The 56,579-nt window shown below is 56.3% G+C and carries 55 protein-coding genes, 1 tRNA gene and 2 pseudogenes (1 of these 58 running past the window's edge); 28 read left to right on the plus strand and 30 right to left on the minus strand.

What is annotated here, in order from left to right:
- Positions 1–71: 71 nt before the first annotated feature.
- Positions 72–359: pseudogene (locus FU672_RS25130) on the plus strand (hypothetical protein); the annotation flags it as partial.
- A 310-nt stretch (positions 360–669) separates the two neighbouring features.
- On the opposite strand, the gene cspE reads toward FU672_RS25130, so the two are convergent.
- Positions 670–882 (minus strand): transcription antiterminator/RNA stability regulator CspE, encoded by a 213-nt coding sequence (gene cspE / locus FU672_RS15705; protein ID WP_148243921.1) that lies wholly within the window; start codon positions 880–882, stop codon positions 670–672.
- 715 nt (positions 883–1,597) lie between these two features.
- Between cspE and FU672_RS15710 the strand changes: the two genes are divergently transcribed.
- Both FU672_RS15710 and acuI read left to right on the plus strand, forming a co-directional pair.
- Positions 1,598–2,059 (plus strand): hypothetical protein, encoded by a 462-nt coding sequence (locus FU672_RS15710; RefSeq protein ID WP_148243922.1) that lies wholly within the window; start codon positions 1,598–1,600, stop codon positions 2,057–2,059.
- A gap of 386 nt (positions 2,060–2,445) precedes the next feature.
- On the plus strand, positions 2,446–3,429 hold the full coding sequence (gene acuI, locus FU672_RS15715) for an acrylyl-CoA reductase (NADPH) (protein WP_148243923.1): 984 nt from the start codon (positions 2,446–2,448) through the stop codon (positions 3,427–3,429).
- 57 nt (positions 3,430–3,486) lie between these two features.
- Here the strand turns inward: acuI and acuR are convergent, their stop codons facing one another.
- Positions 3,487–4,143, minus strand: a complete 657-nt coding sequence (acuR, locus tag FU672_RS15720; protein ID WP_148243924.1) for an acrylate utilization transcriptional regulator AcuR — start codon at positions 4,141–4,143, stop codon at positions 3,487–3,489.
- Between the two features lie 432 nt (positions 4,144–4,575).
- On the opposite strand from acuR, the gene FU672_RS15725 reads away from it, so the two are divergent.
- Both FU672_RS15725 and FU672_RS15730 read left to right on the plus strand, forming a co-directional pair.
- Positions 4,576–4,887: a type II toxin-antitoxin system HigB family toxin gene (locus FU672_RS15725; protein ID WP_148243925.1), complete on the plus strand. Its 312-nt coding sequence runs from the start codon at positions 4,576–4,578 to the stop codon at positions 4,885–4,887.
- The gene (locus FU672_RS15730) at positions 4,884–5,303 is read left to right on the plus strand and encodes a helix-turn-helix domain-containing protein (protein WP_148243926.1); all 420 of its coding nucleotides are present in this window, start codon (positions 4,884–4,886) and stop codon (positions 5,301–5,303) included. Before FU672_RS15725 ends, FU672_RS15730 begins: the two co-directional genes overlap by 4 nt.
- 64 nt (positions 5,304–5,367) lie before the next feature.
- On the opposite strand, the gene FU672_RS15735 is transcribed toward FU672_RS15730, so the two are convergent.
- The 3 genes from FU672_RS15735 to FU672_RS15745 are packed head-to-tail and all read right to left on the minus strand — an operon-like array spanning position 5,368 to position 8,418.
- Positions 5,368–6,231: an efflux RND transporter periplasmic adaptor subunit gene (locus FU672_RS15735; RefSeq protein WP_148243927.1), complete on the minus strand. Its 864-nt coding sequence runs from the start codon at positions 6,229–6,231 to the stop codon at positions 5,368–5,370.
- Positions 6,228–6,443 (minus strand): DUF1656 domain-containing protein, encoded by a 216-nt coding sequence (locus FU672_RS15740; protein WP_148243928.1) that lies wholly within the window; start codon positions 6,441–6,443, stop codon positions 6,228–6,230. The genes FU672_RS15735 and FU672_RS15740 overlap by 4 nt, the downstream gene beginning before the upstream one ends.
- Entirely contained in the window at positions 6,436–8,418 is a 1,983-nt protein-coding gene (locus FU672_RS15745; RefSeq protein ID WP_148243929.1) for an FUSC family protein, read from the minus strand. Before FU672_RS15745 ends, FU672_RS15740 begins: the two co-directional genes overlap by 8 nt.
- Positions 8,419–8,494: 76 nt before the next feature.
- Here FU672_RS15745 and FU672_RS15750 point away from each other — a divergent pair, with 76 nt between their 5' ends.
- The gene (locus FU672_RS15750; protein WP_148243930.1) at positions 8,495–9,289 is read left to right on the plus strand and encodes an AraC family transcriptional regulator; all 795 of its coding nucleotides are present in this window, start codon (positions 8,495–8,497) and stop codon (positions 9,287–9,289) included.
- Here FU672_RS15750 and FU672_RS15755 read toward each other — a convergent pair.
- Positions 9,286–10,176: an oxidoreductase gene (locus FU672_RS15755; RefSeq protein WP_148243931.1), complete on the minus strand. Its 891-nt coding sequence runs from the start codon at positions 10,174–10,176 to the stop codon at positions 9,286–9,288. The two genes, FU672_RS15750 and FU672_RS15755, sit on opposite strands and share 4 nt — an antisense overlap.
- Positions 10,177–10,281: 105 nt before the next feature.
- On the opposite strand from FU672_RS15755, the gene FU672_RS15760 reads away from it, so the two are divergent.
- The gene (locus tag FU672_RS15760) at positions 10,282–11,403 is read left to right on the plus strand and encodes a YbdK family carboxylate-amine ligase (protein WP_148243932.1); all 1,122 of its coding nucleotides are present in this window, start codon (positions 10,282–10,284) and stop codon (positions 11,401–11,403) included.
- Here the strand turns inward: FU672_RS15760 and FU672_RS15765 are convergent.
- The 3 genes from FU672_RS15765 to FU672_RS15775 all read right to left on the minus strand — a co-directional run bounded on the left by FU672_RS15765 (position 11,333) and on the right by FU672_RS15775 (position 18,382).
- On the minus strand, positions 11,333–14,488 hold the full coding sequence (locus tag FU672_RS15765) for an efflux RND transporter permease subunit (protein WP_148243933.1): 3,156 nt from the start codon (positions 14,486–14,488) through the stop codon (positions 11,333–11,335). The two genes, FU672_RS15760 and FU672_RS15765, sit on opposite strands and share 71 nt — an antisense overlap.
- A 9-nt stretch (positions 14,489–14,497) precedes the next feature.
- Complete coding sequence (locus tag FU672_RS15770) at positions 14,498–15,559, minus strand: efflux RND transporter periplasmic adaptor subunit (protein ID WP_148243934.1); 1,062 nt, start codon at positions 15,557–15,559, stop codon at positions 14,498–14,500.
- Between the two features lie 114 nt (positions 15,560–15,673).
- On the minus strand, positions 15,674–18,382 hold the full coding sequence (locus tag FU672_RS15775; RefSeq protein WP_148243935.1) for a cation-transporting P-type ATPase: 2,709 nt from the start codon (positions 18,380–18,382) through the stop codon (positions 15,674–15,676).
- A 489-nt stretch (positions 18,383–18,871) separates the two neighbouring features.
- Between FU672_RS15775 and FU672_RS15780 the strand changes: the two genes are divergently transcribed.
- Positions 18,872–19,120 (plus strand): DUF1158 domain-containing protein, encoded by a 249-nt coding sequence (locus FU672_RS15780; RefSeq protein WP_013097677.1) that lies wholly within the window; start codon positions 18,872–18,874, stop codon positions 19,118–19,120.
- An 85-nt stretch (positions 19,121–19,205) separates the two neighbouring features.
- On the opposite strand, the gene FU672_RS15785 is transcribed toward FU672_RS15780, so the two are convergent.
- Both FU672_RS15785 and FU672_RS15790 read right to left on the minus strand, forming a co-directional pair.
- Positions 19,206–19,547, minus strand: a complete 342-nt coding sequence (locus FU672_RS15785; RefSeq protein ID WP_029741711.1) for a RamA family antibiotic efflux transcriptional regulator — start codon at positions 19,545–19,547, stop codon at positions 19,206–19,208.
- A gap of 32 nt (positions 19,548–19,579) precedes the next feature.
- Positions 19,580–20,683, minus strand: a complete 1,104-nt coding sequence (locus tag FU672_RS15790) for an MBL fold metallo-hydrolase (protein WP_148243936.1) — start codon at positions 20,681–20,683, stop codon at positions 19,580–19,582.
- Between the two features lie 190 nt (positions 20,684–20,873).
- Here FU672_RS15790 and FU672_RS15795 point away from each other — a divergent pair, with 190 nt between their 5' ends.
- From FU672_RS15795 to nfsB, 3 genes are all read left to right on the plus strand, one after another.
- Positions 20,874–21,464, plus strand: a complete 591-nt coding sequence (locus FU672_RS15795; protein WP_023334799.1) for a TetR/AcrR family transcriptional regulator — start codon at positions 20,874–20,876, stop codon at positions 21,462–21,464.
- Positions 21,454–21,822 (plus strand): MmcQ/YjbR family DNA-binding protein, encoded by a 369-nt coding sequence (locus FU672_RS15800; protein ID WP_148243937.1) that lies wholly within the window; start codon positions 21,454–21,456, stop codon positions 21,820–21,822. The genes FU672_RS15795 and FU672_RS15800 overlap by 11 nt, the downstream gene beginning before the upstream one ends.
- Before the next feature lie 120 nt (positions 21,823–21,942).
- Positions 21,943–22,596, plus strand: a complete 654-nt coding sequence (gene nfsB / locus FU672_RS15805; RefSeq protein ID WP_148243938.1) for an oxygen-insensitive NAD(P)H nitroreductase — start codon at positions 21,943–21,945, stop codon at positions 22,594–22,596.
- A 36-nt stretch (positions 22,597–22,632) separates the two neighbouring features.
- Here nfsB and FU672_RS15810 read toward each other — a convergent pair whose 3' ends face one another.
- The 3 genes from FU672_RS15810 to FU672_RS15820 all read right to left on the minus strand — a co-directional run bounded on the left by FU672_RS15810 (position 22,633) and on the right by FU672_RS15820 (position 24,239).
- Complete coding sequence (locus tag FU672_RS15810) at positions 22,633–22,920, minus strand: helix-turn-helix domain-containing protein (RefSeq protein WP_148243939.1); 288 nt, start codon at positions 22,918–22,920, stop codon at positions 22,633–22,635.
- Positions 22,901–23,230, minus strand: a complete 330-nt coding sequence (locus tag FU672_RS15815) for a type II toxin-antitoxin system RelE/ParE family toxin (RefSeq protein WP_148243940.1) — start codon at positions 23,228–23,230, stop codon at positions 22,901–22,903. Before FU672_RS15815 ends, FU672_RS15810 begins: the two co-directional genes overlap by 20 nt.
- Before the next feature lie 139 nt (positions 23,231–23,369).
- Positions 23,370–24,239, minus strand: a complete 870-nt coding sequence (locus tag FU672_RS15820; RefSeq protein WP_148243941.1) for a helix-turn-helix transcriptional regulator — start codon at positions 24,237–24,239, stop codon at positions 23,370–23,372.
- Positions 24,240–24,346: 107 nt separating this feature from the next.
- Here FU672_RS15820 and FU672_RS15825 point away from each other — a divergent pair, with 107 nt between their 5' ends.
- Both FU672_RS15825 and FU672_RS15830 read left to right on the plus strand, forming a co-directional pair.
- On the plus strand, positions 24,347–25,783 hold the full coding sequence (locus FU672_RS15825; RefSeq protein WP_148243942.1) for an MFS transporter: 1,437 nt from the start codon (positions 24,347–24,349) through the stop codon (positions 25,781–25,783).
- A gap of 66 nt (positions 25,784–25,849) precedes the next feature.
- The gene (locus tag FU672_RS15830; RefSeq protein WP_148243943.1) at positions 25,850–27,094 is read left to right on the plus strand and encodes a mechanosensitive ion channel family protein; all 1,245 of its coding nucleotides are present in this window, start codon (positions 25,850–25,852) and stop codon (positions 27,092–27,094) included.
- An 86-nt stretch (positions 27,095–27,180) separates the two neighbouring features.
- Here FU672_RS15830 and pheP read toward each other — a convergent pair whose 3' ends face one another.
- The 6 genes from pheP to FU672_RS15860 form a co-directional block, all read right to left on the minus strand.
- Positions 27,181–28,569, minus strand: a complete 1,389-nt coding sequence (gene pheP, locus FU672_RS15835; RefSeq protein WP_148243944.1) for a phenylalanine transporter — start codon at positions 28,567–28,569, stop codon at positions 27,181–27,183.
- 223 nt (positions 28,570–28,792) lie between these two features.
- On the minus strand, positions 28,793–29,068 hold the full coding sequence (gene yahO / locus FU672_RS15840) for a DUF1471 family periplasmic protein YahO (RefSeq protein WP_063145209.1): 276 nt from the start codon (positions 29,066–29,068) through the stop codon (positions 28,793–28,795).
- Between the two features lie 149 nt (positions 29,069–29,217).
- Entirely contained in the window at positions 29,218–30,249 is a 1,032-nt protein-coding gene (locus FU672_RS15845) for an ABC transporter ATP-binding protein (RefSeq protein ID WP_148243945.1), read from the minus strand.
- Position 30,250: 1 nt separating this feature from the next.
- On the minus strand, positions 30,251–31,825 hold the full coding sequence (locus FU672_RS15850; RefSeq protein WP_187360820.1) for an ABC transporter permease: 1,575 nt from the start codon (positions 31,823–31,825) through the stop codon (positions 30,251–30,253).
- A 24-nt stretch (positions 31,826–31,849) separates the two neighbouring features.
- Entirely contained in the window at positions 31,850–32,866 is a 1,017-nt protein-coding gene (locus FU672_RS15855) for an iron ABC transporter substrate-binding protein (RefSeq protein WP_148243946.1), read from the minus strand.
- A 314-nt stretch (positions 32,867–33,180) separates the two neighbouring features.
- On the minus strand, positions 33,181–34,011 hold the full coding sequence (locus FU672_RS15860) for a CPBP family intramembrane glutamic endopeptidase (RefSeq protein ID WP_148243947.1): 831 nt from the start codon (positions 34,009–34,011) through the stop codon (positions 33,181–33,183).
- 45 nt (positions 34,012–34,056) lie between these two features.
- Here FU672_RS15860 and FU672_RS25135 point away from each other — a divergent pair.
- Positions 34,057–34,211 (plus strand): annotated as a pseudogene (locus tag FU672_RS25135) (integrase); the annotation flags it as partial.
- Between the two features lie 15 nt (positions 34,212–34,226).
- Here the strand turns inward: FU672_RS25135 and FU672_RS15865 are convergent.
- A tRNA-Arg gene (locus FU672_RS15865) sits at positions 34,227–34,303 on the minus strand.
- Positions 34,304–34,581: 278 nt separating this feature from the next.
- Between FU672_RS15865 and FU672_RS15870 the strand changes: the two genes are divergently transcribed.
- The 3 genes from FU672_RS15870 to fimZ all read left to right on the plus strand — a co-directional run bounded on the left by FU672_RS15870 (position 34,582) and on the right by fimZ (position 37,466).
- The gene (locus tag FU672_RS15870; RefSeq protein ID WP_148243948.1) at positions 34,582–35,280 is read left to right on the plus strand and encodes an EAL domain-containing protein; all 699 of its coding nucleotides are present in this window, start codon (positions 34,582–34,584) and stop codon (positions 35,278–35,280) included.
- A 24-nt stretch (positions 35,281–35,304) separates the two neighbouring features.
- Positions 35,305–36,033 carry a helix-turn-helix transcriptional regulator gene (locus FU672_RS15875; RefSeq protein WP_148243950.1) on the plus strand — a complete coding sequence of 243 codons (729 nt, stop codon included), beginning with the start codon at positions 35,305–35,307 and terminating at the stop codon, positions 36,031–36,033.
- Positions 36,034–36,833: 800 nt separating this feature from the next.
- The gene (fimZ, locus tag FU672_RS15885) at positions 36,834–37,466 is read left to right on the plus strand and encodes a fimbria biosynthesis transcriptional regulator FimZ (RefSeq protein ID WP_148243952.1); all 633 of its coding nucleotides are present in this window, start codon (positions 36,834–36,836) and stop codon (positions 37,464–37,466) included.
- Between the two features lie 51 nt (positions 37,467–37,517).
- On the opposite strand, the gene sfmF is transcribed toward fimZ, so the two are convergent.
- The 6 genes from sfmF to fimA all read right to left on the minus strand — a co-directional run bounded on the left by sfmF (position 37,518) and on the right by fimA (position 43,529).
- Entirely contained in the window at positions 37,518–38,039 is a 522-nt protein-coding gene (sfmF, locus tag FU672_RS25140; RefSeq protein ID WP_148243953.1) for a fimbria assembly protein, read from the minus strand.
- 9 nt (positions 38,040–38,048) lie between these two features.
- A complete protein-coding gene (gene fimH / locus FU672_RS15895) occupies positions 38,049–39,056 on the minus strand; it encodes a type 1 fimbria D-mannose specific adhesin FimH (RefSeq protein ID WP_148243956.1) in 1,008 nt (335 codons plus the stop codon).
- The gene (locus tag FU672_RS15900) at positions 39,049–41,610 is read right to left on the minus strand and encodes a fimbrial biogenesis usher protein (protein WP_148243958.1); all 2,562 of its coding nucleotides are present in this window, start codon (positions 41,608–41,610) and stop codon (positions 39,049–39,051) included. Before FU672_RS15900 ends, fimH begins: the two co-directional genes overlap by 8 nt.
- Positions 41,611–41,624: 14 nt before the next feature.
- Positions 41,625–42,317, minus strand: coding sequence for a type 1 fimbria chaperone FimC (gene fimC / locus FU672_RS15905; RefSeq protein ID WP_148243960.1), 693 nt, complete (start codon positions 42,315–42,317; stop codon positions 41,625–41,627).
- A gap of 34 nt (positions 42,318–42,351) precedes the next feature.
- Positions 42,352–42,897, minus strand: a complete 546-nt coding sequence (gene fimI / locus FU672_RS15910; RefSeq protein WP_023310642.1) for a type 1 fimbrial protein subunit FimI — start codon at positions 42,895–42,897, stop codon at positions 42,352–42,354.
- Between the two features lie 68 nt (positions 42,898–42,965).
- Positions 42,966–43,529 (minus strand): type 1 fimbrial major subunit FimA, encoded by a 564-nt coding sequence (gene fimA, locus FU672_RS15915; RefSeq protein WP_148243961.1) that lies wholly within the window; start codon positions 43,527–43,529, stop codon positions 42,966–42,968.
- Positions 43,530–43,839: 310 nt separating this feature from the next.
- On the opposite strand from fimA, the gene folD reads away from it, so the two are divergent.
- From folD to FU672_RS15940, 5 genes are all read left to right on the plus strand, one after another.
- The gene (folD, locus tag FU672_RS15920; protein ID WP_045328445.1) at positions 43,840–44,706 is read left to right on the plus strand and encodes a bifunctional methylenetetrahydrofolate dehydrogenase/methenyltetrahydrofolate cyclohydrolase FolD; all 867 of its coding nucleotides are present in this window, start codon (positions 43,840–43,842) and stop codon (positions 44,704–44,706) included.
- A 1-nt stretch (position 44,707) separates the two neighbouring features.
- Positions 44,708–44,920, plus strand: coding sequence for a ribosome-associated protein YbcJ (gene ybcJ, locus FU672_RS15925; protein WP_010428256.1), 213 nt, complete (start codon positions 44,708–44,710; stop codon positions 44,918–44,920).
- 235 nt (positions 44,921–45,155) lie between these two features.
- On the plus strand, positions 45,156–46,655 hold the full coding sequence (locus FU672_RS15930; RefSeq protein ID WP_148243963.1) for a PTS transporter subunit EIIC: 1,500 nt from the start codon (positions 45,156–45,158) through the stop codon (positions 46,653–46,655).
- 86 nt (positions 46,656–46,741) lie between these two features.
- On the plus strand, positions 46,742–47,758 hold the full coding sequence (malI, locus tag FU672_RS15935) for a Mal regulon transcriptional regulator MalI (protein ID WP_148243965.1): 1,017 nt from the start codon (positions 46,742–46,744) through the stop codon (positions 47,756–47,758).
- Between the two features lie 73 nt (positions 47,759–47,831).
- Positions 47,832–48,359: a metal-dependent hydrolase gene (locus FU672_RS15940; protein ID WP_148243967.1), complete on the plus strand. Its 528-nt coding sequence runs from the start codon at positions 47,832–47,834 to the stop codon at positions 48,357–48,359.
- Between the two features lie 89 nt (positions 48,360–48,448).
- Here the strand turns inward: FU672_RS15940 and cysS are convergent, their stop codons facing one another.
- Positions 48,449–49,834, minus strand: a complete 1,386-nt coding sequence (cysS, locus tag FU672_RS15945) for a cysteine--tRNA ligase (RefSeq protein WP_148243968.1) — start codon at positions 49,832–49,834, stop codon at positions 48,449–48,451.
- 174 nt (positions 49,835–50,008) lie between these two features.
- Between cysS and ppiB the strand changes: the two genes are divergently transcribed.
- The 6 genes from ppiB to mnmH all read left to right on the plus strand — a co-directional run bounded on the left by ppiB (position 50,009) and on the right by mnmH (position 54,476).
- On the plus strand, positions 50,009–50,503 hold the full coding sequence (ppiB, locus tag FU672_RS15950) for a peptidylprolyl isomerase B (RefSeq protein WP_023334762.1): 495 nt from the start codon (positions 50,009–50,011) through the stop codon (positions 50,501–50,503).
- 3 nt (positions 50,504–50,506) lie between these two features.
- Positions 50,507–51,229 carry a UDP-2,3-diacylglucosamine diphosphatase gene (gene lpxH, locus FU672_RS15955; protein ID WP_148243970.1) on the plus strand — a complete coding sequence of 241 codons (723 nt, stop codon included), beginning with the start codon at positions 50,507–50,509 and terminating at the stop codon, positions 51,227–51,229.
- 137 nt (positions 51,230–51,366) lie between these two features.
- Entirely contained in the window at positions 51,367–51,576 is a 210-nt protein-coding gene (locus tag FU672_RS15960; protein ID WP_148243972.1) for a YdgH/BhsA/McbA-like domain containing protein, read from the plus strand.
- Between the two features lie 171 nt (positions 51,577–51,747).
- Positions 51,748–52,257, plus strand: coding sequence for a 5-(carboxyamino)imidazole ribonucleotide mutase (gene purE, locus FU672_RS15965; RefSeq protein ID WP_148243974.1), 510 nt, complete (start codon positions 51,748–51,750; stop codon positions 52,255–52,257).
- Positions 52,254–53,321 carry a 5-(carboxyamino)imidazole ribonucleotide synthase gene (gene purK, locus FU672_RS15970; protein ID WP_148243976.1) on the plus strand — a complete coding sequence of 356 codons (1,068 nt, stop codon included), beginning with the start codon at positions 52,254–52,256 and terminating at the stop codon, positions 53,319–53,321. The genes purE and purK overlap by 4 nt, the downstream gene beginning before the upstream one ends.
- Positions 53,322–53,405: 84 nt before the next feature.
- Positions 53,406–54,476: a tRNA 2-selenouridine(34) synthase MnmH gene (gene mnmH / locus FU672_RS15975; protein WP_148243977.1), complete on the plus strand. Its 1,071-nt coding sequence runs from the start codon at positions 53,406–53,408 to the stop codon at positions 54,474–54,476.
- Positions 54,477–54,599: 123 nt separating this feature from the next.
- Here the strand turns inward: mnmH and FU672_RS15980 are convergent, their stop codons facing one another.
- Positions 54,600–55,745, minus strand: a complete 1,146-nt coding sequence (locus FU672_RS15980) for a porin (RefSeq protein WP_148243979.1) — start codon at positions 55,743–55,745, stop codon at positions 54,600–54,602.
- Positions 55,746–55,928: 183 nt separating this feature from the next.
- Positions 55,929–56,579, minus strand: the final stretch of a protein-coding gene (gene ybbP / locus FU672_RS15985; protein ID WP_148243981.1) for a putative ABC transporter permease subunit YbbP. It continues 1,764 nt past the right edge of the window; only the last 651 of its 2,415 coding nucleotides appear in the window; the start codon falls outside the window, past its right edge — the gene reads right to left on this strand; the stop codon is at positions 55,929–55,931.

The following is a 56,579-nucleotide window of genomic DNA, read 5'->3' on the forward strand; positions in this document are numbered from 1 at the left end:
AGAAGAAACAGGACGCTCAGATTACAAACAGGCCAGAGTAATTGTCGCGATGCGGACGGGGTAATTGTCGCCTAATAGGGCAATTCTGGCGTTCAGATTTCGGTCTGGAAAACGTGCCGGATGCCAGCGCTTTTCAGATGCCAGCCGCGCCGGGTAGCGCGACATTGTTGCTGCGCTATCAGGTAACGGAACTGACGCCAGGCCAGCATGAACTCAGTACGGAAACGTTCGTCTGTTGCCCGGACAGAAGTACCCGGCTCAGGATGACGGCTTACTGGCTGTTAATACGGGTGGGCAGCGGCTGGATCCGTAGAAGGACGCTGGAGGCTGTCAGGTCGAGTGTTGAAAATCAGAGGTGAGGTATGCCTGTGAAATACCCTGAATACTGGAGGTTTCGATGACTATACGAGTTATTACATTTTTGCTCATACTCGGCGCATTTGCTGTAAATGCTGCTGACGGCGTTTTGAACGCTCACGAACGGTGAAGCGGGTTTTGAGGTTGAATTTGAAGGGAGTATGGGCAGGCTGCCATATAAAACTCAGGTGCCATTACCCTTTAAAAATAAAAAACCCGCACAGGTGCGGGTTAATTTTTTATCAGTACAGCTTAACTGCTCGGACTATTGTCTTCATCGCTATCGTACGCCACACTGATATTTAGCGCGGGTTACAGTGGAGAAACATTTCCAGCTGCAGGACCTTTTGCGCCATTCTCAATGATAAAGGAAACTTTCTGACCTTCATCAAGCGTTTTGAAGTTGTCGCTCTGAATAGCAGAGAAGTGTACGAATACATCTTTGCTGCCGTCGTCAGGGGTGATAAAGCCAAAACCTTTATCTGCGTTGAACCATTTTACTAAACCAGTCATTTTATTAGACATAGATAAATCCTTAATTTATGAGCCACTTAAGCGCGGCGATGATGGCCTGTATTTCGAGAGTTACTTATTTGGCACTTAGGAGGAGGCTCACGAAGAAGGAGTATCTATGGATAACACCTGAACTGAGGACTGCTTTACTAAAACTGCTTTCATAAGGTCTGTATTCCAAACCGATGACGCTATTAAGACACAGCGAAATTTATTGCGCAATGATTATTATTATTTATTTTAACCATTTAAACGCCCGGATGGCTGCTCGCGGTGCCAGACATCGTTCTGGCTTGAGGTCTACCAGGTACTGCAAAATGGCTACGCTTTCACTCTGCCGGGAATTTGGACTGGTTTGTTCGGCGGAGGGGAAATCTTCCCTGGCGACGCAGACGTGAGTAGAAGGGTTGCTCAAAATGAAAAGGTCTGCATAAGGAGTAACCGCGGTGCAAACTGTGCCCGGCGGCGCTGCGCTTGCGCGGGCCTACGGTTCGTGTCGCGGGTAGGTTGGTTGGCGGTTTTGTAGGCCGGGTAAGGCGTAGACGCCACCCGGCAATGCCCTTCTGGAAGCCGCCTCGCAAACCTGCAAGCAACCTTATGTAATTCAGGGCTATCCCTTTTCATCCCTTCTTCGCGATCTTAAAGTGCCTGCGTTGCGGCACGTCCGTAACCGGGCGTAGGAACCCGTTAGCATAACATGACATTTTTAGGACAAAGAGGATGCTAAATGGCTACTACCCCTGAATTTTCTTACGCGCTCTCTGAAGAAAGCGCTGTTCATCACCTCATCAACAATTCAATTTCTGATTCTGATTCTGCGGATCTCTTCGAACTGGCCGATGCCTGCACCGCTTATGTGAGCGTGCTGGTGGAAACTGACGACGCAGTGACGTTTGCCACACTCTGCGAGCGTTTGTTGGCAGCGCTTAAGCGGCTGCGTGAATGCTGCGATTCTGAACTCCCGACCTATCTGGTTGAACGGCTTATTGCCGGGGAAAAGATTACCTCGTGCGTGCCGGACTGTTGGCAAGAGACGACACTACAGGTGGACTATGCCGTGGCGTTAACGCTTGCGGTAATGGGTGGGACGTTGCCTGCAAGCGTGGCGAAAGAGCTGACCGGGCTGCTGCATGACATGGTCTGGCTGTTGGCGGAGTTTGTGAAGGAGCCGTATATCACGGCGCACTGAGGCGGCTGATAGGGGCCGGAGTTCTGCTGGATAAGAAGCAAAATTTCGGCCTTACGCAAAGAACAACGTTGTTTGTTGAATGTCCGTTAAGAGCGAGGAGCAGACCAACTAATCTAAGCCTGCTTGTTTTATCTCATCATCAGCAACACCCTGAAGCATCGACTGTGTATCTTGCAGGACCGCTAACTTTGCCACCTGCATAATTGAAAACCGAATCTGGCTTGATATTGATCAAAAAAGACAGATTTAACTTGATGAAAAGAATGATAATTCTTGTGTACTGACAAAACGCTGGGATAGTAGCGTTGATTATTAGACGATCGGTCAATATTATTTATTGACTACTATATAGCTAAACGGCATACGACCAAAAAGACGAGGTAATAGTGTTTAAATCTTTATTAATCAACAAAACAGATGATCGCTACAGTACGCAACTTGCTGAAATCGCTGAAAGTGAGCTGCCGCAGGGGGATGTGGAGGTCAGTGTCGACTATTCATCTATCAACTACAAAGACGCACTGGCCATTACGGGCCGCGGGCCTATCGTCCGGCACTTTCCAATGGTGCCAGGCATTGATTTTGCCGGTACGGTGTCCGCCAGCTCACATCCTGAATATCAGACCGGAGATAAGGTCCTCCTGACCGGCTGGGGTGTAGGAGAAAAACACTGGGGTGGGCTTTCCGAAAAAGCGCGGGTAAAAGGAGACTGGCTGACGCCGCTCCCGGCTGGCGCAAACAGCAAACATGTAATGGCAATCGGAACAGCTGGTTTTACCGCGATGCTGTGTGTCGACGCATTATTGAGTCATGGTATTAAGCCTGAAGATGGTCCGGTACTTGTTACTGGTGCCAGCGGAGGTGTCGGGAGTATTGCAGCCATGATCCTTGCGTCGATGGGTTACCGCGTGACCGCGTCTACTGGTCGTCCGGAAGAAGCCGCCTGGCTCTATAAGACGGTCGGTGTAGAGGAGATTATTAACCGTTCCGAGCTTTCCTCCCCTGGAAAACCGTTACAGAAAGAACGCTGGGCTGCCGCCATTGATACAGTCGGCAGCCACACGCTTTGCAATGCCTGCGCCGGGGTGCGGTATGGCAGTATTGTTGCGGCCTGCGGCATGGCACAGGGTATGGAGCTGATGGGTAATGTGGCTCCGTTTATCCTACGTGGCGTCACGCTTAAAGGGATTGACAGTGTCATGTTTGCGAAAGAAAAAAGAGCGGCGATCTGGCAGCAAGCGTTAACGTATTTACCAGAGTCCAGACTGGATAGCCTCACTACAGTATACCCGCTGAGTGAAGCCATCAATGTGGCCGAAAAACTACTGAGTGGCGGAATTCGCGGTCGGGCAGTAATTCAATGTAGCTAATCAATGGATACCAGGCTCAGCTTGGGTTTATTACTTTTACGGGGCCGCGGCCCCTTTTTACTGTTCAGCTGTCGCTTCCTGAGAGGGCTGATAGTGTACTGACGTTTTGAAATAGCTCCAGAAGTCGCATACAGGTTGAGTTGAACAATATAGTTTGGCACGCATTACGGCACCTTCCCAGCCACTCCAGAAAATAGCCGCCAGTTGTGTATCATTCATATTTGAACTTATTTCGCCCGAAGATAACGCGTCGGACAGACAGGTCGCGACAAGTGCCTGCCAGCTCTCAAGAATATTCTGTAGCAATTTAATAAAGGATTGCGGAAGCCCCGGACTCTCCTGCATCATATTTCCAACCAGGCAGCCGCGGGTGAAATTGTATTTTTTAATCCCCTCGCAGGCATCATTGATGAAATTGTCCAGACGTACCATTGGTGTGCAGGATGATTCATGTAGATGTTTTTTGAGTTTATGCTCGAAGAAACTGTCATAGGCATTCAGAACAGTCTGAGCATATTCCTCTTTACTCTTGAAGTAGTAATAAAATGAGCCTTTAGGAACATTGGCATTTTTAACAATGGCATCGACTCCCGTCGCAAGAAAACCATTCTGCGTCAGCAGTTCAAGTCCGCTGCGGATAAGGTCATTACGAGTATCTGCATAGGTACTTTCTGTCTTTCGCGGCCTTCCCCGTCCGCGATTTTCGCCTGTCATGACTCATCTCCTGCATTTTATTAACGCAAAAGAATAAGTGATTTTGCGCGAGAGCTTCAATCAGTTTATCCCCGGCGGTGGCGAAGTGGTCGCTTTTGCCGACTGGACAGTGGCATTGCCTGCCGCCATAACGCCATCGCTGAGCAGTGCAGAATTAGCAACGTCCGCTTCTGGCTGTGAGTAAAATCATCACCTACCGCACTCCTTCTCAACATACAATTCCTGAATAAGCTACGCAAATCAAACAAATACCCCAAGCCAGGCTATACCTACCACTTTAATCTCAAGCTACCCCAACTTAAAGTGCTCGCACTCAATACACGAGCGCAATTATCACGAACATGTAGAAACTCCACTTCTCTCACAGTTTCCACATTGTCAACTCACCAACCATAACCTATAATGTTTCCAGCCTGGAAACAAGGGGCAAGGATGCACGTAGTCTCAAGAGCGCCTTTCGAAACAGCGACCAGAAACTTTCCCAATCAAGCACTCGCCCTGGAGGATCTTTACCGGGTGCTAAAGAAGGAACACTACCCCTCACCAGACGAGATGAGAAAGCGATTCCCCAGCCTGGACAGGATGAAATACCGGGAGAAATGGTGGGTCATAGATGTAGGCGGCGGGCATTTAAGAGTGATGTTTTTTGCTGATTTTGAGCGAGGAAAGATTTTCATCAAACACATCAGCACTCACGCAGAGTATGACAAGCTGACAGACCTCTACCGGAGAACAAAAGAATGAACTATGCAGCAGCCATCAAAGCGGCAAACGATCTGACAAACGCGCTCCCTTTCCTGGGTTCAAGCCCGTCGCGACGAGATTACGAGGATGCGCTTGCGCTGGTGGAGTATCTGATCGAACACGAACCCGATAGCCCGCTGGTAGAGATGCTCACCGCCAAAATCGATAAATACGAAAACGAGTCTCTGGAGTTTGCAGAATTTAACGCGCGTATTGCCAGCATTCCGTCAGGCGTTGCGTTATTGCGAACGCTGATGGATCAGCACCAACTCACTCAGAGTGACTTCGAGAACGAAATAGGCAAGAAGTCTCTGGTGAGTCGGATCCTTAACGGACAGCGTACGTTGACCCTGGATCATATGCGTGCGCTGGCGAAGCGTTTTGGTTTGCCGGTGAGTGCGTTTGTGGGGAAATGATCAGGATGACATTGTGCGATCGAGTGAGTGTCTGCCGTTAATGTAAAACAGACATCACCTCTCTCTATCCCCCCACCGCCACGCTCGCCGACAGCCCCGCCACCAGCTCAACCCCCTCCGGCAACCTGTCGATATGAATGCGTACCGGCACGCGCTGCGCCAGCCGCACCCAGCTAAAGGTGGGCTCAACGTCAGGCAGACCCAGTCCGCCCGTCTCATCGTTGCTGTCCCCGATCCCATGCCCGATGCTCTCCACGTGACCCGTGATAACCGGCTCGTATCCCATCAACACCACCTGCGCGGCATCCCCGACGCGAATATGGCGCAGCTTGGTCTCCTCAAAGTACCCCACCACCCAGAAGCTGTGCGCATCGACGATGGCGACCTTTGTCTCCCCCGCTGTCGCATAGTCTCCGGGCCGAAGCCGCAGATGCGTAACGTACCCCGAGACCGGCGCACGCACGGTGGCGTGCGCCAGATTAAGCTCTGCCAGATCCAGCGCGGCCAGCGCGCCGTGATAATTGGCCGCCGCGACGTTCGCCGCGCTGCCGGTTTGCTGCAAATCCTCGCTGGAAATCGCGTTTTTAATCAGCGTGCGTCGGTGGGCCGCATCCTGGCGCATCAGCATCTCATGGCGTTTCGACTCAACGTCCGCCTGCGCGCTGACCACCGCCAGCTTAAGCCAGCGCGGATCGATGACGTAAAGCACATCGCCCCGGTTCACCCACTGATTGTCCCGCACGGCCACGCTGATGACGGGCCCGGAGACGTCCGGCGCAATCTGCACCACATCCGCCCGCACGCGGCCGTCGCGGGTCCAAGGCGTTTGTGCGTAGTGTTTCCACATCATAAACGCCAGCAGCGTGGCCGCCGCGACAACGCTTAACGTCAGCGCATAGCGAGCCAGTAAAGAGAGCAGTGATTTCATGAAAATAACCCCAACGCGGTCAGACCCTGCATCAGCAGGAAAAAGGTGACAATCCAGGTTGAAACATCCATCAGCGGGCGAAACGGCAAGCGCCGGTAGAGCCTGCTGAGAGAGAAAAGCGCGACGAGGCTCAGCGTGCAGACCAGCGCCGCGAGGGCGACCATCAGCAGTCCCGGAATAAAAATGCCGCTGATATTGAGATCGTTAACCATGGTCTGGCCCCCGTAATGCACAGTGCAGATCCACCAGTCTGAAGACAAACTGGCGCGTATGTTCATCTACCGCAGGCAGATGGCGCTCGATAAGGGTGGCGATGCGTTCGAGTAAGGCGTTGCGGTCTGCGGCGTTTATCCGATGAAAAAGCGCGTCAACCTCCCTGCCGGGCGGTATTTCACTGCGGCGTAAATGCATGACCGAAAGCCCCAGACGCAGCGCGTGTAATAGCCGATCGAGTGCCTGCTCTGGCGCGCGCTCGCTGCGCTGCAAACGCGGCAGCAACAGGGCGGTTCGGTCCATCATCAGGTTGATCCAGTATGTTTCATCAACCCGCAGCGTGCCCTTCACGCTGCGGCGAATGTCGCGCTGGCAAAGATTCAGCAGACGCGTGATGGCGCCATCCGCCTGCACGGTTTGCAGCAGGCTCATGCTGACGACGGCAAAGCCGGTCGCGGCGAATAGCGCGATGGCGGTGTTGGCTGCGACGGAGAAATCGCCGCTGTAATGTGCCCCCAGCTCGCACAGGATCAGCAGCGTCAGGGTGATACCCATCGCCATAAACGTGGTGGGCGGACGCGCCTGAAGCGACCCGGCCAGCAGATACGCCGGGGCAAGCACCGCCACCAGCACCGGGAAATCGCTCACCAGCGGCAGCAGCGCAAAGCTGTAGAACAGGCTAATGACCACGCCCCAGAATGAGCCAATGATGTATTTCACGATGTGCGGCGCCGGAGTATCGAAGCTGCCAAACAGCGTGCAGCAGACCCCCAGGATAGAAACCGCCGTACCGCCATCCGGCCACGCTGAGAAGATCCAGATCAGGCAGCCGCTCAGGATGATAGTGAAAGCCCCCAGCGCCGTGCGGGCTGCGGTAAGAGGATCGCGGTGGAAAACGTAGCCTTTCGCCGCGCGGGTTTGCATCTCCCCAAAGACGGGTTTGGCGCGGAGGATGGCCCCGGAAAGACGTTCGCACTGCTGCAGAAGGGCGATAGCCTCCGAGAGGTAGCGAATAAAACTGACCTGCAGCGCGTCGTCAAACGTCTGCGCCTGCGCGGCATACCGATCGATGAGAAGCGCACAGCGGAGCCGCAGCGTCTCTGCCGTGCTGCTGGTACCAGCGCCTTCAGCAGCAAGCCAGGCCTGAACGTCGCCCAGCAATGCCTGCACGTCGGCGGGCAGGGTTCCGATCGCTGGCAGACGATCGTGTAGTTCACAGTTGACGATAACCAGCCGCGCCAGCCGATCGTGGATCGCTTTCCTGGCCTGCCGCATCGGGGCTGACAGGGCAAAATCATACGGAATATGGTGGCTTATGCCCTGCAGGAACTGCAGCGCCAGGGCCAGATGCAGGGGGCCGGAAGCCGCATCGGGTTTGCCCGCTAAGGTATCCGCCACCCGCCCGCGCGCGGCCTGTAGCGTCTGGGATAATTTAGCGTTGAACTGGCCTGATACGCGCGCGGGCAGCACGTAGCGGTGAATCAGCGCCGCGCAGAAAATCCCAATCGCGATCTCCTGCACTCGGACAATGGCGACGTTAAAGATGCCGCCGGGATCGGACACCGCCGGAAAGCCAATCAGGCTTGCGGTGTAGCCCGCCAGCACAAAGGCATAGGCCCGGGGCGTGCGTTCCAGCAGGGAGAGCCACAGGCAGAATGCGATCCAGCCCGTCAGCACCACACTGCACAGGATCGGCGTATTCGCGAAGGTGGGCACAATCAGAACGGTCGCGCTGGCACCCACCACGGTACCGGCCAGCCGGTACAGGCTTCTGCTCAGCGATGCCCCGACCGACGTCTGCGATACGATGTAGACCGTAATAATGGCCCATGAGGGACGCTCGAGGCCTATCGACAGCGCGAGGTAATAAGCCAGCATCGCCGCGGCAAAACTCTTCGCAGCGTAGATCAACGCGCCCGCATCGTTTCGCAATGCGGCGGGCAGGCGCATGGGATGAGAGAAGATTTTATTCATGCCGGGATTATTACCGGCTTGCAGACCCGCTTAAATACTCTATTCTGTCAAAAAATACCTGAATGTTGCCAGAATCGTGAAGCCTCAACCTGCCAATATGCTGTATGACCCTGACTCTACCGCCTCTCCTGCCGTGGCGCGTCATCTGGATTTCGTGGACTACGCCGCGGAAGTGCCGGTACATACCCATCGCAAGGGCCAGCTGATTATTGCCCGATACGGTGCGGTCAGCTGTTACGCGGAAAATGATATCTGGATCGTGCCGCCAGACTGCGCCGTCTGGATCCCCGGCGGGATCCCGCACAGCGCCAAAGCGACCTGGAACGCGCATCTCAACTATTTGTTTATTGAGCCCGGCGCGGCGGCGCTGCCGGAGAGATGCTGCACGCTGGCGATCTCGCCCTTGATCAAGGAATTAGTGGATCGTTTAACGCGCGAAGGCGTGGACTATCCCCCCGACAGCCACGTCGCCAGACTAACCAGAGTCACGCTTGATGAGCTCGCCAGCATGCCGCAGCAGAAGCTGAGCCTGCCGGTCTCGACCGACCCGAAAATTCGCGCTATGGCCGACGCGCTGGTTACCCGCCCTGAGGACAGAAGCACCCTGAAGGACTGGGCGAAACGGCTCGCCCTCAGCGAGCGCTCGTTTGCACGCCTGATGCAGCGCGAGACCGGGCTGAGCTTCGGGCGATGGCGCCAGCAGCTGCATTTGATTATTGCCCTGCGGGAGCTGGCAAGCGGCGTACCCGTCCAGAACGTGGCGACAACGCTCGGGTACGAATCCGTGAATGCGTTTATCACCATGTTCCGAAAAGCGATGGGCAGCACGCCCGCCCACTACTTTGCCGAACGGAAAAACAGCGGCCGTTAGCCCGGCCCCTCGCTCCCCGCCGCCAGCAGGGGCACCACCACATCGCTGATGGGCACCGCAATACCGTGTTTGCGGCCGTAGCGCTGGATCACGCCGTTGCGAATATCCCACTCCATCGGGCGATCCGCCTGACGGTCGGCAAGGATTGACGTGCCCAAATCTGCGGGCGCACGCTGGAAGTTCGCCAGAATCTCCTGGGCCACCGCATCGTCCAGCTTCGCCCCCTCGGCGCGGGCGACGGCAAGCCCCTCGCGCAGGTAGGCCAGCGCAAGCTCGCTGATATCCTCACGGGAGAACATCCCGGCGCGGCGGTTGGCCAGTACCATCAGCCCGGCGACCGCGTTTTGCAGCAGCTTGCGCCAGGCGACGGTGGCAAAATCTGGCGAGAGTTCAACTTCACAGCGCGTATCGCGAAGCGCCTCTACCACCCGCTGCGCCTGCGGTACGTCCGGCAGCGTCAGGCGCGGCTTCGCCCGCAGCCAGACGGAGGCATCCGGCTCGCGCTGCGCCGGGAACCAGACCACCGACGGCAGTACCGTCGCGCCGTTGACCCACGGCTCAAGCTGGGCCTTTTGCTCCACGCCGTTTTGCAGCGCGCAGACCACGGTGTTTTCATCGCACAACGCGCGCAGCCATCCGGCGCTGTCGGCATTTTGGGTCGTTTTTACCGCCACAAAAACGAGATCGACGGGGCGCGTGATGACGGTCGGATCGGTGAATACCGGACCGGGCACCACAGTTTCACCCTCGTCGTGACGCAGGCGTAATTCCGGGTGCGCGGTGCGTCCGCACAGCAGCGGTGTACGGCCAGCATCATGCAGCACCGCGGCAATGGTAGTCCCAATCGCACCCGGTCCTATCAGCGCAATGGTTGGATAGTCAGACATGAATCACTCCCCTTTTGCTAAGCCTGCTATCAGTTATACCACCCTGAGACGAGCGCGCCACACCCGTTGTCTATACTCAACACACAACAGACAACGGAGTGCGCCATGCCTTTACCCGATTTTAAGTCCTCTGAACCTTTCACCCTCGGCATCGAACTCGAACTGCAGGTGGTTAACCCGCCGGGCTACGATCTGAGCCAGGACTCCTCCGCGCTCATCGCCGCCGTCAAAGACGACATCAAAGGCGGCGAAGTCAAACACGACATCACCGAAAGCATGCTCGAAATCGCCACCGGCGTGTGCCAGAACATCGATCAGGCGGCGGGGCAGTTCTCGGTGATGCAGCAGAGCATCCTGCGTGCAGCGGCGAAGCAGCATATCCAGATCTGCGGCGGCGGGACGCACCCGTTCCAGAAGTGGCAGCGTCAGGAGGTGTGCGACGACGAGCGCTATAACGTCACGCTGGAGCGCTTTGGCTATCTGATTTTGCAGGCGACGGTGTTCGGCCAGCACGTGCACGTCGGCTGCCGGACCGGGGACGATGCCATTTACCTGCTGCACGGCCTGTCGCGCTTCGTGCCGCACTTTATCGCCCTTGCCGCGTCGTCGCCTTATATGCAGGGCACGGACACGAAGTTCTCCTCGTCGCGGCTCAACATCTTCTCGGGGTTTCCGGATAACGGCCAGATGCCGTGGGTCAACAGCTGGCAGGAGTTCGAGGGGCTGTTCCGCCGCCTGAGTTCCACCAGCATGATCGACAGCATTAAAGATCTGCACTGGGACATCCGCCCCAGCCCGCACTTCGGCACCGTGGAGGTGCGGGTGATGGATACCCCGCTGACGCTCGGCCACGCGATTAACATCGCCGGGCTTATTCAGGCGACGTCGCACTGGCTGCTGACCGCGCGGCCCTATAAGCATCAGGAGAGGGATTTTCTGCTCTACCGCTTTAACCGTTTTCAGGCCTGTCGCTACGGGCTGGAGGGGATCCTGACGGACGTGCACACCGGCGAGCACAAAACCGTGGCGGAAGACATTGTGTGGCTGCTGGAGCAGGTTGCGCCCTCGGCCGAGAAGCTTGGCGCGACGAGCGCAATCAATGAAATTGCCCTGCTGTTAAAGCAGGGCAAGAGCGAGGCGCAGCGCATGCGGGAGTTTATCGCCGACGGCGGCTCGCTGATTTCTCTGGTTCAGAAGCACTGCGAGCTGTGGGCGACGAGTCCGTAAGGCCGTGGCCCCACTCACGCAGGCGCTGGAACAGCACAAACAGCGCCGGGATAAACAGGATCCCTACCACGGTTGCCACCAGCATGCCGCTGAAGACCGTGGTGCCGATGATGCGGCGGCTCTGGGCGCCCGCCCCGGTCGCCAGCATCATGGGCAATACACCGATAATGAACGACACGGCGGTCATCATCACCGCGCGGAAGCGGCGTGATGCCCCTTCCCGCGCCGCATCGACAATCGCCATCCCGTCCATGCGCCGTGCGCGGGCGAACTCCACGATAAGAATCGCGTTCTTGGCGGCCAGGGCTATGAGTAGAACCAGACCTATCTGCACGTAAACGTCATTGGCGTATCCGGCCCTCCACAGCCACACCAGCGCCCCGCCAATAGCGAACAGCACCGAGAGCATCACGCTCGCCGGGAGCGTCCAGCTTTCGTACTGGGCGACGAGGAACAGCCACGCCATCACCACCGCCGCCAGCACAATCCATACCGCCTGGTTCCCGGTCTGCTGCTCCTGATACGACATACCGCTCCAGGCGTAGTCGTACCCCGCTGGCAGGTTCTCCGCCAGAAGCTCGCCCATCACCGCCATCGCGGTGCTGCTGCTCACCCCTTCCGCTGCCGAACCGCTTACCGACACGGACGGAAACTGGTTGTACTGCTGCAGGAACGGCGCGCCGACGGTCGGCGTGATGGTGACCAGGTTGCTCAGGCGCACCCGCTCGCCGCTGTTGCTGCGCACGAACAGCTCGCTGATTTGCCCGGCGCGCTCGCGCCACTGCATCTCGTTTTGCATCACCACGTGGTAGACGCGATTGTTGACGCTGAAATCCCCGGCGCGCGTGCCGCCAAAGGCGGTTTGCAGGCTGCTGAAGATGCGCGACACCGGCACGTCGAGACGCGCGGCGCGCTCGCGGTCAACGGTCAGCGTCAGCTGCGGCACGTTGCTGCTCCAGGTGGTGAACACGCGGCTCAGGTGCGGGTGCTGGTTGGCTTTCATCAGCACCTCACGCGTCACGCGCTCCAGCTCCGCCGGGCTCTGCCCCGCCTGCGCCTGTATGCGCAGGTCGAAGCCGGAGGCGTTACCCAGCCCAGGCAGCGTTGGCGGCGCGAAGGTCATGATGGTCGCTTCCGGCAGGGCCAGCAGCTGACGCTGCAGGCTCCCCATCACCTCGTCCAGCGGCGGGCGCTCGCTCCAGTCCTTCAGCATGACGGAGATAAACCCGCCGTTGGAGGCGCTGGTGCCGTTGAGGATGTTAAACCCGGAGACCTGAATCACGTCTTCCACCGCCGGATTTTTAGCGATGAGTTCGCGTGCCGTGCTCATCACCGCTTCGGTGCGCTCCAGCGAGGCCGCTTCCGGCAGCTGGACGCTGGCGAAGAAGTAGCCCTGGTCTTCCTGCGGCAGGAAGCCTTTTGGCATCGACGTAAAGCTGAATGCCACCACGGCCGCCGCGCCTGCGGTGGCCAGCAGCGCCAGCCACGGGCGCAGGTTTAAGACATGCACGATGCGGGTGTAGAAACTGCGCGTGGCATCCAGTCCACGGTTAAAGGCGCGATAAACTGCCGCAGGTTTCTCCGGGCGCGGACGCAGCAGCATCGCGCAGAGCGCGGGCGTCAGGGTCAGCGCCACGAGGCTTGAAAGCGTCACGGCGGTCGAGAGCGTCACCGCGAACTGGCGGTACAGCTCGCCGACGATCCCCGGCAACAGCGCCACCGGCACAAACACCGCCAGCAGCACCAGCGTTGTCGCAATCACCGGCCCGGCAATCTGGCGCAACGCCAGCGCGGTCGCCGCCGTGCGGCTCTGCCCTTCCGCCATTAGCGTTTCGACGCTCTCCACCACCACGATGGCGTCATCCACCACCATGGTCAGCGCCAGAATAATGGCGAACAGGCTCAGCGTATTGGCGGAGTAGCCCAGCGTGTAGAGCACCGCAAAGGTGCCCACCAGTGATACCGGAATGGCGAGCGCGACAATCAGCGTCGCACGCCAGCTTTGCAGGAACAGGGAAACGACGATAACCACCGCCAGCATCGTCAGCGCCAGAGAGACGCCGATCTCCTTAATGGTGGCGGCAACAAAAGAGGTGGTGTCAAATTTCACCTCGTAGACCAGGTCGTCCGGGAAACGCGTCGAGAGACGTTCCAGCTCCCCGCGCACCGCGTCGGCCACGCGCAGGGCGTTGGCGGACGGTGTCGGGTAGATGCCGAGGTAGGCGGAGTCGTGCCCGTTCAGCTGTGCACCGGAGCTGTAGCTGCGCGAGCCGAGCTCAATGGTGGCGACATCCTTCAGGCGCACCAGTTGACCCATCTCGCCCGCGCGGATAATGATGTCGGCAAAGTCTTCGGCCTGGTTTAAGCGCCCCAGCCCGTTGATGGTCAGGGTCTGCTGCTGGCCATTAAACACCGGCGGCGTGCCGACCTGGCCTGCCGCCCCCTGCACGTTCTGCTCGCGCAGCGCCTGCGCCACGTCGTCGGTCGTGACGTTCAGGGCGTTCATGCGGTCCGGACGTAGCCAGATGCGCATGCTGTAGTCGCGCGCGCCAAACATCTGCACCTGCCCGACGCCCGGCAGACGCGACAGCGCCTCGCGCACCTGGGTGCTGGCATAGTTGCTGACGAACAGCGGTGTGTGGGTGTTGTTCGGTGAGTAAAGACTTACCCCCATCATCAGGTTGGTCGCACGCTTGCGTACCTGCACGCCGTTTTGCTGCGCCTCGGTCGGCAGCTGCGCCACGGCCTGCGCCACGCGGTTCTGCACGTCGATGGCGGCGAGATCCGGATCGGTACCCGCCGCAAAGGTAATGTTCAGGCTATACGAGCCTTCGTCCGAGCTGGTGGACTCCATATAGAGCATGTGATCCACGCCGTTAAGCTGGGTCTCCAGCGGCGTGGCGATAGCCTCCGCCACGTCAGCCGAACTGGCACCCGGCCAGCTGGCAGACACATTCACCACCGGCGGCGTGATCTGCGGGTACTGCTCCACCGGGATAATCCTCAGCGCAATGGCCCCCAGCAGGGTGATGACCAGCGCAATCACCATCGCGAAGCGCGGGCGTTTGATGAAAAACGTCAGCATGATGGCTCCTTAATTCAGTATCTGGACGGCAGCACCTGGCTGCACGCGCTGCGCGCCATCAGTAATCGCTCGCTCACCGGACTTCACGCCGGAGGTAATCCGGAACTGCTGGCCGATCTGCCCGGCAACGTTCAGCGGGCGCATTTCGGCTTTGCCGTCGGCATTAACTACCCAAGCAAAGAACCCGTCGCCGTTCTGCTGGACCGCAGCGGCGGGCAGGGTCAGCACCACCTTCTCGCTCATCGGGCGCAGAGTCACATTCACGTTGCCGCCGGGCAGGATCTGATGGCGCGGATTGGCGAACTCGGCGCGCAGCATCACGCTGGCGGTGCGCGGATCGACGCGGTTGTCTACGGAGGTGAGCTCGCCGCTGACGCGCTGGCCGTTGCTGTCAATTAACGCCTGCCAGGCCTGCTTCATGGCGCTGATATCCGTATGCTGCCCGGCTTTGGCGGCAAAAGCACCCTCTTCCAGCGCAAAGGCGATGCGAATGGGATCGAGCTGCACCACCTCCACCAGCACGCCGCTTGCAGGATTAACCAGGCTGCCCACGTGGAACTGGCTGTGCCCCACGCGACCGTCAATCGGCGAGGCGATGCGGGTATAAGTCAGGGTGACGCTGCGGGTGTCGAGCCGGGCTTTCGCCTGCTCCAGCGCGGCGCTGGCGACGTCCCGCTGCATGCGGGCGTTGTCCACGTCATGACGGCTGATGGCGTTGCTGCTGCCCAGGCTTTCAAAGCGGGAAAGCTGCTGCTGCGCCTGGCGCAGCGTGGCTTCGGCGCTTCTCACTTCGGCCTGCGCCAGACGCAGGGCGGCGCGCGGCTCGGCGTCGTCCAGCTCAAACAGCACGTCGCCTTTTTTCACGTACTGCCCGTCGCGGAAGTTGATTTTGGTGATCACGCCTTCCGTACGGGCACGTAGCTCAACGGTATGGATGGCTTCGATGCGGCCCGGGATCTGGCGCTCGGCGGCATGGGCGGTCTGCTCTACGGTGGCGACGCGAACGGGAATGGCGGCGAATACGGGTTGCAGAGTGCAGGCGAGGAGCGCGAAAAGGAGTGGGAGTTTCATGGAGAGTACCTCGGCGTTGTTTCCCCTCACCCTAACCCCCTCCCCAAAGGGGAGAGGGAACTTGAACACCCTCTCCCTTTTGGGGAGAGGGCAGGGTGAGGGGTAAGGTTTTCGTTATGCAGCCTTACGGAACCTGCGGGTCAGTCGCTTCTCGATTTCGACGACGAAGAACATCGCGCCTGCAACCGCCAGGGTCACAAACCAGTAGCGCAGCGGCAGCGCTTCGGTGCCGAACAGCATCTGCATAAACGGCAGATAGATAATCGCCGCCTGGAGCAGGAACAGCACGCCCGTCACCAGCCAGATCCCTTTGTTCGCCAGCAGGCCGCGGTTCAGGGAGAACCCCTCGGTATTGCGGCAGTTAATCATGTACACCCACTGGGCGCAGACCAGCATCTGCAGCAGCACGGTGCGGATGAACTCCGCGCTGTGGCCGCGCGGGGCCAGCCAGGCTTCCAGCGCAAAGGCGGCGATGGCAATCATGGTGCCGACGAAGGCTACGCGCCATACGGCATAGGCATCCATCACGTGCTGCCCGGTCTGACGCGGCGGACGGCGCATAATGTTGCGCTCGGCGGCTTCAAAGGCCAGGCCGAAGGAGAGCGTGGCGGAGGTCGCCATGTTCATCCACAGAATCAGCACCGGCGTCAGCGGAATGATGTTCCCCGCCAGCAGCGCAATCACAATCAGCAGCCCCTGCGCGAGGTTGGTTGGCATGATGAACAGGATGGTCTTCTTCAGGTTGTCGTAAACGCGGCGCCCCTCTTTCACCGCACTGGCGATGGTGGCGAAGTTATCGTCCGTCAGGACCATGTCCGCCGCCTCTTTGGTCACTTCCGTGCCCTTGATGCCCATCGCGATGCCTACGTCAGCCTGACGCAACGCCGGGGCATCGTTCACGCCGTCACCGGTCATGCCGACGATTTCGCCTTTGTCCTGCAGCGCTTTCACCAGGCGCAGCTTATGCTCCGGGCTGGTACGGGCGAAGATGTCATACTTCACCGCCGCTTCCGCCAGCGCGGCGTCGTCCATCTTCTCCAGCTCGTAACCGGTGACCGCCTGCTCGCTGTTGGTGATCCCCAGCATCTGGCCGATGCTCATCGCCGTCTGCGGGTGATCCCCGGTGATCATCTTCACGCGGATCCCCGCCTGCTGGCAGGCGTTAATCGCATCAATCGCTTCCGGACGCGGCGGATCCATCATCCCGGCGATGCCGAGGAAGATCAGTCCGTGGTTCAGGTCGTCGTGCGTTAATTCCTGCTCGCCGTTCGCCGGCTTGAACGCCGCGGCGACCATGCGCAGTCCCTGACGGGCATAGCGCTCCATCTCGGTTTCCCAGTACGCGCGGTCGAACGCTTCCGCACCGTTACGGGTCTGCTGCTGCGCGCACAGGGCGAAAATGACATCCGGCGCGCCGGTGATCAGGATTTGCTCCTCACCGCCAATCTGGTAGTGGGTACTCATGTACTTGTACTGCGAGTCGAACGGGATCTTGTTAACCAGCGTGGTCATGACCGGCTCAAGGCTGGCCTTCGCCGCCAGCACCTTCAGCGCGCCCTCAGTCGGGCCACCGGTGATACCATACAGGCCACGCTCGTCCTGAATCAGCTGGCTGTCGTTACACAGGTCGATGGTGCGTAGGTACTGCTCCAGCACGGTGCCCGGCTGGATCTGCACCGGCTCGTCGCTGCCTTCCAGGTAGATGTTGCCCACCGGCTCGTAGCTGTTGCCGTCCACGCGGTAGCAGGCGTCAGCGGTGATGATGGCTTTAACCGTCATCTCATTCATGGTCAGGGTGCCGGTTTTATCCGAGCAGACCACGGTCATTGCGCCCAGGGTTTCGACGGTTGGCAGCTTGCGGATAATCGCCCGCTTACGCGCCATCGCCTGCACGCCCAGAGAGAGAATGATGGAGATAATGGCTGGCAGACCTTCCGGCACGGAGGCCACCGCCAGGCTGATCAGGGAGAGCAGCAGCTCGCCCATCGGGATCTCGCGGAACACCAGGCTGAAGACAAACAGCGCGGCCATCATTGCCAGGATAATGGCGAAGATCGCTTTACCCAGCTTGTCCATCTGCACCAGCAGCGGCGTGCGGTGCTTTTCGATACCCGCCATCATCTGGTTGATGTGGCCGAGCTCCGTATCCTTACCGGTCGCGGTGACCACGCCGACGCCACCGCCCGCGCTTACGGTCGTCCCGGAGAAGACCATGTTGGTGCGATCGCCCAGCGGTAATTCGCCGCTCAGCGGATTAATGTGTTTATCCACCACGGTGGATTCACCGGTCAGAATCGCCTCTTCCACGCGTAAATTATGCGCCTCGATTAAACGCATATCCGCCGGAATACGATCCCCTGCGCGTAATACAATAATATCGCCCGGGACTATTTCAGTTGTGGGTATTGTTTCGTGGTTGCCGTTACGAATAACGCGCGCCTCGCTGGAGAGCATATTGCGGATACTCTTCAGGGATTTTTCCGCATTGCTTTCTTGAATATGGCCAATTAAGGCATTGATTACCGCCACACCCAAAATAACCAGCGTATCAACCCAGTGGCCCATTATTGCTGTTAATACGGCGGCGGCCAGCAGGACATAAATCAGCACATCATTAAAATGGGCCAAAAAACGCAGCCAGGCGGGTTTACCTTTTTTCTCCGGCAGCGCGTTCGGACCTGATTTTTGCAAACGCGCCTGCGCCTCTGCACGATCCAGACCGCTGGCCTGGCTCTGGGTGTGGGTAAGCACCTGCCCGACGGTCTGCTGGTATGCCAGCCCGCCGGAAGGCGGCATGCTTGGGGACAATTTTTTTTCGGTCATCGTATTTTTCCTTCAATATCCGGTGAACAGAAGCCTGAATTCCTTTCTGGCTTAAATAAATTCATTTTAAAGTCTTGCGGGTAAAATTGATCTACCGCAATATAATGACTTCTCGGTTATTCAAAACTGATTAAAGCTATTTCGATGGCCTGATTTTTACAAAATATGTCTAAACCAACACTAAACGAGGGGGAACCATGTGGGGTATTTATCGCGGACGCCGACTGGTGTTATACGTTATCGCGGCCATTGTTATTGCCACGTTAATTGGTTATAGCACCTATACATTTGTAAAATTACTTTCCTGATAAAGACGTTTATTTACATTACGCGATAATAACCTTATCGCTTCAGGAGAATAATTCTTTTTCTGTTATTTATTCGCAGAATAACGCGTTCGTTTTATTCAATAAATGTCCGTCGGGTTGATATTGCTTTACGTTCCGGGATGCCGGACAATGACATTTTTAACTGACGATTAACATTACGATGAAACACCCGTTAGAGTCGCTGCTTACTGCAGGCGGCATTTTATTGCTGGCCCTGCTTTCGTGCCTGCTGCTCCCTGCGCCTTCGCTGGGGCTGGTGCTGGCGCAGAAACTGGTTCAGACCTTTCACATGGTCGATCTGAACCAGCTCTATACCATTCTGTTCTGCGTATGGTTTTTACTGCTGGGTGCCATCGAATTCTTCGTGCTGCGTTTCGTCTGGCGTCGGTGGTTTTCACTGGCGTCGTAAGCCAATAAAAAAGCCGGGTGGCGGCTACGCCTTACCCGGCCAACGTTGGCGATTTTCCAGGCCCGGTAGAGCGGAAAACGACTACTCAATGCGCCTGACTGTGGTTCTCTTTGCGGTACGCCCCAGGCGGCTGGTTGAACGTGCGGGTGAAAATACGGGTAAACGTCTGCTGCGAGTCAAACCCGTAACGCAGGCAGATATCGTACACCCGAGCGTCGGATTCACGCAGATCGCGCGCCGCCAGCAGCAGCTTGCGTTCACGGATATAACGCCCCAGACTCTCCCCTTTGTACTGCATAAACAACCGCTGTAGGTGCCACTTCGAGTAACCCGCGTGGCGGGCAATCTCTTCTATACGTAATGGCTGGTGCAGGTTGTCGTCGATCCATTCGACGATAGTGTCGATGACTTGAGCGGAAATGGTCATACAGCTGTCCCCCTCTGCTTCTCGCTTAAACATTATTCCCACCACGCACGAAAGGTTTGCGTGGTGTCACTCACCCGGACGGGCTCGCCCAGCGCCGGTGTCAGTAACCGATAATTTTTATCCTTGCTGGCTTTTGCCAGTTGGATCAACGGATCGTTCCAGGCGTGTTTCGCCAGCACGAAGCGTCCGTTATGCCCGGGCACCACGGCTTTCGCGTTCAGATCCACCGAGGCCTGCGCCGTTTCCTCAGGCAGCATGTGGATGTACTTCCAGTCCTGGTCGTACTGGCCGTTTTCCATGATGGCGACATCCACGCCACCAAACTGCTCGCCGATGGCCTTAAAGTGCGGGCCGTAACCGGAATCCCCGCTGTAATAAACCTTCTGCTCTGGCGTGACGAACATAAAGCTGCCCCACAAGGTCCGATCGCGCTTGATGCCGCGCCCGGAGAAGTGACGCGCCGGCAAAACATGCACCGTCAGTTCATCGCTGATGCGTACCGACTGGTTCCAGTCACGCTCGTCAATAATCTCAGGCTTCATCCCCCAGTAGCGCAGGTGGGATCCCACACCCAGCGGTGCCACCACCCGCTTCACCTTCGGCAGTAGCGCCCTGATGGTGGCGTAATCCAGATGATCGTAGTGATCGTGCGAGATAATCAGCAGGTCGATTTCCGGCATGCTTTCAGCGCGCCACGGATACTCCCCCGCAAAGGCTTTATTGAGGAACGAGAACGGCGCGGCATAGTTGCTGAGCACCGGGTCAATCAGGATGCGTTTGCCCGCGAGCTGCAGGTACCACGAGGAGTGACCGAGCCACACCAGGGTGTCCTGCTCCAGCGGCAGGCTCGCAAGATCGGTTTTCACCAGCGGTAGCGGCTGGGCCGGGCGTGCGTTTTCGGTTTTTTTGGTCAGAAAATCCCACGTCGCGACCAGCATGTTTTTGTCGCCGTTATAACCCGGCGTCGGCAGCGTATTGTGGAATTTTCCGTCACGATACTGGGGGGAGGCCTCCACTTCAGTGAGCTGCTCACCCTGCGGCGGCTGGCCGAATCCAGCATTCAGAACAAACGGTAAACTCGCAGCTGAAGCAATAATCATGATTAACACCACGCAGATGAAGAGAGGTTTTTTCATATCCTGACCCGAAAACGCGCCCCATCCGATAGTTTGCGCGGGGTAAACTTGATTATGAGTGAGTAAGCACTCATTATAGATATGATGATAAAGTCGTCAAGACGTTTTCGATCTTTGACATTCCGCGTTGCAGCGTGCCAAAGCACGTGTTTCAATCGGGGTTTTTACAATTGACAGGGGGAAAAATTTAGTGGCACGTCCGAAGAGTGAAGATAAAAAACAGGCCTTACTGGAAGCCGCAACGGTGGCATTTGCACAGTCAGGTATCGCCGCCTCAACGGCGTTAATCGCCCGCAACGCGGGCGTCGCCGAAGGTACCCTGTTTCGCTACTTTCCGACTAAAGACGATCTGCTGAATGCCCTCTATCTGCACCTGAAGCAGGATCTTTGCCAGGCTATGCTGGCAAACCTCGATCGCACTATCACGCTTCCCAAAGAACATACCCGCAATATCTGGAACAGTTACGTCGACTGGGGTATTCGCAATCCCGTTTCTCATGCGGCTATCCGCCAGATTGGCGTCAGTGAAAAACTAAGCACCGAAACGGAGCAGGCGGTGAAAGAGATGTTCCCGGAACTCCATGAGCTGTGCCGCCGTTCGGTACGCCCGGTGTTTATGTCGGATGAATTTAAAACGTTTGGCGATGCGCTTTTCTTATCGCTGGCGGAAACCACTATGGAGTTTGCCACCCGCGATCCGTCACGCGCCGTCGATTTTAAAGCGCTGGGTTTTGAGGCCATGTGGCGCGGACTGGCTCAGGAGGATAGCGATGGACAGTAAATCCCTGCAGGAACACGCAATGCGCGTGGCCCTTGAGTTGCCTTTCACCGAACACTGCTGGCCGTTTGGGCCGGAGTTTGATGTGTTTAAAGTGGGTGGAAAGATTTTCATGCTCGTCGCGGTCGCGCACGGGCGACCGCACATCAGCCTGAAGTCAGATCCGGAAAAATCACTGTTAAATCAGCAGATCTATCGCGGAATAGAACCGGGTTACCATCTGAGTAAAAAGCACTGGATTTCCCTTTACGGCACTGACGACGTGACCCCGGAACTGGTTACCGACCTCATTAATGATTCCTGGAATCTGGTGGTGGATAAGCTGCCGAAAAAAGATCAGAAGTGGATCCGGCCGGTCTGATTGTTCGTCTGAGACGAACAGATTAAGCGCTCGAATTGCACTTATCTTTTTCCGCGTCCCGCTGTAATCTGCTTTCCTTTCGCGCCCGCGAGCGGGCGAATTTCATCACCAGGAGTTGTTATGGATATCATTTCTGTCGCCCTGAAACGCCACTCCACCAAGGCGTTCGACGCAAGCAAAAAACTGACCGCGGAAGAAGCGGAAAAAATCAAAACCCTGCTGCAGTACAGCCCGTCCAGCACCAACTCCCAGCCGTGGCACTTCATAGTCGCCAGCACCGAGGAAGGTAAAGCGCGCGTGGCGAAATCCGCCGCGGGCACCTATGTGTTCAACGAACGCAAAATGCTGGATGCTTCTCACGTGGTGGTGTTCTGTGCGAAAACCGCGATGGATGACGCCTGGCTGGAGCGCGTCGTGGATCAGGAAGAGGCCGATGGCCGTTTCAATACTCCGGAAGCCAAATCCGCAAACCATAAAGGCCGCACCTATTTCGCCGACATGCACCGCGTGGATCTGAAAGATGACGACCAGTGGATGGCGAAGCAGGTTTACCTGAACGTCGGCAACTTCCTGCTGGGCGTGGGCGCGATGGGTCTGGACGCGGTACCGATTGAAGGCTTCGACGCCGCTATCCTCGACGAAGAGTTTGGCCTGAAAGAGAAAGGCTTTACCAGCCTGGTGGTGGTACCGGTTGGGCACCACAGCGTGGAAGATTTCAACGCCACGCTACCGAAGTCACGCCTGCCGCTGAGCACGATTGTAACTGAGTGCTAATCCCTTCTGGCACGCTGGCTTCCGGCGTGCCTGTTTTCAATAAAGCGTAATCTGGGGGTGTTTAACCCCACACACCAGTGCATAGCGCGTTAACGTATCAAGACTCGCCCGGGTAATATTCGCTTCCATTCTTGATACGGTGGGTGCGCTGACGCCCATTCGCTCCGCCACCTGCGCGCGCGTCAGGCCAGCCTGGTTACGCCATTGCGCCAGCATCTCCCGCAGACGCTCCTTACGTTCTTCTGCGTCGAAGGCGGCCTGAACCTCTGAATCGCTTAACAGCTCAGCTCTGAATTCGTCCCAGTCAATAATCTTCTTGCTCATCCAACATCTCCTGTTGTCGTTTCAATGCCAGACGGAGTTCAGCTGAGGGCGTTTTTTGCGTCTTCTTAACAAATACGCGCAAGAGAAAAATCGTCTTTTCCCGCTGGTAAACATAGATACCTCGAGTATGGATCAGCCCAACGGTCCTGATTTCAAACAGGCCATGCGGCAATGGTTTGCTGTCAGGTTCCCGAAGAGCCGTCGGGTTTAAGAGCAATTTATCAAGCTGGCGAATCAGCTTCGCCTGCACCCCTGCAGGCAGTGAGAGAATCTCTTCCCTGACCGCCTCATGAACAATAAGTCTGAACACGGTATTTCATCCCTGATGATATTAGCATATAAGGCAATTTTCATTAAAGGCTAATATTGCCTTTCGTGACTTACCTTACCTGCTTTTATCAGTCAGAACCGGATTCGCGTTGATTCCCTGAAAACGTCTCGCAAAAAACTTATTTCCCTTGCTCCGCCAGCCATTCCATCGCCCTCTCCCCCGCCTCATCCACCGGCAGATACACCAGCAGTCGCGATCCGTTTCGCGGCGCTGAGTACCAGTACATCTGCTGCAGCGTAAAATCCCCCAGCTCGGGGTGGGTAAACAGCTTGAGCTGGTTCTCCACGCCGCGCACGTCGTTGCGCTGGTGCCACAGGGTTTTAAACTCCTCCGATACTGCAAAGAATCGCGCCAGTTTGGCTTCCCACAGCGGGTCGCCCCGGTGCTCGGCCATCGCCGCGCGGAAATAGGAGACAAATATCGGCAGCACATCATCACGTCTGCCGAGACGTGTGCGCCACGCCGGATGGGTGAGGAACAGGTAAATACAGTTCCGGTCTTCCGGCGGAATTTCATTGAAATCGACGCCCATCAGGTGGCAGAAGCTGTCGTTCCACGCCACGATGTCGAAGTTGGGTTTCTGGATGCTGGCAGGCTTCGGCAGTAGGGTATCGAGCAGGCGCCGTGTCCCCTCGCTGATCCTCTCGCAGCAGACCGCCTGCGGCGCTTCACCCGGCGGCAACCCGGCTAACACAAACAGGTGCCGGGCCTCGGTCGGGGTGCATTGCAGCGCTTTTGCAACAGCGGCCATCACCGCGCTGGAGGGATTGACGTCCCTGCCCTGCTCAAGCCAGGTGTACCAGGTCACGCCCACGTCAGCCAGCATCGCCACCTCTTCCCGGCGCAGTCCCGGCGTGCGTCGGCGACCGCTGCGCGGCAAGCCGAGACGCTGCGGATCGAGGCTTTCACGTCGTGCGCGTAAAAATGCCCCCAGCTGTTTTCGGGTGTCATCCTGAAGTGAGACGACGGGTTCAGACATCAAGGCCATAAATCCCCCTGCATGGTAGTGCCAGTACCAGTATAAGCAAGAACTGGTACCCGTTTATAAGATGGTTGATGCTACGACCATCTGATGAATGACGCAATGGAGTTACCATGAATACGTCAGTTGTTTCACCGGGTCGTGCTGGCCTGATATTGCTGCTAACCGGCCAGATGCTGCCCATGATTGATACCTCAATCACCAATGTGGCGCTGGACGCCATCACCCATTCACTGCACGCTACCGCCACCGAGCTGGAGTTGATTGTCGCCCTCTACGGCGTGGCCTTTGCCGTCTGCCTCGCGCTCGGCAGCAAGCTGGGGGATAACTTTGGCCGTCGGCGTCTGTTCATGTGGGGTGTGGCGAGCTTTGGCCTGGCCTCGCTGCTGTGTGGCATGGCGGGGAACATTGAACAGCTGTTGGCCGCACGTATTGTTCAGGGTGCGGGGGCGGCTCTGATCATGCCGCAAATTCTTGCCACCCTGCACGTGACGCTGAAAGGTACCGCCCACGCAAAAGCCATCAGCCTGTTTGGCGGCATCGGTGGGATTGCGTTTATCGTAGGACAAATGGGCGGCGGCTGGCTGGTATCGGCAGATATCGCCGGGCTGGGCTGGCGTAACGCCTTCTTTATCAATGTACCGATCTGTCTGGTGGTGCTGGCGCTGAGTCGCCATTTCGTACCCGAAACCCGTCGCGAGACGCGGTCACGCATCGACTGGACGGGCACCGTGCTACTGGCGATCATTCTTTGCTGCCTGCTGTTCCCGATGGCGCTCGGCCCCCAGTGGCACTGGTCGTGGCCGCTGAAAGTTATGCTTCTCGCCATTATTCCGCTGGCCTGGCTGATGGCGCTGAATTCACGCAAAAAGGAGCGTGATAATGCTCACCCGCTGATCCCGCCGCGCCTGCTGCAGCTTCGCAGCGTTCGCTTTGGCATACTGATTGCGATGCTCTTTTTCAGCGTCTGGTCCGGGTTTATGTTCTGTATGGCGCTCACCATGCAAACTGGTCTGGGGATGGCACCGTGGCAGTCCGGAAACAGTTTTATCGCCCTTGGGGTGACTTATTTTATCTCCGCGTGGTTCGCGCCGCGTCTGATTGCTCGCTACAGCACCAGTACCATTCTGCTGACGGGTCTGGCGATCCAGATTGCCGGCCTGCTGGCGCTGATGGCAACGTTCCGGCTGTGGGGCATGAACAACACCGCGCTGACGCTCGCGCCCGCGACCGGGCTGATAGGCTACGGGCAGGCGCTGATCGTGAACAGCTTCTACCGCATCGGGATGCGCGACATTCAGCCTGACGACGCGGGGGCCGCGAGTGCCATTCTCAGCACGCTGCAGCAGGCCGCGCTGGGGCTGGGTCCGGCCATTTTCGGGGCGATCTTGCTCCACGCGCTGCAGAACCATCACGGGGATTACACCCAGGCGGTTAACGTCTTCCTGATGGTGGAAACGGCTATGATGGTAGTGCTTGCCCTGGCGACACTGCGCATACGCCATAGCCTGTGTCTGCCGGTGGTAAAGGTCTGCCAGGCCACCAAATAAGCCCGTGAAATTTGCATAATAGATCCGCAGCCGCCATTATGGGGCTGCATCAATACAGGAGACGTTATGCAGGAATTAATTGCTCAGGTCGAAGAGTTAGGCATTGAAATTAATCACACCACCTCTTTAGTGATTATCTTTGGGATTATTTTTCTTACCGCCATCATTGTTCATTTTATTTTGCACAAAGTGGTGCTTCGCGCTTTTGAAAAACGCGCGCAGGCCAGCAGCCATTTATGGTTGCAGATCATTACCCAGAATAAATTATTTCACCGTCTGGCCTTCACCCTTCAGGGGATAATCGTCAACGTCCAGGCGGTTCTGTGGCTGCAAAAAGGCAGCGAAGCGGCGGAAATTCTCACTACCTGCGCAAAGCTGTGGGTCATGGTATATGCCCTGCTCTCCTTCTTCTCGCTGCTGGACGTGATTTTTAATCTGTCGCAGAAAATGGCCACCGCATCACAGTTGCCGCTGAAAGGGATCTTCCAGGGCATCAAGCTGGTGAGCGCCATCCTCGTGGGGATATTGATTATCTCCCTGCTGATCGGCCAGTCTCCGGCTATTCTGATAAGCGGTCTGGGTGCCATGGCCGCCGTTCTGATGCTGGTGTTTAAAGACCCGATACTCGGACTTGTGGCGGGTATTCAGCTTTCCGCCAACGACATGCTCAAGCTCGGCGACTGGCTGGAGATGCCAAAATACGGTGCCAACGGCACGGTGACGGACATCGGTCTGACCACCGTTAAAGTGCGCAACTTCGATAATACGATTACGACCATTCCGACGTGGGCCCTGGTCTCCGACGCCTTTATTAACTGGAGCGGCATGTCTGCCTCTGGCGGGCGACGCATTAAGCGCAGCCTGAATATTGATACCACCAGCATTCACTTTCTCGACGAGCAGGAACAGCTGAAACTCATTCAGGCGAAACTGCTGAAGCCCTATCTGGCCGCGCGACATGAGGAAATTAACCTGTGGAATCAGAAGAACGGTGAAGGGGAGTCGGTATTAAACCTGCGTAAGATGACCAATATTGGCACCTTCCGCGCCTACCTGAATGAATATCTGCGCAACCATCCCCGTATTCGCAAAGATATGACGCTGATGGTGCGCCAGTTAGCGCCTGACGCGAATGGTTTGCCGATTGAAATATATGCCTTCACCAACACGGTGGTCTGGGCAGAATATGAGGAGATTCAGGCCGACATTTTCGACCATATTTTCGCGGTGGTGGATGAATTTGGGTTGCGTATTCACCAGTCCCCGACCGGGAACGATATTCGCGCCCTGGCGGGCGTCATCGCCAGATAATCTGTTTCGGACACCGGGCGTGAAGGCAAGTGCGCTCTGGTGCCCTCACCCCGGCCCTCTCCCACAGGGAGAGGGAGAAAAGCAGATCACTTTTTTCGGGATAACTTGAATGCTACAAACAGGAAGATAACCCACACCGGCAGCAGCATCGCCGACAGGCGCATCTCATCCATGGTGCACATCAGCACCAGAATCAGCCCCAGGAACGCGATACAGATGTAGTTCCCCGCCGGGTAAAGCAGCGCTTTGAACTGCGTCTCGCGTCCCTTGCGGCGCATCGCGGCGCGGAATCGCAGGTGCGCCAGGCAGATCATGATCCAGTTCAGCAGCAGCGTGGCGACAACCAGCGCCATCAGCAGGCCAAAGGCCTCTTTCGGCAGCAGATAGTTGATCAACACCACCAGCGAGGTGATAGCACCAGAAAGGAACAAGGAATTCACCGGCACGCCGCGACGGCTGACGCGGGTGAGGAACTTCGGCGCGTTGCCCTGTACGGAGAGGCCAAACAGCATGCGGCTGTTGGAGTAAACGCCGCTGTTATAAACCGAAAGAGACGCCACCAGAATGACGAAGTTCAGCGCCGAGGCCACCAGGTTGCTGTTCATGTCATGGAAAATCATCACGAACGGGCTGCTGTCGGACTTCACTTCCACCCACGGATAGAGCGCCAGCAGCACCACCAGCGAGCCGATGTAGAACAGCAGAATCCGGTACACCACCTGGTTGACCGCTTTTGGAATGCTTTTATGCGGGTCGCGCGCTTCCGCAGCGGTAATGCCAATCAGCTCTAATCCACCGAAGGAGAACATGATCACTGCCAGGGAGAGAATCAGCCCTTTCCAGCCGGTGGCGAGGAAGCCGCCGTGCTGCCACAGGTTGTCAATCGTGGCGCGCTCGCCGCCGTGGCCGGAGAACAGCAGCCACAGGCCAAAGCCGATCATCCCGATAATCGCCAGCACCTTGATCAGCGCAAACCAGAACTCGGTTTCGCCATACAGGCGCACGTTGACGAGGTTAACGGCGTTAATAATGATGAAGAAGGCCGCCGCCCAGATCCACGTCGGGACATCCGGCAGCCAGTACTGCATGTAAATGCCTGCGGCGGTCAGCTCCGCCATCCCTACCAGCACGAACATTACCCAGTAGTTCCAGCCGGACAGGAAGCCTGCAAACGGGCCCCAGTATTTATAAGCAAAGTGCGCGAAGGAGCCTGAAACCGGCTCTTCAACGACCATCTCGCCAAGCTGGCGCATGATCAGGAAGGCGATAATCCCGGCGATAGCGTAACCCAGCAGGACCGCCGGGCCAGCCATCTGAATAGCGGGGCCGATGCCGAGAAACAGCCCGGTACCGATCGCGCCGCCAAGGGCAATTAACTGAATATGTCGATTTTGCAAACCACGTTGCAGCGTCGGATTCTGATCCGACGAGGCTTCAGCGCTACCATGGCCTGAAGCGGATGACGCGTCTTTCACGTCCTACCCCTGTCTCTTTTTTAGAAGGGGCACGTTTTAACACTTCATGCTGGAGGTAGCAAGGGATTGGGGCATCCCTGCCCCGGATAACGAGATGGAACGCTTAAAACGCGTAGCCAACCGAGACCTTAAAGGTGTGCGGTTCGCCACCTGTCCGTCAAAGAAGGCGAGGCGAGGGAAGATGAAGCACAGCCACCCCGCATTGGGGGTGGCTGCAATGACGTTATTTTTTCTTGTAAATATTGGCCGTACCGTGAATTTTATTGTTGGTGTTCCCTGAAGTGAGCACCAGGACATCCGCGCCTTTCTTATCGGCTTTCTCAATCAGTTCTTTTTTTGCATCATCAATCGATACTTCATTCGAGGTGTTTACCGTACCGATTTTTTTATACTGAGATGCAACTTTCTTGAACTCGCTTTTAGTCAGCAACTGAGCAGCAAAAGCATTGGTTGTAAACAGTAACGCCGTTCCCAACAAAATAGCAGTCGTCTTTTTCATAACCTTTTTCCTTGAGATTAATCAGCAACTACGAAAAACCTCACGCATTGTGGTGAGGTTTTATGAGCATGGTAGAGAATCTCAGGAAATGCCATACATTCAGGAAAATTCTTTTATAACAACCCGTTGCATGAAATTACTAACGAATATTAAGAATATTCGAATACACGCGCGGTGCCAGCAATATCAATGCGTACCGCCGTGCCCGGGTTCCATCCAGGCTGGCTTACGGTCTTCAGAATCACAGGCTGCTGCTGCCCGGCTAATCCCAGGGTGAGCGTCGACAGCTGGCCGGTGAAGTCCACATCAAGAATTGAGATCGGGCTTTCATGTGCTGCACATGCCGTCACGCGTAATTGTTCAGGGCGCATCATTACCCTGCCCTGCCCTGTCGCATGCGCGTTGTCAGTCGGCACTTCACCCAGCGCGCACACGGCATACCCGGCAGCGAGCTGAGCAGGCAGGATCACGGCATCGCCAAGAAACAGCGCCGTCTCTTCGTCAACGGGACGGGTGTAGACGTCATAAGGCGTACCGACCTGTGTGAAGCGTCCGGAGCGCATGACGGCAACCTGCGTGGCAAAGGACAACGCTTCGTTCTGATCGTGGGTGACCAGAATCGAGGCCACGCCCGCTTCGGCCAGCAGATCGGCCGTTGCCTTACGCGTCATCGCGCGCAGGCCGGTATCCAGAGCCGAGAACGGTTCATCCAGCAGCATCAGGGAAGGACGCTGGGCCAGCGCACGGGCAAGCGCCACGCGCTGCTGCTGTCCGCCGGAAATCTCATGGGGCCAGTGCGTTGCGAGCTGCCTGTCCAGAGAGACCATCTCCATCAGCGCCTCAACGCGCTGGCGCTTCTCGTGGCGGGTACCGTCCAGTCCCCAGGCAATGTTGTCTGCCACATTGAGGTGCGGGAACAGCGCACCCTCCTGAGGGACAAAACCGATCCGGCGCAGGTGAGCGGGAACAAAATTGTTTTCATCAAACAGCGTACTCCCCTGCATGACAACGCGCCCCGTGTCAGGCGTTTCGAACCCGGCAAGAATACGCAGCAGCGTGGTTTTCCCCGACCCGGACGGCCCGACAATCGCCGTCCTGCTCCCCGGCGCAACGCTCAGGTTTAAGCTGTCGAGCACCTGCACATCAGAAAACGATTTAGAAATGGCGGTTAATTCAAGCATGTCATAGCCCTGCAATTTTTTTCGACTGCATATAGAGAATGGCGGTCAGCGGGAGTGAAATCAGGATCATCAGCATCGCGTAAGGCGCGGCGGCAACATAGTCAATTTCACTGGTCAGCGCCCAAAATCCGGTCGAGAGCGTGCGCGTGCCCAGTGGAGAGAGCAACAGCGTGGCGGTCAACTCGTTGCTGACGCCGAGGAACACCAGCGCGGCACCCGCCGCCGCACCCGGTGCGGCCAGCCGCATCGTGACGCTCCAGAGCGCCTTCGCGGGCGTGCTGCCCAGACTGCGCGCCACGTTTTCCAGCTCGACCGGCGCCTGAGCAATCCCCGCCCGCAGGTTGATGAGCGCACGGGGCATAAACATCAGCAGGTAGGCCAGGAACAGGGTAATTTCCGTCTGGTAAACAGGACGGGCGTAATGAATGGTGACGGTGACCAGCGCCAGCGCCGTGACAATACCCGGCAGTGAACTGGTGATATAGATGCACCCTTCCAGCATCCGGAAGATACGGTGCGGATAGCGGATACCGAGCCACGCAATGGGGATCACGCACGCCGTCGTCAGGAGTGCTCCGCCCACGCCGAGCATCAGCGTCTGGCGCAGCGAGTGCCAGAGATCGGGACTCATCCAGTTTTGCACGCCGCCGAGCCAAATCCAGCGACACAGGACAATTAGCGGCACGCCCAGCGCCAGCACGATCAGCACGATGAAAAACAGCTGACCCAGCGCGGCGGCCGCAGGCTTCAGCGGCCAGCGTTTCTGTTCACGCGCGGCACCGGCGCCAATGCGCGCGTAACGTGCTTTTCCGCGCGTTACGCCTTCCAGCATTAAGATAGCCAGACAGCACAAGGCCAGCACGCCCGCCAGCATGTTCGCCGCCGGGCCGCTGAAGGTAGACTGGAACTGGTCATAGATTGCCGTGGTGAAGGTATCAAAGCGGATCATCACGTACAGGCCATATTCCGCCAGCAGGTGCAGCGCCACCAGCAGCGCGCCGCCGCAGATAGCCAGCTTGAGCTGGGGCAGCACTACGCGGAAAAAGACCCGCCACGGCGGCGTCCCCAGTGAAGCGGCGACATCTTCAAGCGTCGGGTCAAGGCGACGCAGCACCGCCGCAACCGGCATATAGATAAACGGATAGTAGGCAAGAACGGAGAGGAACACGCCCGCGGAGAGCCCGTGCATGGACGGGACAACGCTTACCCAGGCATAGCTTTGCACAAACGCCGGAATCGCCAGCGGGGCGACCGCCAGTGCAGACCAGATCCCTCGCCCGGCAAGCTGCGTGCGCTCAGTGAGCCAGGCTATTGCCACGCCCGTCACGATACACAGCGGAACCGCTAAAGCCGTCAGCCACAGCGTGTTGCTGAGTAGCTCAGCAACACGCGGGCGAAACACCAGCGCCTTAATGGTTTCCCAGCCGGTCTCAATGCCAATGGCAATGATAAAACCCAAAGGCAGAAGCGCCATTAATGAAAACAACACAGCTAACGCAACCATCGGCAGTGCAGGACGCCTGCGGGCAGGCTCCTGCACTCTGTTTTTTCCGATGTCGAGACTCAGACCAGACATAAGACGTTCACTTAACTTTCAGGATCACAGCAGACCGGCTTGCGTCATCAGTTCGATAACTTTTTTACTGTTGAGCGTTGAAGGTTCAACTTTCGGCGCATCAAGATCTTTCAGCGGGAGCAGTTTCGGGTTTGAGGCCGCATTCACGCCCACTGCATACTCAAAGGCATTGTTGGTACGCAGACTTTCCTGACCTTCTTTACCGGTAATGTATTTGATGAAGGCCTGCGCCTGCGCTTTGTGTTTGCTGGACGCCAGCACGCCGCCGCCAGAGAGGCTTACGAACGCGCCCGGATCCTGGTGTTTGAAGTAGTAGAGCTGGGTGTTTTTGCTGTTTTCACCGGTTTTGGACTGGTCGACAAAACGGTAGTAGTGATAAATCACGCCGCCATCAATCTGACCGGCATTGACGGCTTTCATCACCGTGCTGTTGCCTTTATAGGCTACGAAATTGGCTATCATCGCCTTGAGCCATTCCAGAGTGGCCTTTTCGCCTTTCAGAGCCAGCATCGCACTCACGATGGCCTGGAAATCCGCGCCTGACGGTGATGCCGCCCAGCGGCCTTTCCACTCGGGTTTTGCCAGATCCATCAGCGATTTAGGCAGCTGCTGTTCGTTCAGCTTTTCCGGGTTATACACAAATACCGTGCTGCGGGCGGCAATGCCGATCCAGCGACCGTGCGCCGGACGATATTCTGCCGGTACCTGCTTCAGGGTATCTGCATCCAGCGGTGCAAACAGGTTTGCATTATCCACCAGCACCATTGATGGCGAGTTTTCCGTCAGGAATACGTCTGCCGGTGACGCGCTGCCTTCCTGAACCAGCTGGTTACCCAGCTCGCTGTCATCGCCATTACGCAGAGTGACTTTAATGCCGGTTTCTTTGGTAAAACCGTCAACCCACGACTTCACCAGGTTTTCGTGCTGCGCGTTATAAACAACGATACCTTCGTTGTTATCGGCGGCAACCGATTGTGTGGAAAGGAAAAGGGATGAAGACAACAAGGCAAGCGAGAAGCAGGACAGCAGGCGAGAATTCATGAACATATCCTTAATAGACCAACGGGATTAACGGCTCATAGCTTTGTGGGACAGGATTAAAGCATACAACAACGCTAATGATAATTAGTATCAATCAAGTTTACGCGTAAAAGTGTAAAATTTCATTATTGCGGAGTTTGGAATGATAAAAATCCAGATTTAAAAAATGGAAAAATTAAAGATTAAGAAAACCTTAATTCTGAACGCAATGAAATTAATTAGCCTTCTATTTATTCTGGTGCACCTGTGAACATTTTTTTCTGCGCGTACCGCGCGTATAAAAAACCCCGCCAGGCGGGGGATGTGAAAATGCATCACATCGCCGCGTGGCGGGCATACATCGGATAGGTGAAGAACAATAAATGCACGCAGTTCAGCCCAAAATGGAATAACGTTGCAACCCAGAGCTTACCGCTCCACATCCACGCCAGGCCGTAAATTATGCCGGAGAGGCTGGCAAAAATAATCAGTAGGAAACCGCCGCTATAATGCATCAGCCCAAAGATGACTGAGGTAATCAACAGCGCGACAACAGGATGAATAATCTGCGACAAGCGTTGCTGCAGGTAGCCTCTGAACAAGGCTTCCTCGGCCAAAGAGACGAAGAAAATATTCGCAAGGGCAAATTGAGCGAACCATTCTGGCGCATGCGGCTCAATTCTAAGTCCGCCCAACGCAACAGCCAGAAGTAACAGCGCGGGTATCGCAAGAACCAATATTCCCCAGCCGAGCTTGCCAGCTTTATAGAGGGGTTTTGCTACGAATAACGTTGGCATGCACGTAATTAAAAAGAACGGCACCACTGCCTTGTCCATATTAAAGTACATACTGAACGGTATGCTTTGGGGACCAACGACGACAACATCCAGCACTTTGGGGTTATGGAAGCCCGGGATCACATGCAGAACCAGGGCAACGGCGATGACCACGCACAGGCCTTCGACCAGATAAGTATATTTATTATTTTTATTACGTAGCCATTCAACAACAGACCAGCCAACAACGATTGATGCAATAACCAGCAGCGCCGGGGCGTCAAGAATACTCTGTTTCCAGCCGAGAAATGCCGTTAATCCCAGCATCAGGTAAGCCAGGCTTTTATTAAGGGAAAGTGCGGCAAGCGAAGTTGCGAGTAGATACCACATAAATGTCCTTCATGACCGGTATGTACAATAGTGAATGGGACTGGAATGGGCGGATGGGAAAGTATCGACATGGTCCGTCGATATGCTCACCTGTCACCGAACCATTTAACTGAGCATGCAAAACAAAGTGACTCAATTTTAGGGTCGATGTCCCAAATATGTCCCACAACGGAAATCAGGAGGATGTGAAGGAGGCGTAACTCTATGAAATGAAATGGCACGCCCTGTAGGATTCGAACCTACGACCTACGGCTTAGAAGGCCGTTGCTCTATCCAACTGAGCTAAGGGCGCACTGAGAAGCGTGAACTTCGCGGCGGTGAAACGCGAAGAATTATACGGTCAATGGCAGGTGAGTCAATGCCTTTTCCGCTTTCAACGGCAATTACCGCTAGCCGATTGTAAATACGGCTATTTTCTCAACATCCCCCTTTGTTTCACCGTAAAATTTAGCGCTGCGAAAAGGCTTAGTTGCATTTAAGTAACGCCTGCTGTTTTCCTGAAGGTCAGCTCGTCACACTAGAGTCAGGTATCCCGGCCGCCTGGAGGCTGACAGACAACAGGACAATGGAGTGACAGCGCAAAACCTGATCGATACGCCCCCCCGGTTACAGTACATTTCTCAGGACATCGTCGGCATAAAGCTTGAGCCCATCGTCGCCCTTTCCTCCTTGCGCCAGGTAGGCGTGGAGGTACTTAGCGTTCTGTCCGACACGCGGCACAGCGAGGACTTTTTTTGCGATCGATCCGCAGACTGGTCGATAACGCTGCTTGAAGCACAGCTTGCCGCGTTAAAAAATACGCCGCACGGTCATAACCTTTTTATTAATCTGCCGATAACCGTCCTGACAGAGCCTGCGTCTTTTCAGCGACTTATCCGAATGCCAGGCGTGCCGCTCAATATTGAGATTGTCGACCTCGCGTCCTTTTTGGCGCTGTCCGTCGCGCAGAAGCAGCATGTCGTTCAGAATCTGCAGCAACTTAGCAGACATGGACACGCTATCTGGCTGGATGACGTGGATGACGTCTTAGTACGGTCGTTTTTATCCTGCCGACTCCCGTTAACCGGCATCAAAATTGATAAGGAAGCATTCTGGCGTTTACGCGATACCCCTGCGCTGAGGCAACTGGTTTCCCTTTGCTTTCAGCTTGCCGGGAAAGTGCTTATCGAAGGTATTGAGACTGAACGCGATTGTACCTGGGCACTGCAGGCAGGCGCAGACCTCGGCCAGGGATATTACTGGCCGTCCTGGACATGGCCGGAGGATTAAAAAGCCATTTCCAGGAGGGAGACCATGCGAATGACAGTGCGCCGTTACCGGCGGCGGCGTACAGGAAGTGATGCACTGGGATTTACGCGCTCACCTTTTGCTCCCCCCTTTTTCGACCGGCTCGAATTTTTGAGCCAGTCCATCAGCCAGCCCCGCAAAACAGACGCCCCGTTTATCATTCTGGTGACGGAGGATCACTACCTGCGCACCGGATTTCTCAACGGGCAGTACCCCCTGAGCAGCTGCTGCGACTACGCCACGCTGGACGACGCCCTTGTCGCTCAGACACAGTGGCCCTCAGCCCGTCTGGTCGTCGATATTGAAAGCCGGTCCACGGGGCTTCTGGATAAACTGGATCAATTAAGGCGGCATAGCCTGTTTCCTCCGTTCCTGACGCCCTGGCTGTTGGTCCGGGCCGATAATTACGACACCCGCCTCTTCTGCAAAGCGGCAGGTCCCTTTCATGTGCTCGAACGTCAGCTGAACGCCGCTGCGCTCCAGCACAGCCTGCTCGATACTCGCGCCCCGCAGGGTTCCGACAAAGACTGGTTCTCGCGCAATGAATGGCCCATCCTGCAGGAGCTCTCACGGGGCAAGACATTGCGTCAGATTGCCCTTATGCAGAATCGGCCCTATAGCCGCATTATCTATCGTCTCAGTTGCATCCTGCTGAAACTGGGGCTAAGCCATCGCCAGGAATTGCTGCATCTTCTTAATAACCTCTCAGACTGCACGTTTTCACTCACGTCCTAACCCCTTATTTCCTAAAGCGGTTTAGGAATTTACTTACCATCTGCGTTGCAATAATGTTAATTTTTAACAATAAATTCGAAATTATAACTATTCCTAATTTATGGGAGCGAACCTTGTGAAATGCCACAGATTAACGGAACGGCAGCACTTTCCTCCATCCGTTAAGTGAATTCAGAAGGCGTTAACAAGATGATAATGATGTAAAAACAAGCAGCTTCGCGACAACTGCCAGGAGTAAAAAGCGAAGCGGGTAGCATGTTCTCCTGTGCACCAGACGCCGTTATCCGGGTCAACACAAACACTTTCAGATGAAGGTCTGACGGCCTGCGAGGGCAATTTTTGACCTTACCGTCGTGGGTTTCCCCCTTAAAAAGATGCGCATTTCCGTTAACAATTGATCAACATACAGAGATATCTGTTATTTTTTGTTATTACATAAAGATGAAAATATGCGGTAAATGAGATAATAGGATATTTCCGCTAATTTTAAAAAAATAGCGATTCAGATCCAGAAGATAATACAAACCCATGCGCGGATATTAATTTACAGGGTTTTCGGAAAAAACTTACCCTGTATAATAAGATGCGTACCAAATCTGAATAAGAAAAACCTTTTTGCCAACACCAGCCAAATGAGATGACCGCGCTGAGGCATAGTTCTTTTCATTACGTAAACAAGGATGCTTTCGCTCTTTCCAGGGAAATACTACGGTATAGGGATCTGCACATTATATCCTTCCGGCATTTCGAGAGTTTTACCAAACTCTGCATAACGCTTTTAACAATCTGAGGCATTAAAAATGAAACCGGCATCCGTTATCATTATGGACGAACATCCTATCGTCAGAATGTCGATAGAAGTCCTGCTACAGAAAAATAAGAATATCACAGTCAAGCTCAAGTCTGGCGATAGCCATGAAGTCCTTGACTGTATCCGCAATCACCCTATCGATCTGGTGATCCTTGACATTGAACTCACGGGCACGGATGCTTTCGCTTTACTTAAAAGAATCAGAAACTTAAACAAAAACATTAAGGTTCTGTTCCTCTCGTCTAAATCAGAGTTATTTTACGCGGGTCGCGCTATTCGCGCCGGGGCAAATGGCTTCGTCAGTAAACGAAAAGATTTAGGGGAGATCTACAACGCCGTAGAAATGATCCTGATGGGCTATTCTTTTTTCCCGTCGGAAACGCTGAACTTTATAAACCATTTGGGTTCAGGGAAAGGGATGGTAGCAGATATGCCATTATCAAATCGCGAGGTTACGGTATTACGGTATCTGGCGAATGGATTATCCAACAAGGAAATTGCTGAACAGCTACTATTAAGCAACAAGACCATTAGCGCGCATAAATCTAATATTTATTCCAAACTGGGCGTGCAAAGCATCGTGGAATTAATTGATTACGCCAAAGCCCACGAACTGCTATAACCTGAATTCACTCCCTGCAGCTTATCTGAGCTGCAGGGAGTGCGGTCAGTGCTAATTATAGTTAATCATGAAGGTGGCATCCGCATCGGCCCGTCCGGGCTGAGGGTTATCGGCAGTGGCAATATAATTGGCATAAAATGACAGAATCGCATTCCCCTGCGCATCAACCGAGACCGGCTGGCTGGCCTGCTGGAGAGCCAGACGCGTTTTATCCGCATCCCTGATCTCGACGGCGACATGACTTGCTGTACTGGCGTCATTCAGCGCCAGCAAGCCGTTGTTGCTCCCGTCGGCTTTACCCGAAAACGTAATAGACGCCGCGCCCGGCGGACAGCCGGTCAGCTTCAGCGTAAACGGCATGGGCTGCGTGCGGCTCCCGGTGGTGCTGAGCTGTTTCGTGGGCCAGGTGCCCAGCGTGACGGTCTTGTCGCTGTCGCTGCCCTCGGCAACGCAGGTAAAATCGACGATATTGCCGTAGAGCCGAATGTTAATCTCGCCCAACGCGGTGTCCGCCTGAGCCTGTGTGCAAAGCGCAAAGAGCGCCACGGTGATAAAACGGATCCCGTTTCGCATATTGGCTCCTTAGTCGTAATCCACGCGCAAATACCCGCGGGAGGTGAAACGCCCTTCCGCTGGCTTATTGCCCGTCACGCTCACCGGCCAGACCCGGATCCCCACCTGCGCCTGCGCGCTGTCGTCGAGGCGGAACGGAATTTTGCTTGTCAGGTTGTTGGGCGTGAGCGGCGCCCCGCTCTCGTTGGCAATGATGAACCCCACATCCGGGTTATCCGACACCAGCACATTATCAGAGACTTTTTCTGCCTCGACGCGCATCGTCAGCATGGCGTTCGCCTCCACGTTGGTGCATTTGATCGCGATGGTTTTGCTTTGCGATGAGACCCCCTCCGGCTTGTTACCCACGCCCGCCTTGCTGAACAAGGAGGCACCAATGTCACCGAAATCAAACTCCACCACGTTACCGGCATTAATGGCGCAGCTTTGCGGCACCTGGATGGTTCCGCTGTAGCTGATGGTATAGACCGGCGTGGTTAACGGATCGGAGGAGGTGGTGGTGACGTAAACGCGGAACATAGTGGCACGCGGGATCACCACCATGTTAATAAAACGCCGGGTCACTTTAAGACGGAAAACAAGACTGGAGTCCTGAACCCCAAACGGTTTGTTTTTGGAGACGTTAGGATGGCTCCCCATCTGGATATAGCTTTTTGGCGGGTAAAACACGCCAGCATAGCTGTCCGTGATTTTCATGGCCCCGTCCAGATAGTCGTTAAGCTTCAGATACTGGTAGCCATCGCTGGTCCCGGTGATCGGGTAATCCGTCACATAGCTGCGCTTGGTGGTATTCCCGGTCGTGCCCTTCGGGCAGACGGCATTCACCCCTACCCACTGCGACTTCTCGCTGAGCGTCACGACCTGCCCGACCTGGTTATTTGAGCTATTGAATTTATCCGTCAGGTCGTAATGCACCTCCGTCGGCACACCTTTTTCATTGACGCACACGGTCGCTAATGCGTTTGTCGCGGGCAGTAACGCCAGAAGCGACAAGGCAAAGATTTGGGTTTTAATCACAGCTGATCCCCTTAAGTGTGATTGCCTGTTGCAGGCTCTGTTCAGACAAGCTGTAAGGTGCGCGACACTGGGACTTCGCCCCGTCGCCCCACTGGATCAGCAGTTCGCCTTCCAGCGGCAGCCCACTCAGGTAAATTTGCCCGTCATCACCCACCATGCTGGTCACGCCGCTTCGGGTTTCACGGACCACCGCGCCGAACGGCACCGGCTGGTTACCGCGCATCACCGTCAGCAGGGCGCGCACGCCAATGCGGGTATCGAAGCTGGCGCGTACCAGCGCGCCTTTGGTCGGCACCACGCTGCTTACGTTGTTTTCGATATCGGTGTTGTTGCTCATGGTATTGGTATCCAGCGCCACGCGGTTGTAACGATAGACGGTGGCATACGGCATGACCGCGTAGCCTCGCCAGTCGGTTTTCACACCGGTCTGGTTTTCAATACTGACGCCTGATGCCCCCGGCGCTTTGATCAACACATTAGTGTCGCCCAGCGGCTGGCTGAAGGTCACGCCGTCGGCGTGGCCGACCACCCCACCGGAGAGCTGCCAGTTGAGATCGTGCTGGTCGCGGGAATAGTTGTAGCCCACGCCCAGCGTGCCGTAGGTCGCCTGCCAGTTGGCGCTGGCGCTTCCGCTTGAGCCATTGGTGCTGGCGTGTCCCTGGGTCACGCTGTAGTTCAGGTTGCGGTCCTCCAGCAGCGTTCCGCTGACGCCGGTTTGCCAGCTTGTGTCGCCATCGCTGTTTCGGCTGGCGGATGCCGTAGCATAGGCGCGGTCAATCGCGCTGTCCCGGCGATAGCCCTGACGGGTAAAGAGGCTGAATGGCACGGAGACGTTAAACGACGCGATCCGGTCGGTACCGTCTATTCCAACGGATTTGTTCCACGACCACGAGACGGAGTAGTTAATCCCCTTCACGCCTCCCGCGTAGCCCAGCTGGTACCAGAGGTTGGTCTCGTCTGTTCCCCAGTAGGTCTGCTCGCTACCGGAGATATAGACCGAGCCATAGTCCCCCAGCGACTGAGAAACGTTGAGCTGGAAGCGGCCTTTTTTATTCCACGTCAGGTTGTGGTAGCTCTGCACGTCCGGCACATCGTTATCGTTCTGGCTATCGGCATACTGATAGCCTTCCATTGAGCGCCAGGCGACATCGTCGAGGGTGTAAAACCCTTTCGTGGAGTAGCGATAGCCCAGCAGCTGGAAGTTGGTGCCGAAGCCGTTAAGGGATTTCGCGTAGAGGAAGCGCAGAGACTGCCCTTCATGCTTGCTGTCGTCCGCGAGCTGGCTACGGGCATGGGTGATATCGAGCGAAACCGCGCCCCAGTCACCCAGGTTTTTTCCGGCCCCGACGGCCACCGCGGTATAGCGTGACGCCAGCTGTGTCCCGCCGTAGAGCGTGTAACCGTTGGCAAGACCGGTAATCAGGGTGCCCTGGGTGAAGAACGGCGTATCCTGATCGCTGTTACCGCTGCGGTAATCCCCCGCGACGAGGTCGTACTTCCAGCGCCCTTCACGCTGCAGGAGCGGCACGGTGGAGTACGGCACGGTATAGCGCTGCTGGGTGCCGTCTTTCTCTTCGACCGTGACTTCCAGGTCACCGCTTGAGGAGGTCGGGTTAAGATCGGTAATGGCAAATGCGCCCGGCTGGACATAGCTTTGATAGATGACGTAGCCATTCTGGCGAACCACCACTTTGGCGGGCGTACGGGCGATCCCGCGCACGGTCGGCGCGTAGCCCTGCAGGCTGTCCGGGTACATGCTGTCAGACGAGAAAAGCCGTCCACCGCGAAAACCCATGCTGTCGAAGACGTCATTCCCGGTATTGCTGTCGCCCAGCACCAGTTCACTTTTAAGCGGGATGACGGTGCGCTGCGCCCAGGTGCCAATATTCTGCCACTCGCTGTGCCGCTGCCCGTTATTCTGCGTGTACCGCCAGGCGCCGTTGTTACGTAAACGCCAGGCGCCATAGTTCAACCCGCTTTGCAGGTTGAGGTAATAGCTGTCGTCTTCGCTTCCCCGGTTACCGGAGAAGCTGTAGTTCACCAGTGCGGCGGGGATGCCTTCATCCCACTGTTCAGGCGGAATATAGCCCCGGGCGCTGTTTTGCAACGCCACCTGCGGCAGGCTGACGTTCAAACGCTGTGAGGCAAAGTTGAATACTGTTTCGCTGCCGGGTATGGCCGTGGTCAACGGAACGCAGGTCTCACCCTGCACCTTAGCCAGCTCGGGAAACGCCGCGACATTGACGCCAAAGCGATCGAGCATCGCGCGCGTAATACACGGCGACAAACCGCCCGCCACCGGCGGCGTGTTTTCGGCCTGCTCAAAACGCACGTCCTGGGTACCGATAAACTCATCGTTACGCCAGATATCCACGCGATAAACGCCGGGTGCCTGCTGGTGTCCTTGCTCAAAACGCGACAAATCCGCCACGCTGGCGGTGTCGTCGGACAAGAAGGCCGGGTTGAAATAACTTTCGCTCCAGCCAGCCTGCGGCCAGAGCGCAGCCATCAGCGCCAGTGCAACCGGGCAGTAACGTCCCTGGTGGTTTTTCATCGCCCTGACTCTGCTCACAGGTTGACGCTACGCGCCGGGGTGATGGCACCGTAGTCATTCACGCTCTGCCAGGAAAGCGTACCGCTGGCACCGGCTGGCAGCACCTGCTGAGCCGAGCTTTTCGGCGCAACCATCAGGTTATCCAGCGTCTGCCCGCCCAGCTTCAGATTGACGAGGGTGATGTAATACGGGGAGGCGTTGCTGACTTTGAGATGGGTGCCCACGCGCTCAAACCGCAGCTGGGAAAGCGCCTCTTCCGGCTGCATCGCCAGGTTGTTCGGGCGCACAAACAGCTTGATGCGTGAGAGGATCGCCAGCTGCAGCACGTTACTGTTTTCCGTTTTCGCTTTGTTCACTGACGGGATCGCCTTCACGTTCATGTAAAAGAGCGATTCGCGATCGGCAGGCAGCGCCGGCCCGGCGTAAATAATACGCAACGTGTTTTCACTGTTCGGCTCGCTAACAAACAGGGGCGGGGTGACGGCAAAGGTTTTTTCTTTTTGCCCGTTCGCATTTTCGATCCACGCGTTAATTAAATAGCGTTCCTGTTTGTTGCTGTTGGTGATCGCCAGCGATGTTTGCTTCGCCTCTGCCGGATAAATAACGCGCGTGGCTCCCAGCGCAATACCGCCGGACGCATTTGCGCAGGCAGAAACCATCATCAAAATAAACGATAAAAAAAGTCCTGGTTTAATTAGGGTATTCATCACAACCGTACCTTTAATAATGTGTTCGCAGGTGTTATGGATAAATCAACGTAAACCAGACATCCGACTGAATTTTGCCTGGCTCGAGGTGTTCAGAAATAGCCCGATAGCGGGCGCTAAAATGGAACGCCAGCTCGCGGGTATCGATCGGCAGCCAGCTGACGGCTGTGGCGTTTGGGATAATCTGACGCTGCTGTTCGTCAAAGAGCGCCAGCCCAACGCCGCTGCTGACAGGTGTTTCACCCGGCCGCGATGTCGCCAGAAAGACCTGCGGATCCTCTGCGGGTGTGACGCCCTGAAACTGGATCCCCACGGTGCGCGAAACATCAACGCTGCAGTCCAGCAGCCGCACGGTGAAAGGCACATTCACCGTGGAAAAACTGCCCACACCGGAAAATGAATTGGTTCGGTACTGCCCCATATCGATGCGCATATTCTGGCTGTCGGGCGCCACGGCGCAGCCGCCGTTCACCAGTTCACCCCGGAGATGAACCTTGCCACCTTCGATCACCACGGTATGCGCCGATGCCGGGCAAGCCATCGCAAGGGTTAACAGCAGTAGTGTTCCAGTCCTTGTCATCCTTCGTTCCTGGCATTAGCGTATGGCGGGCCTCGTCCCTGAGGCCTGAACATCCCTGTGCGGAGGAATTACTCGTATTTCATTACGAAGGTGGCGTCAGCGTTCGCCTGGCCTGGCTCGGTAGTCGCAGCCGTTGATTTGTAACGCGCGGTGAACTGCAGGGTGTTCGTCCCTTCGATCAGCGTCTGCGCAGCAGAGAAGGTCGCGCCGTCTGGGGTCAGAACGCTGGATTTGCTGTCGAGGATCTCGATACCCACGCCTTTCGCGGTGTTGTCGTTGTTACCGGAGGTCACTGCCAGCAGGGTTTTGTCGGTTGGGTCGATCTGACCGGTGAACGCAACAGCTGCAGTTTTGGCAACCAGCGGATCGCAATCATTCAGTTCAATGTTGAATGGAATATTCGAGGTGGTGTCGCCCACTTTGGTAAATTTCGCGGTACGATACTGACCCAGATTAACGGTCTGCTCGGAAGAATCAGTATTTACTGAACAAGCCGCATTAACCAGTTCACCTTTAAAATGTACGGTACCGCCATTTACGGAAACCGGCGCAGCAGGATCTGCTGCATTTGCGGCACCCGCAACCAGGGCCAAAGTAGCAATAACAGTAGAAGCAATGTTGCTGAGTTTCATGTCTATTCCTTTAAAATGTAAATAACCCTTCCCGCGAATAATCGGGAATAAGAAATACGTTCAATTGATTAATTGAAAGCTTATTTCGGAGGAGACAAAGTAGCTCAGGAAGTGATTTTTAAATATGTCAAAACGCTGCCATTTCGCCAGGTCACATCCTAATCCCGCCTAAGAAATTGACCATCCCCTAAGAAGGGTTTTTGCGCCTCCCTGATGAAAACTCGTAAAGGGTGACTGACAGCGACGCTCGCTTCTGACAAAATACACGCCATCCCCCCTTTCAAACGTTACAGACGGAATCTTCTCTCTGATGGCAGCAAAGATTATTGACGGTAAAACGATTGCGCAGCAGGTGCGCTCTGAGGTCGCGGAAAAAGTGAAGGCGCGTAAAGCAGCCGGAAAACGCGCCCCCGGGCTGGCCGTTGTGCTGGTTGGTAGCAACCCGGCATCGCAGATTTATGTCGGCAGCAAACGCAAAGCGTGTGAAGAGGTGGGCTTCGTCTCCCGCTCTTACGATTTGCCGGAAACCACCAGCGAAGCAGAACTGCTGGAACTTATTGACACCCTGAATGCCGATAAAGAAATCGACGGTATTCTGGTTCAGTTGCCGCTGCCAGCAGGTATCGACAACGTGAAGGTGCTGGAGCGTATCGCACCGGATAAAGACGTGGACGGTTTCCACCCGTACAACGTTGGCCGCCTGTGCCAGCGTGCGCCGCGTCTGCGCCCGTGCACGCCGCGCGGCATTGTGACGCTGCTGGAGCGTTATAACATCGACACCTACGGTCTGAATGCCGTGGTTATCGGTGCGTCCAACATCGTGGGCCGCCCGATGAGCATGGAGCTGCTGCTGGCCGGCTGCACCACCACCGTTACCCACCGCTTCACCAAAAACCTGCGTCACCACGTCGAGAACGCCGATCTGCTGATCGTCGCGGTCGGTAAGCCGGGCTTTATTCCGGGCGAGTGGATTAAAGAGGGTGCGATCGTCGTGGACGTCGGGATCAACCGTCTGGAAAGCGGCAAAGTGGTCGGCGACGTGGTGTATGAAGATGCCGCCGCGCGCGCCTCTTACATTACCCCAGTACCGGGCGGCGTAGGCCCGATGACCGTAGCAACGTTGATTCAGAATACGCTGCAGGCGTGCGAAGAGTACCACGACGTAGAGGACGCGTAAGATGGCCACATTTTCATTAGGCAAACACCCACACGTTGAGCTATGCGATCTGCTCAAGCTGGAAGGCTGGAGCGAAAGCGGCGCGCAGGCGAAAATCGTCATTGCCGACGGGCGGGTTAAAGTGGACGGCGCGGTGGAAACGCGCAAGCGCTGCAAGATTGTCGCGGGTCAGACCGTGAGCTTTGAAGGACAGAGCGTGACGGTTACGGCCTGAGCCGTCTGATGCCCTCACCCTAACCCTCTCCCACAGGGAGAGGGGATAAAAAATCCCCTCACACCCATCACGGTTATTTATCGATCAACTTCAAATAATCACTATTTCATCTGTTGAAACGTGAAAATTCAGTTGCGCGTTTTTCACACTTTGCCCACGATAAGTAGAACGTTCTACTAAAACGTTCTACTTACAATAACAGCGCCAAAAAAAGCGCTACTCGGGGGAAATCAGCATGAGTCTGATATCAGGGTTTGTTAAATCGCTGTCTAAGTTATCGATGATTGGTCGCGCCTTAATGCTGCCAATTTCACTGCTTCCCGCTGCGGGCCTGCTGCTGGCCTTCGGCGATAAGTTCCATCTGCCGCTGATGATGAACGCAGGTGGGGTTATTTTTGATAATCTGCCGATGCTGTTTGCCATTGGCTCTGCTGTGGGTCTGGCATCAGAATCCGGTATTGCGGCGCTATCCGCGGCAGTTTCGGTGTTTGTCACGAATATCACCATCAGCACCGTGCTGAGCATAACGCCGGAAATGGCCTCTCAGGGTGGGAAATACGCCATGGTCGTCGGCATCCCGACGCTGCAGATGGGCGTCTTCGGCGGCCTGATCTGCGGTATTCTCGCGGCCTGGTGCTATAACCGCTTCCACACCATGCAGCTGCCGGAGTTTCTGGGCTTCTTCTCCGGTAAGCGCTTCGTGGCCATTGCAACGGCGTTCCTCTCATTCCTGATGGGGCTGCTGCTGCCATACGTCTGGCAGCATATTCAGGCCGGTATCGACGCGCTCTCCGTGGTGGTGAACGGCGATAATCAGGCGGCGTCGACCTTTATCTTCGGTCTGGTGGAGCGCGCGCTGATCCCGCTCGGTTTGCACCATATCTGGTATCCGTCTTTCTGGTATTCGTTTGGGGATTACACCACCCAGGCAGGCCAGGTGATCCACGGCGACCAGACCATCTGGTTCAAGATGCTGGAGGAAGGGGTGAAATCCTTCAGCAGCGATACCTACCAGAACGCCGGTAAGTTCATGCAGGGTGAATTCCCGCTGATGCTGTTCGCGCTGCCCGCAGCGTGCCTGGCGATGTATCACGAAGCCCATACGAAGAATAAGAAAATCGCGGCCGGTATTCTGTTCTCTGCAGCGCTGACCTGCTTCCTGACGGGGATCACCGAACCGGTCGAGTTTACCTTTATCTTCGTGGCGCCGATCCTGTACGTCTTTAACGCCATCATGGCGGGTCTGGCCTACATGACCATGTATCTGCTGCATGCGCATATCGCCAAGTCGTTCTCCGCGGGCTTTATCGACTATCTGTCATTCGGGATCCTGCCGTCCTTTAACGGTTACAAGACCAACTTCCTGAATGCCATTATCATCGGCATTCCAATGGGCCTGATTTATTACTTCACGTTCCGCTTTGTGATCCGTCGTTTCGACGTGAAAACGCCGGGCCGCACTGAAGTGACCGCCAACGCGGATGATAAGTCTGATTCAGAACTCGCGACCGAGATCATCTCTCTGCTGGGCGGGGCGCATAACATCGATTCTGTCGGCTCCTGTATCACCCGTCTGCGTCTGGAAGTGGCAAAAAGCGAGGTGGTTGATAAAGACGGCCTGAACGGACTCGGCGCGCGCGGCGTGGTCTTCGTCGGCGACAACGGTATTCAGGTGATTTTCGGTGCCAGAGCACAGTTTATCGCCCAGACCATGTCCACCATGATCGGCAAATAATAAGATGCCTCAACGACGCGTCTCCTGTAGTCTGGGAGACGCATTGTCGTATCTGACTGATAATCGGTGAATTTCAGGGAGCGGTTTTGAAGAAAGTCAGCATTATTGATGTCGCAAAGCATGCGGGCGTTTCGGTCTCAACCGTATCGCTGGTTTTGCGCCAGAAAGGGAAAATCTCAGAGGCAACGATCGAGAAGGTCAACGCTGCCATCAATACGCTGGGCTATGTTCATAACGTCGCCGCTGCCAACCTCCGCGCCAATACGTCCAATCTGATTGGCCTGATCCTCCGTGACTTTAGCGACAGTTTCTCCATCAAGGTGATGGCGAGCATCGTCCAGGATCTTGAAAAACAGGGGTATATGGTTTTTCTCGGCCAGCCCCAGAACGACCATGACCATCTTGAGCGCTGCCTGCTGTCGTTTAAGCAGCAGGGCGTCGCCGGGGTTATCTATCTGGCTTCGGATACCCGCACATCCGCCCTGCCGGAACAGATTCGCCACTGCCCGCTGCCGCTGGTGGTGGTCTCTCAGTCGCTGCTGGATGAAAAATGCAATCTGGTGATGCGCGATAACCGTCAGGCGGCAAATCTGGCGGTGCGTTATCTTATCGAGCGCGGCCATCGCAATATCGCCTACATTGGCGGACGTGAAGGCTGCCTTATCCGCGAGCAGCGCCTGCTCGGTTTTCGCAGCGCGATGACGCAGAACGGGCTGGTCTGGCGCGATGAATACTCTCCGGCCTGCAGCGATGACACCCTGGCCGCGGGTTTCGCCACCCGCCAGTTGCTGGAAAAAAACAACACCATCACCGCCCTGCTCTGCCACTCGCCGGATGCCATGATCGGCTCCATCTCCGGTATTCATCAGGTAGGACGAACGGTAGGTAAAGATGTGTTTTTGACGCAGCAGGTCGCGCTGGTCGGTTTCGAAGATATGCTCCACGTTAATCTCACCTCGCCGTCCTTTACCTACGTCTCGTCCGCCAGCGAAGAGACGGGGCGTCAGGCTGCCGGGCTGATTATTCGCACACTGAAGGAGCCGACGCTGCAAACCCAGCGCATTACGCTTTCCGGGCAGCTTATCGCGCGCGAGTCGGCGTAAAATCAGAATTTAGCACGGGTCTGCTAGCGCGGGATTACTGCTATATTCCCATGATTTGCCATGGATAATGTCAATGCCTACCGTTATTACGCACGCTGCTGTTCCGCTGTGTCTGGGCTTAGGCCTGGGAACCAAAGTTATCCCTCCCCGCCTGCTGTTTACCGGGATTGTCCTCGCCATGCTGCCGGATGCCGACGTGCTGGCGTTCAAGTTCGGCGTCGCGTACGGCAATGTTTTCGGCCATCGCGGCTTTACCCACTCCCTGCTGTTCGCCTTTGTGGTGCCGATACTTTGCGTGCTGATTGGCCGACGATGGTTCCGGGCCAGCCTGACGCGGTGCTGGCTGTTTTTAACGGTGTCATTGCTGTCGCACAGCCTGCTGGATTCGATTACAACAGGCGGGAAAGGCGTCGGCTGGCTGTGGCCATGGTCAGATGAACGCTTCTTTGCGCCGTGGCAGGTCATTAAGGTCGCGCCGTTTGCGCTGTCGCGCTATACCACGCCGTACGGGCATCAGGTGATCATTTCAGAACTGCTGTGGGTGTGGCTGCCGGGGGTAGTGCTGATGGGGTTGCTGTGGTGGAGAAAACGTGCTCGCTGATGCCCTCACCCCGGCCCTCTCCCCGTGGGAGAGGGAGAAAACCTAACAATTCCCTCTCCCTGTGGGAGAGGGTTAGGGTGAGGGGAAAATTACTTACGACGCCAGGTCGTTCCCTGCGGGCCGTCTTCCAGAATAATGCCCATCTCGGTCAGACGGTTACGCGCCGCATCCGCAGCCGCCCAGTCTTTCGCCTGACGCGCTTCCAGACGCGCTTTGATCAACGCTTCAATTTCCGCCACTTCGCCGTCGTCCGCCTGTGCACCGCTCTGCAGGAACACGTCCGGATCCTGCTCCAGCAGGCCGATCACGGAAGAGAGCTTACGCAGATGGGATGCCAGCGCATTCGCTGCGGCCATATCTTCTGACTTCAGGCGGTTCACTTCACGCGCCATGTCGAACAGCACCGAGTAGGCTTCCGGAGTGTTGAAGTCGTCGTTCATCACCTCAACAAAGCGTGCTTCGAACGCTTCTCCGCCTGCCGCAGGAACAGACCTGTCGGTACCGCGCAGCGCGGTATACAGGCGCTCAAGCGCCGAGCGCGCCTGTTTAAGGTTCTCTTCGCTGTAGTTCAGCTGGCTGCGATAGTGGCCGGACATCAGGAAGTAGCGCACGGTTTCCGCGTCGTAATACTTCAGCACGTCACGCACGGTGAAGAAGTTACCCAGCGATTTAGACATCTTCTCGCGGTCAACCATTACCATCCCGGAGTGCATCCAGTAGTTAACGTACTCGCCGCCGTGAGCGCAGGTGGACTGCGCGATTTCGTTTTCGTGGTGCGGGAACATCAGGTCCGAACCGCCGCCGTGAATGTCGAAGTGCTTGCCCAGTTGCTTGCAGTTCATCGCAGAACACTCAATGTGCCAGCCCGGGCGGCCTTCGCCCCACGGGGATGGCCAGCTTGGTTCGCCCTCTTTGGACATTTTCCACAGCACGAAGTCCATCGGGTTACGCTTCACGTCAACCACGTCAACGCGCGCGCCGGCCTGGAGCTGATCCAGATCCTGTCGGGAAAGCACACCGTAGGTTGGGTCCGTCGGCACGGAGAACATCACGTCGCCGTTGTCCGCAACGTAAGCGTGACCGCGTGCGATCAGCTTTTCGGTGATCTCAATGATTTCGTGAATATGATGGGTCGCGCGCGGCTCGCTGTCCGGACGCAGAATATTCAGGGCGTCGAAATCTTTGTGCATTTCGACGATCATACGGTCCACCAGCGCAACGAAGCTTTCGCCGTTTTCATTAGCGCGCTTGATGATTTTGTCGTCGATATCGGTGATATTACACACGTATTTCAGGGTATAGCCCAGAAAACGCAGGTAGCGTGACACCACGTCAAAGGCGACAAAGGTACGGCCATGGCCGATATGACAGAGATCGTAAACCGTAATACCACACACGTACATGCCGACTTCCCCGGCATGGATAGGTTTAAATTCCTCTTTCTGGCGCGTCATTGTATTAAAGATTTTTAACATTGAAGATTCCATGTAAACACGTGTGTGGTTGAAAACCAGTTATTCTACCCGTAATTCAAACCCGAAGCAGCACACAATGCAAGGTGATCGCATCCTGTGGTTATGCTATAACAAGCCCCTATAGATGACCCGAACGCGGGTCGACGTACCACAATAACGGAACAGGATGCACAAATGGTTACTTTCCACACTAATCATGGCGATATCGTAATCAAAACCTTTGATGACAAAGCGCCTGAAACAGTTAAAAACTTCCTGGACTACTGCCGCGAAGGTTTCTACAACAACACCATTTTCCACCGCGTGATCAACGGTTTTATGATCCAGGGCGGCGGTTTCGAACCTGGCATGAACCAGAAAGCCACCAAAGAAGCGATCAAAAACGAAGCGAACAACGGCCTGAAAAACACCCGCGGCACGCTGGCGATGGCGCGTACTCAGGCACCTCACTCTGCTACCGCGCAGTTCTTCATCAACGTGGCTGACAACGACTTCCTGAACTTCTCCGGCGAAAGCCTGCAGGGTTGGGGCTACTGCGTATTCGCAGAAGTGGTTGAAGGTATGGACGTGGTTGACAAGATCAAAGCCGTCTCTACTGGCCGCAGCGGTATGCACCAGGACGTTCCTAAAGAAGACGTTGTGATTACAAGCGTGACCGTCAGCGAGTAATTCGTGGCAACACTCTTTATTGCGGATCTGCATCTGCAAACAGAAGAACCGGCGATCACCGCCGGTTTTCTGCGTTTTTTACGCGGTGAAGCGAAAAGCGCCGATGCGCTGTACATCCTGGGCGACCTCTTTGAAGCCTGGATTGGCGACGACGACCCTAACCCGCTGCACCGTGAAATGGCAGCTGCCATTAACGCGCTGGTACATTCCGGCGTCCCCTGCTACTTCATTCACGGCAACCGTGATTTTCTGATCGGCAAGCGCTACGCCCGCGAAAGCGGCATGACGCTGCTGCCGGAAGAACAGGTGCTCGACCTCTATGGTCGCAAGGTCCTGATCATGCACGGCGACACGCTCTGCACCGACGATACCGGCTACCTGGCGTTTCGCGCCAAAGTCCACACCCCGTGGATCCAAAAGGTGTTCCTTGCTCTGCCGCTGTTTATCCGCAACCGTATTGCCGCCAGAATGCGCGCGGGCAGTAAAGCCGCCAACAGCAGCAAATCCATGACCATCATGGACGTGAACCCGCAGGCCGTGGTAAGCGTGATGGAAAAGCATGGCGTTCAGTGGTTGATCCACGGTCATACCCATCGTCCTGACGTGCATTCCCTTATCGCCAACGGCGAACCGGCCCATCGTGTGGTATTGGGGGCCTGGCATTCCGAAGGCTCCATGGTCAAAGTCACGCCTGAGGGCGTGGAGCTGATCGCGTTTCCGTTTTAACCTCTCACACTTTCATTCTATTTTTTTGAACAATATCGGCAAATTGTTTCGATTTTAATCAGCCCGTGGTCGGCCTATTATTTATCACATCAGGGCAAAACGCCCTATCCCAGACAAAATGCTTAAGGAATACGACCATGAAATCCATCAAAACTTTCGTTGCAGTTGCTGCTCTCTCCCTGGTTTCTTTCGGTTCTTTCGCTCAGAGCGTGAGCGCAACCGCATCTACCCTTGACCGCGCAGAAGCGAAAATTGCCGCGCAGGCCGCCGAACAGGGTGCCTCTTATAAAATTACGAGCGCGAAGGTCAACAACCGCGTTTACATGACCGCAGAACTGACTAAATAATCATTGCCGATTGACGAAAACAGACCGCCAGAACGCGGTCTGTTTTGTTATGAATTGATGGCAACAACGGCTCAAGATTTAACCGCGCAACCGTTTTCCTTGCCCGTATAACATGCTATTCTCTGTGCCCTCGAAAGCAGTGTGTTTCGCACCACAGGAGTTTTAAGACGCATGTCTTCCCGCAATAATCCGGCGCGTGTCGCCATCGTGATGGGGTCCAAAAGCGACTGGGCTACCATGCAGTTCGCCGCCGAAATCTTTGAAATCCTGAATGTTCCGCACCACGTTGAAGTGGTCTCCGCGCACCGTACACCGGACAAACTGTTCAGCTTCGCCGAAAGCGCCGAAGAGAACGGTTATGAGGTGATCATTGCCGGTGCGGGCGGCGCAGCACATCTGCCTGGCATGATTGCCGCCAAAACCCTGGTGCCGGTTCTGGGCGTCCCGGTACAAAGCGCCGCGTTAAGCGGCGTGGATAGCCTCTACTCCATCGTCCAGATGCCGCGCGGTATTCCTGTCGGCACGCTGGCGATTGGCAAAGCGGGTGCCGCAAACGCAGCCCTGCTGGCGGCGCAAATTCTTGCGACGCACGATAAAGCATTACATCAGCGTCTGGCTGAGTGGCGTAAAGCCCAGACCGACGACGTGCTGGACAATCCGGACCCGCGGGGTGCGGCATGAAGCAGGTTTGCGTCCTCGGGAACGGCCAGTTAGGCCGCATGCTGCGTCAGGCTGGCGAACCACTGGGTATTGCCGTCTGGCCCGTCGGGCTGGATGCTGAACCGGAAGCCGTACCGTTCCACCAGAGCGTGATCACCGCCGAGATCGAACGCTGGCCGGAAACGGCCCTGACCCGCGAGCTGGCGCGTCATAACGCCTTCGTTAACCGCGATGTGTTCCCGATCATTGCCGACCGTCTGACGCAAAAGCAGCTGTTCGACAAGCTCGGTCTGCCGACCGCACCGTGGCAGCTCCTGTCCGATAAAAGCGAGTGGAATGACGTTTTCGCGATGCTGGGCGAGCTGGCAATCGTGAAGCGCCGCGTGGGTGGCTACGACGGCCGCGGTCAGTGGCGTCTGCGCGCGAACGACACCGCCGAGCTGCCGGACGATTGCTACGGTGAGTGCATCGTTGAGCAGGGCATCAACTTCAGCGGTGAAGTGTCGCTGGTTGGCGCGCGCGGGCATGACGGGCATACCGTCTTTTATCCGCTGACGCATAACCTGCATCAGGACGGCATCCTGCGCACCAGCGTGGCCTTCCCGCACGCCAATGCTGACCAGCAGGCGCAGGCGGAAGATATGCTCTCTGCCATCATGCACGAACTGGGTTATGTGGGCGTCATGGCGATGGAGTGCTTTATCACCCCGTCCGGTCTGCTGATCAACGAACTTGCGCCGCGCGTGCACAACAGCGGTCACTGGACGCAAAACGGTGCGTCCATCAGCCAGTTCGAGCTGCACCTGCGCGCGATCACCGACCTGCCTCTGCCGCAGCCGGTGGTGGACAGTCCGTCGGTGATGATCAACCTGATCGGCACCGATCTGAACTACGACTGGCTGAAGCTGCCGCTGGTGCATCTGCACTGGTATGACAAAGAGGTTCGCGCGGGTCGTAAGGTCGGTCACCTGAACCTGAACGACAGCGACACGGGCCGCCTGAGCGCCACCCTGGAAGCCATGATCCCGCTCCTGCCGCCGGAATATGCGAGCGGTATTATCTGGGCACAATCAAAGCTCAAGTAAGACATCTACGCCGGGGAGTTGACCTTCCCCTTCCCCGGCGTACAATCCCCGCCCATTGCTGCTGAGTTTTCTTCTGGAATAACCATGAACGATGGAACGGACTATCGCGCGATCCTCGCGTCTGATACCCCTTTAATCGACGTTCGCGCGCCGATCGAATTTGCCCAAGGCGCGATGCCTGCGGCGTTCAACCTGCCTTTAATGAATGATGACGAGCGCGCTGCCGTCGGCACCTGCTATAAACGCCAGGGTCCCGAGGCCGCGCTGGCGCTCGGCCATAGCCTGGTGAACGGCGAGACGCGTGAGGCACGCATCAACGCCTGGCGCCAGGCCAGCCTTGCCCATCCTGAGGGCTTTCTCTGCTGCGCGCGCGGCGGCCAGCGCTCGCATATCTCGCAGGCCTGGCTGAAAGAGGCGGGCATCGACTACCCGCTGATCCGCGGCGGCTATAAGGCCCTGCGTCAGACGGCGATTCAGGTGACGATTGAGCAGTCACAAAAGCCGATGGTGCTTATCGGCGGCTGTACCGGAAACGGTAAAACGCTGCTGGTGAAGCAGCACGCGCAGGGCATCGATCTCGAAGGGCTGGCGCACCACCGCGGTTCGTCGTTTGGCCGCACGCTCACGCCGCAGCTTTCCCAGGCCAGCTTTGAAAACCACCTTGCGGTTAAACTGTTGAAAAAAGACGCCGCGCGCTGGGTGCTGGAAGATGAAGGCCGGATGATTGGCTCCAACCACCTGCCGGAGTGCCTGCGCGACCGCATGGTTGAAGCCCCTATCGCTGTCGTCGAAGACCCGTTTGACGTCCGCCTGGAGCGCCTGCGCGAAGAGTATTTCGACCATATGTGGGCAGATTTTTCTGCTGCCTACGGTGAAGAAGCGGGCTGGAAGGAGTACAGCGAGTATCTGCACCACGGCCTGTTCGCCATTCGCCGCCGTCTGGGGCTGCAGCGGTATGCAGAATTCACCGCGCTGTTAGATTCCGCGCTGCTGGAACAGCAACGCTCTGGCAGCACGAACGCGCACTTCAGCTGGCTTGCGCCGCTGCTGAAGGACTATTACGACCCGATGTACAGCTATCAGCTGGAGAAAAAAGCAGAAAAGATTGTGTATCGCGGGACGTTTGAAGACGTTGCCGAGTGGCTTAATCGCTGAAAAAAAGCCGGGTGGCGAGGTAAAAGCAAAACGGCAACCAGGGTTGCCGTTTTTAATGTTTGTTCCCTCTCCCCGTGGGAGAGGGTCAGGGTGAGGGCATCAGGCCGCACCCTACAAGACGGCTTAGAAGTCGTAACGCAGACGCACCAGGTTCATGTCGCCCAGGTTGTCGGTGCTGGAGGTGAACACGTGTTCGTAATCCACGCGGAAACCGTAATCCAGCTGGAAGCTGATACCCACGCCGTTGTCGATGCGCTGGTAGTTACGGCCGTTCACGTAGTCAATACGGTCGCCCATGAAGTAAGGCTGGATGGATTTAACCGCGTACTGACCGACCGGGAATTTGTACCCTGCGAAGTATTCAATACCCCACGCGTCACCCGCAAAGTAGTCGTTAACAGACACTTTTTTGGTGGTCATGAAGTTCTGGTACCAGCCGCCGCCAACGGAGAAAGTCCAGTTGTCCGGCGTCCAGCTCAGCGCAGTACCGAGGATGTTCTGGTCGTAGGTTTTGCTGTCGCCGTTGTCCGGGTTACGCATGTCCGCACGGGTGTAGTTCCACGCGGCGCCCCAGGTCAGATCGGTGGTCAGGTGATAATCCAGACCCAGTGAACCGCCGCCTTTACGCTTGTAGCGCAGGCCGTTGCCCGGCAGGTATTCGCTGTCTTCAAACAGGTAGGATGCATAGATGTCGGCATCGCCCACGGTTTTCTTATATTTCAGCATTTTACGTGAACGGTAAGAGCCGTCGTAATCGCCTTTGATCCCGTTACCTGGCGCCTGACCGATCATGTCGTAGTCCCAGATATCGGTTTTCACGCCCACCACATCATAGTAAACGCTGTTCTGTTGACCGAAGGTCAGCGTACCCCAGGTGTCGCTCTTCAGACCGGTGTAGAGCATACGACGCGTCGTGTCGTGGTCGCTTTCGCTGTGGTGGTTGTCCCAGTTGAACATTGCAGGGAAGTTCACGCCCAGCTCGTAGTAGCTTACCCAGCTGATGTCATCAAACAGGTAGTAATCAGCCGCGAAACGGAAACGGGTGCCACCGTCAAAGCCGTTACGCTTGTAGCTGTTTTTACCGTCGTCGCCGGTCATGTTCTGGAACTGAGGACGGATACTGCCGCCAACGGTGAAGTTCAGGCGACTCAGCGGGTTACCCGCCTGAGGATCCTGCTTAAGAACGGTGATTTCCGCCTGAGAAGCGAACGTAGTCAATGCCACTGCCGCGCCGATCGTTGCCGCCAGCGCTGATTTTTTTATAGTCATTATCTTTCCTTAATAGACACGCTGCTAAATATTTAGCGGGTGAATATTAACTGGAAATAATCGGGCTGTGTGGTCGGGTTTTTAATGTTTTGTGCTACTAAATGAGTGGGTATTATCACTTTGTGCTATTTAAATACTGCGCACCGGCATTAAAACCCGGTGCGCAACTATCACTGTTCTAAATTAACTCGCAAACTGACGGAACAGGGCTTTGCCCTTTAACAGCCGCGTGCCGAGCCAGCCTCCGCAGAGAGAAAGCAGCACCGCGCCACAGAGAGGCAGGATCAACCAGAGGCGCCAGTCAGGCTCCCAGGGGAAGTCGAAGACCTTTGTCTGCAGCACCGCCAGCGCCGTCTCTGCGCCAATGGCCGCCACCAGACCCGACACCAGCCCCAGCAGCGCAAACTCGCTCCAGAGCGTCGCCCGCAATAGCCGCTTACCCGCGCCCAGCGTGCGGTAGACCACCAGCTCCTGATGGCGCTGTCGCATACCCACCTGCACCTGGGCCAGCAGCAACAGCACGCCGCAGATAGTCACCAGCACCACCATGACCTCCAGCGCACGGCTCACCTGCTCCAGAACCTGCCCCACCTGCTTCAGGATCGCCCCAATATCCAGCAGGCTGACCGTCGGAAACTCCCGGTTAAGCGCCGTCAGCATGCCGTTGCCGTTCTCCCAGCGGAAGCTGGTCAGCCAGCTCTGCGGCTGACCGTCCAGCGCGCCCGCAGGGAAGATAAAGAAGAAGTTTGGCCGCAGGCTTTCCCAGTCCACTTTGCGCAGGCTGGTGACTTTCGCGGTAAAATCCTGGGTATCGCCGGTAAAGGTCACGCTGTT

Source organism: Enterobacter asburiae (assembly GCF_008080435.1).
Taxonomy (GTDB): domain Bacteria; phylum Pseudomonadota; class Gammaproteobacteria; order Enterobacterales; family Enterobacteriaceae; genus Enterobacter; species Enterobacter asburiae_C.

Excerpts from the sequence above, each read along its gene's own strand:
- FU672_RS15875 (WP_148243950.1), top strand. The coding sequence starts at position 35,305 with ATGCGAATGACAGTGCGCCGTTACCGGCGGCGGCGTACAGGAAGTGAT.
- FU672_RS15755 (WP_148243931.1), bottom strand. The coding sequence starts at position 10,176 with ATGTCTGACTATCCAACCATTGCGCTGATAGGACCGGGTGCGATTGGG.
- FU672_RS15725 (WP_148243925.1), top strand. The coding sequence starts at position 4,576 with ATGCACGTAGTCTCAAGAGCGCCTTTCGAAACAGCGACCAGAAACTTT.
- cysS (WP_148243968.1), bottom strand. The coding sequence starts at position 49,834 with ATGTTAAAAATCTTTAATACAATGACGCGCCAGAAAGAGGAATTTAAA.
- folD (WP_045328445.1), top strand. The coding sequence starts at position 43,840 with ATGGCAGCAAAGATTATTGACGGTAAAACGATTGCGCAGCAGGTGCGC.
- fimC (WP_148243960.1), bottom strand. The coding sequence starts at position 42,317 with ATGAATACCCTAATTAAACCAGGACTTTTTTTATCGTTTATTTTGATG.
- purK (WP_148243976.1), top strand. The coding sequence starts at position 52,254 with ATGAAGCAGGTTTGCGTCCTCGGGAACGGCCAGTTAGGCCGCATGCTG.
- sfmF (WP_148243953.1), bottom strand. The coding sequence starts at position 38,039 with ATGCGAAACGGGATCCGTTTTATCACCGTGGCGCTCTTTGCGCTTTGC.
- fimZ (WP_148243952.1), top strand. The coding sequence starts at position 36,834 with ATGAAACCGGCATCCGTTATCATTATGGACGAACATCCTATCGTCAGA.
- FU672_RS15820 (WP_148243941.1), bottom strand. The coding sequence starts at position 24,239 with ATGGCCTTGATGTCTGAACCCGTCGTCTCACTTCAGGATGACACCCGA.
- FU672_RS15855 (WP_148243946.1), bottom strand. The coding sequence starts at position 32,866 with ATGAATTCTCGCCTGCTGTCCTGCTTCTCGCTTGCCTTGTTGTCTTCA.
- FU672_RS15740 (WP_148243928.1), bottom strand. The coding sequence starts at position 6,443 with ATGGTTAACGATCTCAATATCAGCGGCATTTTTATTCCGGGACTGCTG.
- FU672_RS15780 (WP_013097677.1), top strand. The coding sequence starts at position 18,872 with ATGAAACACCCGTTAGAGTCGCTGCTTACTGCAGGCGGCATTTTATTG.
- FU672_RS15960 (WP_148243972.1), top strand. The coding sequence starts at position 51,367 with ATGAAATCCATCAAAACTTTCGTTGCAGTTGCTGCTCTCTCCCTGGTT.
- yahO (WP_063145209.1), bottom strand. The coding sequence starts at position 29,068 with ATGAAAAAGACGACTGCTATTTTGTTGGGAACGGCGTTACTGTTTACA.
- FU672_RS15760 (WP_148243932.1), top strand. The coding sequence starts at position 10,282 with ATGCCTTTACCCGATTTTAAGTCCTCTGAACCTTTCACCCTCGGCATC.
- FU672_RS15860 (WP_148243947.1), bottom strand. The coding sequence starts at position 34,011 with ATGTGGTATCTACTCGCAACTTCGCTTGCCGCACTTTCCCTTAATAAA.
- FU672_RS15900 (WP_148243958.1), bottom strand. The coding sequence starts at position 41,610 with ATGAAAAACCACCAGGGACGTTACTGCCCGGTTGCACTGGCGCTGATG.
- FU672_RS15980 (WP_148243979.1), bottom strand. The coding sequence starts at position 55,745 with ATGACTATAAAAAAATCAGCGCTGGCGGCAACGATCGGCGCGGCAGTG.
- FU672_RS15730 (WP_148243926.1), top strand. The coding sequence starts at position 4,884 with ATGAACTATGCAGCAGCCATCAAAGCGGCAAACGATCTGACAAACGCG.
- FU672_RS15830 (WP_148243943.1), top strand. The coding sequence starts at position 25,850 with ATGCAGGAATTAATTGCTCAGGTCGAAGAGTTAGGCATTGAAATTAAT.
- FU672_RS15800 (WP_148243937.1), top strand. The coding sequence starts at position 21,454 with ATGGACAGTAAATCCCTGCAGGAACACGCAATGCGCGTGGCCCTTGAG.
- cspE (WP_148243921.1), bottom strand. The coding sequence starts at position 882 with ATGTCTAATAAAATGACTGGTTTAGTAAAATGGTTCAACGCAGATAAA.
- mnmH (WP_148243977.1), top strand. The coding sequence starts at position 53,406 with ATGAACGATGGAACGGACTATCGCGCGATCCTCGCGTCTGATACCCCT.
- FU672_RS15940 (WP_148243967.1), top strand. The coding sequence starts at position 47,832 with ATGCCTACCGTTATTACGCACGCTGCTGTTCCGCTGTGTCTGGGCTTA.
- FU672_RS15850 (WP_187360820.1), bottom strand. The coding sequence starts at position 31,825 with ATGTCTGGTCTGAGTCTCGACATCGGAAAAAACAGAGTGCAGGAGCCT.
- FU672_RS15775 (WP_148243935.1), bottom strand. The coding sequence starts at position 18,382 with ATGACCGAAAAAAAATTGTCCCCAAGCATGCCGCCTTCCGGCGGGCTG.
- fimI (WP_023310642.1), bottom strand. The coding sequence starts at position 42,897 with ATGACAAGGACTGGAACACTACTGCTGTTAACCCTTGCGATGGCTTGC.
- FU672_RS15790 (WP_148243936.1), bottom strand. The coding sequence starts at position 20,683 with ATGAAAAAACCTCTCTTCATCTGCGTGGTGTTAATCATGATTATTGCT.
- FU672_RS15710 (WP_148243922.1), top strand. The coding sequence starts at position 1,598 with ATGGCTACTACCCCTGAATTTTCTTACGCGCTCTCTGAAGAAAGCGCT.
- FU672_RS15810 (WP_148243939.1), bottom strand. The coding sequence starts at position 22,920 with ATGAGCAAGAAGATTATTGACTGGGACGAATTCAGAGCTGAGCTGTTA.
- acuR (WP_148243924.1), bottom strand. The coding sequence starts at position 4,143 with ATGACAGGCGAAAATCGCGGACGGGGAAGGCCGCGAAAGACAGAAAGT.
- FU672_RS15845 (WP_148243945.1), bottom strand. The coding sequence starts at position 30,249 with ATGCTTGAATTAACCGCCATTTCTAAATCGTTTTCTGATGTGCAGGTG.
- fimA (WP_148243961.1), bottom strand. The coding sequence starts at position 43,529 with ATGAAACTCAGCAACATTGCTTCTACTGTTATTGCTACTTTGGCCCTG.
- purE (WP_148243974.1), top strand. The coding sequence starts at position 51,748 with ATGTCTTCCCGCAATAATCCGGCGCGTGTCGCCATCGTGATGGGGTCC.
- FU672_RS15785 (WP_029741711.1), bottom strand. The coding sequence starts at position 19,547 with ATGACCATTTCCGCTCAAGTCATCGACACTATCGTCGAATGGATCGAC.
- FU672_RS15770 (WP_148243934.1), bottom strand. The coding sequence starts at position 15,559 with ATGAAACTCCCACTCCTTTTCGCGCTCCTCGCCTGCACTCTGCAACCC.
- ybcJ (WP_010428256.1), top strand. The coding sequence starts at position 44,708 with ATGGCCACATTTTCATTAGGCAAACACCCACACGTTGAGCTATGCGAT.
- nfsB (WP_148243938.1), top strand. The coding sequence starts at position 21,943 with ATGGATATCATTTCTGTCGCCCTGAAACGCCACTCCACCAAGGCGTTC.
- FU672_RS15745 (WP_148243929.1), bottom strand. The coding sequence starts at position 8,418 with ATGAATAAAATCTTCTCTCATCCCATGCGCCTGCCCGCCGCATTGCGA.
- FU672_RS15930 (WP_148243963.1), top strand. The coding sequence starts at position 45,156 with ATGAGTCTGATATCAGGGTTTGTTAAATCGCTGTCTAAGTTATCGATG.
- FU672_RS15735 (WP_148243927.1), bottom strand. The coding sequence starts at position 6,231 with ATGAAATCACTGCTCTCTTTACTGGCTCGCTATGCGCTGACGTTAAGC.
- FU672_RS15765 (WP_148243933.1), bottom strand. The coding sequence starts at position 14,488 with ATGCTGACGTTTTTCATCAAACGCCCGCGCTTCGCGATGGTGATTGCG.
- ppiB (WP_023334762.1), top strand. The coding sequence starts at position 50,009 with ATGGTTACTTTCCACACTAATCATGGCGATATCGTAATCAAAACCTTT.
- FU672_RS15825 (WP_148243942.1), top strand. The coding sequence starts at position 24,347 with ATGAATACGTCAGTTGTTTCACCGGGTCGTGCTGGCCTGATATTGCTG.